Source organism: Streptomyces sp. NPDC021115 (assembly GCF_044333065.1).
Lineage (GTDB): Bacteria > Actinomycetota > Actinomycetes > Streptomycetales > Streptomycetaceae > Streptomyces.
This window is the reverse complement of the sequence record NZ_JBIRQF010000004.1, coordinates 336,088-393,378: the sequence shown is the minus strand read 5'-3', so window position 1 is coordinate 393,378 and position 57,291 is coordinate 336,088. Positions and strand designations below refer to the sequence as shown.

The 57,291-nt window shown below is 69.9% G+C and carries 51 protein-coding genes and 3 tRNA genes (2 of these 54 cut by a window edge); 21 read left to right on the top strand and 33 right to left on the bottom strand.

Annotated elements, in window-relative coordinates; genetic code table 11:
* From ACH4TL_RS15765 to ACH4TL_RS15750, 4 genes are all read right to left on the bottom strand, one after another.
* On the bottom strand, positions 1 to 86 hold the 5' portion of the coding sequence (locus ACH4TL_RS15765; protein ID WP_398314357.1) for a rhodanese-like domain-containing protein. The gene continues 268 nt to the left of window position 1, outside the view; only the first 86 of its 354 coding nucleotides appear in the window; its start codon is at positions 84 to 86; its stop codon lies beyond the left edge, outside the window.
* 44 nt (positions 87 to 130) lie between these two features.
* Entirely contained in the window at positions 131 to 1,066 is a 936-nt protein-coding gene (locus ACH4TL_RS15760) for a hypothetical protein (RefSeq protein ID WP_398314355.1), read from the bottom strand.
* Between the two features lie 39 nt (positions 1,067 to 1,105).
* Positions 1,106 to 2,551 carry a DUF2252 domain-containing protein gene (locus tag ACH4TL_RS15755; protein WP_398314353.1) on the bottom strand — a complete coding sequence of 482 codons (1,446 nt, stop codon included), beginning with the start codon at positions 2,549 to 2,551 and terminating at the stop codon, positions 1,106 to 1,108.
* A 188-nt stretch (positions 2,552 to 2,739) separates the two neighbouring features.
* Positions 2,740 to 3,120 (bottom strand): winged helix-turn-helix transcriptional regulator, encoded by a 381-nt coding sequence (locus ACH4TL_RS15750; RefSeq protein ID WP_398314351.1) that lies wholly within the window; start codon positions 3,118 to 3,120, stop codon positions 2,740 to 2,742.
* A 119-nt stretch (positions 3,121 to 3,239) separates the two neighbouring features.
* On the opposite strand from ACH4TL_RS15750, the gene ACH4TL_RS15745 reads away from it, so the two are divergent.
* A complete protein-coding gene (locus ACH4TL_RS15745) occupies positions 3,240 to 3,893 on the top strand; it encodes an FMN-dependent NADH-azoreductase (RefSeq protein WP_398314349.1) in 654 nt (217 codons plus the stop codon).
* 237 nt (positions 3,894 to 4,130) lie between these two features.
* On the opposite strand, the gene ACH4TL_RS15740 is transcribed toward ACH4TL_RS15745, so the two are convergent.
* Positions 4,131 to 4,217 (bottom strand) — tRNA-Leu (locus tag ACH4TL_RS15740).
* A gap of 308 nt (positions 4,218 to 4,525) precedes the next feature.
* Here ACH4TL_RS15740 and ACH4TL_RS15735 point away from each other — a divergent pair.
* The 6 genes from ACH4TL_RS15735 to pknB all read left to right on the top strand — a co-directional run bounded on the left by ACH4TL_RS15735 (position 4,526) and on the right by pknB (position 12,614).
* Positions 4,526 to 5,353: an FhaA domain-containing protein gene (locus ACH4TL_RS15735; protein WP_398314347.1), complete on the top strand. Its 828-nt coding sequence runs from the start codon at positions 4,526 to 4,528 to the stop codon at positions 5,351 to 5,353.
* 10 nt (positions 5,354 to 5,363) lie between these two features.
* On the top strand, positions 5,364 to 5,888 hold the full coding sequence (locus ACH4TL_RS15730) for an FHA domain-containing protein (protein ID WP_398314345.1): 525 nt from the start codon (positions 5,364 to 5,366) through the stop codon (positions 5,886 to 5,888).
* Between the two features lie 75 nt (positions 5,889 to 5,963).
* Positions 5,964 to 7,544: a PP2C family protein-serine/threonine phosphatase gene (locus ACH4TL_RS15725; protein WP_398314343.1), complete on the top strand. Its 1,581-nt coding sequence runs from the start codon at positions 5,964 to 5,966 to the stop codon at positions 7,542 to 7,544.
* Between the two features lie 22 nt (positions 7,545 to 7,566).
* Complete coding sequence (locus tag ACH4TL_RS15720) at positions 7,567 to 8,994, top strand: FtsW/RodA/SpoVE family cell cycle protein (protein WP_398314341.1); 1,428 nt, start codon at positions 7,567 to 7,569, stop codon at positions 8,992 to 8,994.
* Positions 8,991 to 10,460, top strand: coding sequence for a peptidoglycan D,D-transpeptidase FtsI family protein (locus tag ACH4TL_RS15715; RefSeq protein WP_398314339.1), 1,470 nt, complete (start codon positions 8,991 to 8,993; stop codon positions 10,458 to 10,460). The genes ACH4TL_RS15720 and ACH4TL_RS15715 overlap by 4 nt, the downstream gene beginning before the upstream one ends.
* Before the next feature lie 171 nt (positions 10,461 to 10,631).
* Positions 10,632 to 12,614 (top strand): Stk1 family PASTA domain-containing Ser/Thr kinase, encoded by a 1,983-nt coding sequence (pknB, locus tag ACH4TL_RS15710; RefSeq protein WP_398314337.1) that lies wholly within the window; start codon positions 10,632 to 10,634, stop codon positions 12,612 to 12,614.
* Positions 12,615 to 12,719: 105 nt separating this feature from the next.
* On the opposite strand, the gene ACH4TL_RS15705 is transcribed toward pknB, so the two are convergent.
* From ACH4TL_RS15705 to ACH4TL_RS15680, 6 genes are all read right to left on the bottom strand, one after another.
* Positions 12,720 to 13,463 (bottom strand): class E sortase, encoded by a 744-nt coding sequence (locus ACH4TL_RS15705; RefSeq protein ID WP_398314335.1) that lies wholly within the window; start codon positions 13,461 to 13,463, stop codon positions 12,720 to 12,722.
* 33 nt (positions 13,464 to 13,496) lie between these two features.
* Positions 13,497 to 14,858, bottom strand: a complete 1,362-nt coding sequence (locus ACH4TL_RS15700) for a class E sortase (RefSeq protein WP_398314333.1) — start codon at positions 14,856 to 14,858, stop codon at positions 13,497 to 13,499.
* Positions 14,855 to 15,505, bottom strand: coding sequence for an aminodeoxychorismate/anthranilate synthase component II (locus ACH4TL_RS15695; protein ID WP_398314331.1), 651 nt, complete (start codon positions 15,503 to 15,505; stop codon positions 14,855 to 14,857). The genes ACH4TL_RS15700 and ACH4TL_RS15695 overlap by 4 nt, the downstream gene beginning before the upstream one ends.
* Positions 15,502 to 15,678: a hypothetical protein gene (locus ACH4TL_RS15690; RefSeq protein ID WP_039938336.1), complete on the bottom strand. Its 177-nt coding sequence runs from the start codon at positions 15,676 to 15,678 to the stop codon at positions 15,502 to 15,504. The genes ACH4TL_RS15695 and ACH4TL_RS15690 overlap by 4 nt, the downstream gene beginning before the upstream one ends.
* Positions 15,679 to 15,762: 84 nt before the next feature.
* Positions 15,763 to 16,440 carry a class E sortase gene (locus ACH4TL_RS15685; protein ID WP_398314329.1) on the bottom strand — a complete coding sequence of 226 codons (678 nt, stop codon included), beginning with the start codon at positions 16,438 to 16,440 and terminating at the stop codon, positions 15,763 to 15,765.
* 21 nt (positions 16,441 to 16,461) lie between these two features.
* Positions 16,462 to 17,232 (bottom strand): DUF881 domain-containing protein, encoded by a 771-nt coding sequence (locus tag ACH4TL_RS15680; RefSeq protein ID WP_398314327.1) that lies wholly within the window; start codon positions 17,230 to 17,232, stop codon positions 16,462 to 16,464.
* Between the two features lie 145 nt (positions 17,233 to 17,377).
* Here ACH4TL_RS15680 and crgA point away from each other — a divergent pair, with 145 nt between their 5' ends.
* On the top strand, positions 17,378 to 17,635 hold the full coding sequence (gene crgA, locus ACH4TL_RS15675) for a cell division protein CrgA (RefSeq protein ID WP_179935496.1): 258 nt from the start codon (positions 17,378 to 17,380) through the stop codon (positions 17,633 to 17,635).
* 314 nt (positions 17,636 to 17,949) lie between these two features.
* Here the strand turns inward: crgA and ACH4TL_RS15670 are convergent, their stop codons facing one another.
* Positions 17,950 to 18,828, bottom strand: coding sequence for a rhomboid family intramembrane serine protease (locus ACH4TL_RS15670; RefSeq protein ID WP_398314325.1), 879 nt, complete (start codon positions 18,826 to 18,828; stop codon positions 17,950 to 17,952).
* A gap of 95 nt (positions 18,829 to 18,923) precedes the next feature.
* Positions 18,924 to 19,457 (bottom strand): peptidylprolyl isomerase, encoded by a 534-nt coding sequence (locus tag ACH4TL_RS15665; RefSeq protein ID WP_398314323.1) that lies wholly within the window; start codon positions 19,455 to 19,457, stop codon positions 18,924 to 18,926.
* 283 nt (positions 19,458 to 19,740) lie between these two features.
* Here ACH4TL_RS15665 and ACH4TL_RS15660 point away from each other — a divergent pair, with 283 nt between their 5' ends.
* Entirely contained in the window at positions 19,741 to 20,466 is a 726-nt protein-coding gene (locus ACH4TL_RS15660) for a DUF5324 family protein (RefSeq protein ID WP_398314321.1), read from the top strand.
* Between the two features lie 66 nt (positions 20,467 to 20,532).
* Here the strand turns inward: ACH4TL_RS15660 and ACH4TL_RS15655 are convergent, their stop codons facing one another.
* Entirely contained in the window at positions 20,533 to 21,678 is a 1,146-nt protein-coding gene (locus tag ACH4TL_RS15655) for a two-component system response regulator (RefSeq protein WP_398314320.1), read from the bottom strand.
* A 218-nt stretch (positions 21,679 to 21,896) separates the two neighbouring features.
* Positions 21,897 to 21,969 (bottom strand) — tRNA-Ala (locus ACH4TL_RS15650).
* A gap of 118 nt (positions 21,970 to 22,087) precedes the next feature.
* Here ACH4TL_RS15650 and ACH4TL_RS15645 point away from each other — a divergent pair.
* Together ACH4TL_RS15645 and ACH4TL_RS15640 are read left to right on the top strand one after the other, a co-directional pair.
* On the top strand, positions 22,088 to 22,633 hold the full coding sequence (locus tag ACH4TL_RS15645; RefSeq protein ID WP_009716470.1) for a DNA-binding protein: 546 nt from the start codon (positions 22,088 to 22,090) through the stop codon (positions 22,631 to 22,633).
* A gap of 48 nt (positions 22,634 to 22,681) precedes the next feature.
* Complete coding sequence (locus ACH4TL_RS15640; RefSeq protein WP_398314318.1) at positions 22,682 to 24,277, top strand: protein kinase; 1,596 nt, start codon at positions 22,682 to 22,684, stop codon at positions 24,275 to 24,277.
* Between the two features lie 50 nt (positions 24,278 to 24,327).
* Here ACH4TL_RS15640 and ACH4TL_RS15635 read toward each other — a convergent pair whose 3' ends face one another.
* From ACH4TL_RS15635 to dnaA, 11 genes are all read right to left on the bottom strand, one after another.
* Complete coding sequence (locus ACH4TL_RS15635; RefSeq protein ID WP_398314316.1) at positions 24,328 to 25,731, bottom strand: hypothetical protein; 1,404 nt, start codon at positions 25,729 to 25,731, stop codon at positions 24,328 to 24,330.
* A 181-nt stretch (positions 25,732 to 25,912) separates the two neighbouring features.
* Positions 25,913 to 26,047 (bottom strand): DLW-39 family protein, encoded by a 135-nt coding sequence (locus ACH4TL_RS15630; protein WP_003958712.1) that lies wholly within the window; start codon positions 26,045 to 26,047, stop codon positions 25,913 to 25,915.
* Between the two features lie 179 nt (positions 26,048 to 26,226).
* Positions 26,227 to 26,300 (bottom strand) — tRNA-Ile (locus ACH4TL_RS15625).
* A 71-nt stretch (positions 26,301 to 26,371) separates the two neighbouring features.
* Positions 26,372 to 27,199 (bottom strand): DUF3566 domain-containing protein, encoded by an 828-nt coding sequence (locus ACH4TL_RS15620; protein WP_398314314.1) that lies wholly within the window; start codon positions 27,197 to 27,199, stop codon positions 26,372 to 26,374.
* A 3-nt stretch (positions 27,200 to 27,202) separates the two neighbouring features.
* The gene (gyrA, locus tag ACH4TL_RS15615; RefSeq protein ID WP_398314312.1) at positions 27,203 to 29,815 is read right to left on the bottom strand and encodes a DNA gyrase subunit A; all 2,613 of its coding nucleotides are present in this window, start codon (positions 29,813 to 29,815) and stop codon (positions 27,203 to 27,205) included.
* A 44-nt stretch (positions 29,816 to 29,859) separates the two neighbouring features.
* On the bottom strand, positions 29,860 to 31,890 hold the full coding sequence (gene gyrB, locus ACH4TL_RS15610) for a DNA topoisomerase (ATP-hydrolyzing) subunit B (protein ID WP_398314310.1): 2,031 nt from the start codon (positions 31,888 to 31,890) through the stop codon (positions 29,860 to 29,862).
* A 286-nt stretch (positions 31,891 to 32,176) separates the two neighbouring features.
* On the bottom strand, positions 32,177 to 32,701 hold the full coding sequence (locus ACH4TL_RS15605; RefSeq protein ID WP_398314308.1) for a DUF721 domain-containing protein: 525 nt from the start codon (positions 32,699 to 32,701) through the stop codon (positions 32,177 to 32,179).
* Positions 32,698 to 33,840: a DNA replication/repair protein RecF gene (gene recF / locus ACH4TL_RS15600; RefSeq protein WP_398314306.1), complete on the bottom strand. Its 1,143-nt coding sequence runs from the start codon at positions 33,838 to 33,840 to the stop codon at positions 32,698 to 32,700. The genes ACH4TL_RS15605 and recF overlap by 4 nt, the downstream gene beginning before the upstream one ends.
* 50 nt (positions 33,841 to 33,890) lie before the next feature.
* A complete protein-coding gene (gene gnd, locus ACH4TL_RS15595; protein WP_398314304.1) occupies positions 33,891 to 34,769 on the bottom strand; it encodes a phosphogluconate dehydrogenase (NAD(+)-dependent, decarboxylating) in 879 nt (292 codons plus the stop codon).
* A 112-nt stretch (positions 34,770 to 34,881) separates the two neighbouring features.
* Positions 34,882 to 36,012 carry a DNA polymerase III subunit beta gene (gene dnaN / locus ACH4TL_RS15590; RefSeq protein ID WP_009716480.1) on the bottom strand — a complete coding sequence of 377 codons (1,131 nt, stop codon included), beginning with the start codon at positions 36,010 to 36,012 and terminating at the stop codon, positions 34,882 to 34,884.
* An 827-nt stretch (positions 36,013 to 36,839) separates the two neighbouring features.
* Positions 36,840 to 38,744 carry a chromosomal replication initiator protein DnaA gene (gene dnaA, locus ACH4TL_RS15585; RefSeq protein WP_398314301.1) on the bottom strand — a complete coding sequence of 635 codons (1,905 nt, stop codon included), beginning with the start codon at positions 38,742 to 38,744 and terminating at the stop codon, positions 36,840 to 36,842.
* A 476-nt stretch (positions 38,745 to 39,220) separates the two neighbouring features.
* Here dnaA and rpmH point away from each other — a divergent pair, with 476 nt between their 5' ends.
* From rpmH to ACH4TL_RS15540, 9 genes are all read left to right on the top strand, one after another.
* Positions 39,221 to 39,358: a 50S ribosomal protein L34 gene (gene rpmH, locus ACH4TL_RS15580; RefSeq protein ID WP_006348049.1), complete on the top strand. Its 138-nt coding sequence runs from the start codon at positions 39,221 to 39,223 to the stop codon at positions 39,356 to 39,358.
* A gap of 24 nt (positions 39,359 to 39,382) precedes the next feature.
* Entirely contained in the window at positions 39,383 to 39,766 is a 384-nt protein-coding gene (gene rnpA, locus ACH4TL_RS15575; RefSeq protein ID WP_398314299.1) for a ribonuclease P protein component, read from the top strand.
* On the top strand, positions 39,763 to 40,080 hold the full coding sequence (gene yidD, locus ACH4TL_RS15570; RefSeq protein WP_009716485.1) for a membrane protein insertion efficiency factor YidD: 318 nt from the start codon (positions 39,763 to 39,765) through the stop codon (positions 40,078 to 40,080). The genes rnpA and yidD overlap by 4 nt, the downstream gene beginning before the upstream one ends.
* Before the next feature lie 3 nt (positions 40,081 to 40,083).
* Positions 40,084 to 41,223 carry a membrane protein insertase YidC gene (gene yidC, locus ACH4TL_RS15565; RefSeq protein WP_398314297.1) on the top strand — a complete coding sequence of 380 codons (1,140 nt, stop codon included), beginning with the start codon at positions 40,084 to 40,086 and terminating at the stop codon, positions 41,221 to 41,223.
* Positions 41,224 to 41,238: 15 nt separating this feature from the next.
* A complete protein-coding gene (locus tag ACH4TL_RS15560; protein WP_055545943.1) occupies positions 41,239 to 41,748 on the top strand; it encodes a R3H domain-containing nucleic acid-binding protein in 510 nt (169 codons plus the stop codon).
* A gap of 117 nt (positions 41,749 to 41,865) precedes the next feature.
* Complete coding sequence (rsmG, locus tag ACH4TL_RS15555) at positions 41,866 to 42,579, top strand: 16S rRNA (guanine(527)-N(7))-methyltransferase RsmG (protein ID WP_398314294.1); 714 nt, start codon at positions 41,866 to 41,868, stop codon at positions 42,577 to 42,579.
* A 275-nt stretch (positions 42,580 to 42,854) separates the two neighbouring features.
* Positions 42,855 to 43,946 carry a ParA family protein gene (locus tag ACH4TL_RS15550; RefSeq protein WP_123102379.1) on the top strand — a complete coding sequence of 364 codons (1,092 nt, stop codon included), beginning with the start codon at positions 42,855 to 42,857 and terminating at the stop codon, positions 43,944 to 43,946.
* Positions 43,943 to 45,088: a ParB/RepB/Spo0J family partition protein gene (locus ACH4TL_RS15545; protein ID WP_398314292.1), complete on the top strand. Its 1,146-nt coding sequence runs from the start codon at positions 43,943 to 43,945 to the stop codon at positions 45,086 to 45,088. The genes ACH4TL_RS15550 and ACH4TL_RS15545 overlap by 4 nt, the downstream gene beginning before the upstream one ends.
* A gap of 322 nt (positions 45,089 to 45,410) precedes the next feature.
* Positions 45,411 to 46,028: a GNAT family N-acetyltransferase gene (locus ACH4TL_RS15540; RefSeq protein ID WP_009716491.1), complete on the top strand. Its 618-nt coding sequence runs from the start codon at positions 45,411 to 45,413 to the stop codon at positions 46,026 to 46,028.
* Positions 46,029 to 46,118: 90 nt separating this feature from the next.
* On the opposite strand, the gene trxA is transcribed toward ACH4TL_RS15540, so the two are convergent.
* The 7 genes from trxA to ACH4TL_RS15505 all read right to left on the bottom strand — a co-directional run bounded on the left by trxA (position 46,119) and on the right by ACH4TL_RS15505 (position 55,851).
* On the bottom strand, positions 46,119 to 46,448 hold the full coding sequence (trxA, locus tag ACH4TL_RS15535; RefSeq protein WP_398314290.1) for a thioredoxin: 330 nt from the start codon (positions 46,446 to 46,448) through the stop codon (positions 46,119 to 46,121).
* Positions 46,449 to 46,489: 41 nt separating this feature from the next.
* Positions 46,490 to 47,443, bottom strand: a complete 954-nt coding sequence (gene trxB / locus ACH4TL_RS15530; protein ID WP_398314288.1) for a thioredoxin-disulfide reductase — start codon at positions 47,441 to 47,443, stop codon at positions 46,490 to 46,492.
* 155 nt (positions 47,444 to 47,598) lie between these two features.
* The gene (locus tag ACH4TL_RS15525; RefSeq protein ID WP_398314286.1) at positions 47,599 to 48,567 is read right to left on the bottom strand and encodes a hypothetical protein; all 969 of its coding nucleotides are present in this window, start codon (positions 48,565 to 48,567) and stop codon (positions 47,599 to 47,601) included.
* On the bottom strand, positions 48,564 to 49,253 hold the full coding sequence (sigM, locus tag ACH4TL_RS15520) for an RNA polymerase sigma factor SigM (RefSeq protein WP_398314284.1): 690 nt from the start codon (positions 49,251 to 49,253) through the stop codon (positions 48,564 to 48,566). Before sigM ends, ACH4TL_RS15525 begins: the two co-directional genes overlap by 4 nt.
* Before the next feature lie 38 nt (positions 49,254 to 49,291).
* Positions 49,292 to 51,022 (bottom strand): protein kinase family protein, encoded by a 1,731-nt coding sequence (locus ACH4TL_RS15515; RefSeq protein WP_398314282.1) that lies wholly within the window; start codon positions 51,020 to 51,022, stop codon positions 49,292 to 49,294.
* Between the two features lie 110 nt (positions 51,023 to 51,132).
* Positions 51,133 to 53,475, bottom strand: a complete 2,343-nt coding sequence (gene murJ, locus ACH4TL_RS15510; RefSeq protein WP_398314280.1) for a murein biosynthesis integral membrane protein MurJ — start codon at positions 53,473 to 53,475, stop codon at positions 51,133 to 51,135.
* Between the two features lie 48 nt (positions 53,476 to 53,523).
* A complete protein-coding gene (locus ACH4TL_RS15505; protein ID WP_398314278.1) occupies positions 53,524 to 55,851 on the bottom strand; it encodes a DUF6049 family protein in 2,328 nt (775 codons plus the stop codon).
* Positions 55,852 to 56,041: 190 nt separating this feature from the next.
* On the opposite strand from ACH4TL_RS15505, the gene ACH4TL_RS15500 reads away from it, so the two are divergent.
* Positions 56,042 to 57,291, top strand: the 5' portion of a protein-coding gene (locus ACH4TL_RS15500) for a CCA tRNA nucleotidyltransferase (RefSeq protein WP_398314276.1). The gene runs 241 nt beyond the window's last position; the window shows 1,250 of its 1,491 coding nt (coding positions 1-1,250); it begins with the start codon at positions 56,042 to 56,044; its stop codon lies off the right edge, out of view.

Genomic DNA, 57,291 nt, shown 5'->3' with positions numbered 1-57,291 from the left:
CACTCGTCGTCCTCCCGGACGTCCAGCAGAAAGCCGTCGGCCGGTACCGCCGCGGCCTCCACCTGGGGAAGCTGGGCAAAATGCATCACAGACACCTCTCATATGACATCGAACAGCTCGGCAAAACCTACTACCGCACCAGCTCCGCGAGCCGGGCCTCCTTCTCGGAGACCTGGGCGATCAGCTGCTCGGCGATCTCGTCCAGCAGCCGGTCCGGATCCTCCGGCGCCATCTTGATCATCGCGCCGATCGCGCTCGACTCCAGCTCGGCGGCGACTCCGGACAGCATCTCCTTGCGCTCGGCCAGCCACTCCAGCCGGGCGTACAGCTCCTCGCTGCGGCTCGCCCGCCGCTCGGGCGGCGGCGGACCGGCCTCCCATTCCTCGGCCAGCGCCCGCAGCGTCGCCTCGTCCCCGGCCGCGTACGCCGCGTTGACCCGCACGATGAACTCGCCGCGCCGCTCCCGCTCGGCCTCCTCCTCGGCCAGGTCCGGATGGGCCTTGCGGGCCAGGTCGCGGTAGATCCGGCGGGCCTCCTCGCTCGGCCGCACCCGCGGCGGTGGCTGCACCGGCTGCTCGGTGAGCATCGCTGACGCCTCGGGCGACAGGCCCTCGGAGTCGATCCAGCCGTGGAACAGCTCCTCCACACCGGGCATCGGCTGCACCAGTCCGCGCGCCTCGCGGGCCCTTCGCTGGTCCTCCGGATCGCCGGTGCGCGCCGCGACCGCCTCGGCGATCAGCGCGTCCAGCTCGTCCAGGCGCGAGTACATCGGGCCGAGCCGCTGATGGTGCAGCCGGGAGAAGTTCTCCACCTCGACCCGGAAGGTCTCCACCGCGATCTCGAACTCGATCAGCGCCTGCTCGGCCGCCCGCACCGCCCGCTCAAGACGTTCGGCGGCCCGCGCCTCCTCCTCGGACCGCGCCTCCTCGGACTGGCCCTGCTCGGATCGCGCCTCCTCGGATCGGGCCTGCTCGGACTGGGCCTCGGCCGGTGCCTGAGATTCCTCCTGGGGCTCCGCCTCGGACACCGCCCGCTGTGCCTGTTGCTGCGCTTCCCGGTTCGTCACCCGCTCAGCCTACGTGGGGCGCCCTCCGGTGCCCGAGCCTCACACCCCCGCCTCGGCCGCTATGCGCCCGGAGCGCACCGCGGCCAGCAGCTCCGCGTGATCGGCCTCCGTGCGGTCCGCGTACGCCACCGCGAAGTCGGCCATCGCCTCGTCCAGCTCCTCGTTCTTGCCGCAGTACCCGGCGAGAACCCGAGGATCCGCGCTGTGCGCATGCGCCCGCGCCAGCAGCGCGCCCGTCATCCGCCCGTAGTCGTCCATCTGGTCGGCGGCCAGCGCCGCCGGGTCGACGCTCCCCTTGCGGTTGCGGAACTGCCGTACCTGGTACGGCCGCCCGCGCACCGTCGTCCAGCCCAGCAGGATGTCGCTGACGACCTGCATCCGCTTCTGGCCGAGCACCACCCGCCGCCCCTCGTGGCCGATGTCGGATATCTCGAAACCGGCCCGCCCCAGATGCGGCAGCAGCACCGACGGCCGGGCCTCCTTCACCTGGAGCACCAGCGGCTCGCCCCGGTGGTCGAGCAGCAGCACCACATACGAACGCGTGCCGACGCTGCCCGTGCCCACGACCCGGAACGCCACGTCGTGCACCTCGTACCGGGCGAGCAGCGGCAGCCGGTCCTCGGGCAGCGTGCCCAGATAGTCGCCGAGCGCCTCCGCGACCGCCACCGCCTCGGCATCCGGCACCCGCCGCAGCACCGGCGGCGCGTCCACGAAGCGCCGGGCCGCGGGCCGCCCGGAGGAGCCCCCGTCGCCCGGGACCGCCTCCGTGGCCTTGGCGGCGAAGCGGGCGCTCGTGTTCCGCCGGGCCTTCTCGGCGACCCGCTCCAGCGTGCCCGCCAGGTCCCGGGCGTCGGTGTGCGAGACCAGCTCCTCGTCCGCGATCGCGTTCCACGCGTCGGTGGCCGGGAGCTTGGCCAGCAGCCGCGCCGTGCGCCGGTAGGCACCGGCCGCGTCACGGGCCGCCGAACGGCAGGTGTCCTCGTCGGCTCCGGCCTCCCGCCCGGCCAGCACCAGCGAGGCCGCGAGCCGCTTCACATCCCACTCCCACGGACCGTGGACGGTCTCGTCGAAGTCGTTCAGGTCGATGACCAGACCGCCGCGCGCGTCCCCGTAGAGCCCGAAGTTGGCGGCGTGCGCGTCACCGCAGAGCTGTGCGCCGACGCCGGTGACCGGGGTGCTCGCCAGGTCGTGCGCCATCAGCCCGGCCGAGCCGCGGAGGAAGGAGAACGGGGTCGTGATCATCCGCCCCACGCGTATCGGCGTCAGCTCCGGAAGCCGCCCGGCGTTCGACCGCTCGACCGCCGCCACCGCGTCCGGCCGCCCGGGGCCGGGCGACGGCAGCGCGGCGTGCGCCGAACGCGGCACCCGCTTCCGCAGCGCCTTCCCCTCCTGCCGGGGAGAGGGGCCCTCACCGCGCCAGGCGGCGAACCCCGGAACCTGGGGCAGCCGCCGGGCCGCCCCGCCCCCACCCGTGCCGTCAGCCATCACGCCCCCGCTTCGTCCGCTTCGTCCGAGCACGTCACCAACCCCGCCGACGGCGGCTCACGCCGTCGGCCGACCAGCACCGTACCCCCGATCACCCGGGTCCCGTCAGGGCCTGTGGAAAACTCCGGCGAACCCGGCGCCGTCAGCGAACGCCCTGCTCAGGACCCGAACCGAAGGACCCGAACCGCTCAGGACCGGAACTGCTCCGGGCAGCCGCCGCCCTCGGGCAGATGGTCCTCGGCCCAGCGCGCGAGTTCCTTCAGCGCGGGCTCCAGCGCCTTCCCCGCATCCGTCAGCCGGTAGGCCACCCGCAGCGGGGGCCCGGGATCCACCTCCCGGAGCACCAGCCCGGCCGCCGACAGCTCGGTGAGCCGGTCCGACAGCATCCGCTCGCTGATCCCCGGGATGGCCCGCCGCAACTCGGCGAAATACGCCCCCTGCTGGGTCAGAACGGCCACGATCAGCCCGGTCCATCGCTTTCCGAACAGCTCGAAGACCCGGGTCATCGTGCCGTCGACCTTCTTGCACACGTGCTCGTCGTGGACCTCGGGCCCGCCTCCGTCCGCCATGGAATACACGATACTGCGTTCCCGTTGGGAGCTATAGAAAAGTAAGCTACTGTGCCAATCGCAGGTACGTAGAAAACCCCCGCTCCTGAGTGGAGCGCCTTGTCCACGGAGGCACCTCCATGCCCACGCTTCTTCACCTCGACACGTCCGTCTTCCCCGGCGAGGCCTCCGCCTCCCGCGCGGTGACCGCCACCTTCCGCAAGGAGTGGGAGGCGCAGCACCCGAACGGCACGGTCATCTACCGCGACCTGGCCGCCGAGCCGCTGCCGCACCTGGACGGCCTCGCCGCCCAGGCCGGTTTCATCCCCACCGAGAGCCGCACCCCCGAGCAGCAGGCCGCCTTCGCGCTGCGCGACACCCTGGCCGGTGAGCTGGAGCAGGCCGACGTGGTCCTCATAGGCGCCCCGATGTACAACTTCACGATCCCCTCCACCCTCAAGGCGTGGCTGGACCACGTGATCATCGTGGGCCGCACCTCCGGCGCCGAGCAGACCACCACCTCGGGCACCCCGACGATCGTCGTCGCCAGCCGGGGCGGCGGCTACGGCCCGGGCACGCCGCGCGAGAGCTTCGAGTTCGTCACGACCTACCTGGAGAAGGCGCTGAAGGACGCGCTCAACCTCGACGTCGAGTTCGTCGTGCCGGAGCTCACCCTGGCCCGCAGCAACCCGGCGATGGCCGAGCTGGTCGAGCTCTCGGACGCCTCCAAGGCGAAGGCCCACGAGGACGCCTCCTCGAAGGCCAAGGCGCTCGCCGCCCGCTTCGCCGCCTGAGCCGCCCACAGCCGCCGCAGCCGGCCGCGGAAGCGGGGCCGCCCCGATCCGGGGAGGCCCCGCTTCCGCTTACCGATGTGGATCAAGCCGAACTGGCAGTGGATCAAGCCGAAGTCGAGTCGGACACAGGCCGGACACAAGTCGGGCGCAAACCGGACACAACGAGAAGTCGAGAGCTGAGACGCGAAGCGGGCCCCTCCGAGCGACTTTCGTCACTCCGGAGAGGCCCGCTCCGACTGGTGCGCGAGGGGGGAGTTGAACCCCCACGCCCTTTCGGGCACTGGAACCTGAATCCAGCGCGTCTGCCTATTCCGCCACCCGCGCATTGGGTGCTGTCTTCCGTTCACCGCCTGGTTTCCGGCCCTTTCGGCCCGGTGCCCCGCGGCGCCTTCCGACATCCAGAACACTAGCACGCTGGGCAGGGTGGATTCACACTCGTTGTCGACGCCCCCGCCCGGAGGGGCTCCGCCGCGGTTGCGGGACACTGTCCAGAGGGCACCTCTACGATCCTGTGAGAGGTGACACTGCTCCGCAGGGCCAGGAAGGGGAACCACCCGATTTCCCGACGCGTGGATACGATCAGTAAGCAGTACCAGGACGACACTGAGCACGACTGAGGAAGGAGGTGCCCCGTGGGAGTACTGAAACGCTTCGAGCAGCGTCTCGAGGGTCTCGTGAACGGCACCTTCGCCAAGGTGTTCAAGTCGGAGGTCCAGCCCGTCGAGATCGCGGGCGCGCTCCAGCGCGAGTGCGACAACAACGCGACCATCTGGAACCGGGACCGGACCGTCGTCCCCAACGACTTCATCGTCGAGCTGAGCACCGGCGACTACGAGCGGCTCGCGCCGTACTCCGGGCAGCTCGGCGACGAGCTCTCCGGCATGGTCCGCGACTACGCCAAGCAGCAGCGGTACACGTTCATGGGCGGCGTCAAGGTCCACCTGGAGAAGGCCGACGACCTCGACACCGGCCTGTACCGGGTGCGCAGCCGGACGCTGGCCTCCAGCGAGTCCCAGGCCCCGGCCGCCCAGCAGGCTCCGGCCCGCGGCGGGGCACCCCAGCAGCGCCCCGGCGGCTACGGCCAGCCCGCGGGCGCTCCGCCCATGCCCAGCGCCCCTCCCGGCGCGCGTCCCGCGGCCCGGGGCGGCGGCGCGGGCGTCGGCCCGCAGCCGCAGGCACAGACCCGGCGCTGGATTGAGATCAATGGCACTCGCCACCAGATCTCCCGGCCCACCCTGGTGCTGGGTCGCAGCACCGACGCTGACGTGCGCATTGACGATCCCGGTGTCTCCCGCAGGCACTGCGAAATCCGGGTCGGAACACCGCCGACCGTCCAGGATCTGGGGTCGACGAACGGCATCGTGGTGGACGGACAGCACACCACCCGCGCTACGCTCCGCGACGGCTCACGGATCGTCGTGGGCAGCACCACCATCGTTTACCGGCAAGCCGAAGGGTGAAGCGGGGGCAATGTCAGAGCTGACCCTCACGGTCATGCGGTTGGGTTTCCTCGCCGTACTGTGGCTGTTCGTCATCGTGGCCGTTCAGGTCATCCGTAGCGACCTGTTCGGGACTCGCGTGACGCAGCGCGGTTCAGCGCGCCGTGGCGCCCCCGACCGGCCGCAGCAGCAACAGCGGCAGCAACAGCAGGCCGCTCCGCCCCAGCAGCGCCAGCAGCCCTCGGGCCGCGGCCGCCGCGGGGCCCCCACCAAGCTGGTGGTCTCCGAAGGCACGCTGACCGGCACCACGGTCGCGCTCCAGGGACAGACCATCACTCTCGGTCGTGCGCACGATTCAACAATCGTGCTGGACGACGACTACGCCTCCAGCCGGCATGCCAGGATCTACCCGGACCGTGACGGCCAGTGGATCGTCGAGGACCTCGGCTCCACCAACGGCACCTATCTCGACCGGAACCGGCTCACCACACCGACGCCGATTCAGCTGGGTGCACCGATCCGCATCGGCAAGACCGTCATCGAGCTGCGGAAGTAGTAGGACCATGACGACCGGAGGGTGGGCAGCGTGGTTGGCAAGGGGCTGTACCCGGAGCCGACGGGCGAGGTGCGCATGAGTCTGTCACTGCGTTTCGCCGCCGGGTCCCACAAGGGCATGATCCGGGAGGGCAACGAGGACTCCGGCTACGCCGGTCCCCGGCTGCTCGCCATCGCCGACGGCATGGGTGGCCAGGCCGCAGGCGAGGTCGCCAGCTCCGAGGTGATCTCCACCCTGGTCCAGCTCGACGACGACGTACCCGGCTCGGACATCCTGACCTCCCTGGGCACCGCCGTGCAGCGGGCCAACGACCAGCTGCGGGTCATGGTCGAGGAGGACCCCCAGCTGGAGGGCATGGGCACCACGCTCACCGCCCTGCTGTGGACCGGCCAGCGGCTCGGCCTGGTACACGTCGGCGACTCGCGCGCGTACCTGCTGCGCGACGGCGCGCTCACCCAGATCACCCAGGACCACACCTGGGTGCAGCGGCTCGTCGACGAGGGCCGCATCACCGAGGAGGAGGCGGGCACCCACCCGCAGCGCTCCCTGCTGATGCGCGCGCTGGGCAGCGGCGACCATGTCGAGCCCGATCTGTCCATCCGTGAGGTCCGGGCCGGCGACCGCTACCTGATCTGCTCCGACGGCCTGTCCGGCGTCGTGAGCCACCAGACCCTCGAGGACACCCTCGCCAGCTACCAGGGGCCGCACGAGACCGTGCAGGAGCTGATCCAGCTCGCGCTGCGCGGCGGCGGCCCCGACAACATCACCTGCATCGTCGCCGACGTCCTCGACGTGGACGGCGGCGACACCCTGGCGGGCCAGCTCAACGACACCCCGGTGATCGTGGGCGCGGTGGCCGAGAACCAGGTCCCCCTCGGGGACGGCGGCGCCGGGAACACCCCGGCGGGCCGCGCCGCCGAGCTGGGCCGGAACCGTCCCGTACCGCAGCAGGGCGACGCACCGGGCGGCTTCGGGCCACCCGGCAGCGGCGACCCGGGCCTCGGCGGACAGCCCGAGGGCAGTTACGGGGCCTACGCGGACGGCGACTACACCAAGAAGAGCGGCCGCAAGACCTGGGTCAAGCGGTCGCTGTTCATCGCGCTGGCCCTCGCCGTGATCGGCGGCGGGCTCTACAGCGGCTACCAGTGGACGCAGAAGCAGTACTACGTGGGCTCCAACGGGGACCACGTCGCGATCTACCAAGGCATCAGCCAGGACCTCGCGTGGATCAAGCTCAACAAGGTCCATGAGGACCACCGCGAGATCGAACTCAAGTACCTCCCGACCGACCAGCGCAGCCGCGTGGAGGACACCATCGCGGTCAGCGGGCTCGGCCAGGCCGAGGACAAGACCAAGGATCTCGCCACTCTCGCCAGCGCCTGCAGAAAGGCTGACGCACAACGCAAGGCCGAGGAGAGCCAGAAGGACCTCACCGGCGGCAAGGGGCAGGCCGGCGGCAAGTCCGGAGGCAAGACAGGCAGCAGCGGCAGCACGCCGCAGCGGAGTCAGAGCGCGACGACGGGGTTGCGCGCAGCCAAGGCCACACCGACGCCGACGAAGAGCACGGCGTCGCCCTCTCCCACTCCGAAGCCGGGTCCCACCCTGTCGGAGCAGGAGAAGGAGTTGGTCCCGCAGTGCAGCAGCACCCAGCAGTGAGCCGTGAGAGGGCCGCCCACCCATGAGCAGTAGTACGACCAACACGACCACGATCAGTACGGCCGGTCCACCGAGCCGCCGCAACACCGAGCTGGCCATGCTGGTGTTCGCGGTGATCATTCCGGTCTTCGCGTACGCCAACGCGGGCCTGGCGCTGAGCGACGAGCTGCCCTCGGGCATGCTCAGCTACGGCATCGGGCTCGGCCTGCTCGCGGGCATCGGCCACTTGGTGGTGCGCAAGTTCGCACCGTACGCCGACCCGCTGATGCTGCCGATCGCCACGCTCCTCAACGGACTCGGCCTCGTCATCATCTGGCGCCTCGACCAGTCGAGGCGGCTGGCCGACCGGGCGGAGGCGATCGGTCAGACCTTCGCCCCCTCGGCGCCCAACCAGCTGATGTACTCGGCGATGGGCGTGGCCCTGTTCGTGGCCGTCCTCATCTTCCTCAAGGATCACCGGATCCTTCAGCGCTACACCTACATCTCCATGATCGGTGCGCTGATCCTGCTGATCCTGCCGATGTTCTTCCCGGCCAGGTTCGGCGCACGCATCTGGATCACCATCGGATCCTTCTCCATCCAGCCCGGTGAGTTCGCGAAGATCATCATCGCGGTCTTCTTCTCCGGCTACCTCATGGTGAAGAGAGACGCGCTCGCGCTGGCCAGCCGCCGCTTCATGGGGCTGTACCTGCCGCGCGGCCGTGACCTCGGCCCGATCATCGTGGTCTGGGCGATGAGCATCCTGATCCTGGTCTTCGAGACCGACCTCGGCACCTCGCTCCTGTTCTTCGGCCTGTTCGTCGTCATGCTGTACGTGGCGACCGAGCGCACCAGCTGGATCGTCTTCGGTCTGCTGATGTCCGCGGTCGGCGCGGTGGGCGTCGCCTCGTTCGAGTCGCACGTCAAGGTCCGTGTGATGGCGTGGCTCCACCCGTTCGCCGTCTACGACACCCCCCGGCCGAGCTGGGCCACCACCGACCAGATCGCGCTGGCCCTGATGTCCTTCGGCTCCGGCGGGGTCTCCGGCACCGGCTGGGGGCAGGGCGCATCCGACCTGATCGGCTTCGCCGCCAACTCCGACTTCATCCTCGCCACCGTCGGCGAGGAGCTGGGGCTGGCCGGCACCATGGCCTTCCTCCTGCTGTACGGCCTGATCGTGGAGCGCGGCATGCGGACCGCCCTGGCCGCCCGGGACCCGTTCGGCAAGCTGCTGGCGGTCGGTCTGTCCGCCGCGTTCGGCATTCAGGTCTTCGTCGTCGCGGGCGGTGTGATGGGCCTCATCCCGCTGACCGGTATGACGATGCCGTTCGTGGCGTACGGCGGTTCGTCGGTGCTCGCCAACTGGGCGCTGATCGCGATCCTCATCAGGATCAGCGACACCGCCCGCCGGCCGGCGCCCGCGCCCGCCCCCACCACTGACGCCGAGATGACTCAGGTGGTCCGACCGTGAACAAGCCCCTGCGCCGAATCGCGATCTTCTGCGGCCTTCTGGTCCTCGCCCTGCTGGTGCGGGACAACTGGATCCAGTACGTCCAGGCCGACGGCCTCAAGAACAACAAGAACAACCGCCGGGTCCTGATCGCCCGTTACAGCCAGCCGCGCGGCAACATCATCGTCGACGGCCGCCCGATCACCGGGTCCAAGGAGACCAACGGGACGGACTTCAAGTACAAGCGCACGTACAAGAACGGTCCGATGTGGGCACCGGTGACCGGGTACGCCTCCCAGGCGTTCGGCGCCAACCAGATCGAGAACCTCGAGGACGGCATCCTCACCGGCGACGACGACCGCCTGTTCTTCAACCGGACGGTCGACATGTTCACCGGCAAGAAGCAGAAGGGCGGTGACGTCATCACCACCCTGAACGCCAAGGCCCAGGAGGCCGCGTACAAGGGCCTCGGCAAGAACAAGGGCGCCGTCGCCGCGCTCGACCCGCGCACCGGCAAGATCCTCGCCCTCGCCTCCACCCCGAGCTACGACCCGTCGAAGATCGCGGGCGGCTCGAAGAGCGACGAGGAGGCCTGGACGGCGCTCCAGCCGAAGAACGACAAGGACGACCCGATGCTGAACCGGGCGCTGCGGCAGACGTACCCGCCCGGCTCCACGTTCAAGGTCGTCACCGCCGCGGCGGCGCTGGAGAACGGCAAGTACACGGACATCGACGGGGCCACCAACTCGCCGGTGCCGTGGCGGCTGCCGCTGTCCACCCAGAACCTGCCCAACGAGGGGAACATCCCCTGCGAGAACGCGACCCTGCGGCAGGCCCTGCGCTACTCGTGCAACACCGTCTTCGGCAAGCTCGGTGACGACCTCGGCAAGGACAAGATGCTGGAGGAGGCGAAGAAGTTCGGGTTCAACGAAGAGGTCTTCATGCCCGTCCGCTCCGCCGCCAGCTACTACCCCGAAAAGATGGACCGGCCGGGCAACGCCCTGTCCTCGATCGGCCAGTTCGACACCCGTGCCACCCCGCTCCAGATGGCCATGGTCGCCTCCGCGGTCGCCAACGACGGCAAGCTGATGAAGCCGTACATGATCGACTCGCTGCGGGCCCCCAACCTGAACACGGTCGACCAGACCAGCCCGGAGCAGATGAGCCAGCCGCTCAGCTCGGAGAACGCGGGCAAGCTCCAGGACATGATGGAGACCGTGGTCAAGGAGGGCACCGGCACCAACGCCCAGATCCCGGGCGCCACGGTCGGCGGCAAGACCGGCACCGCGCAGCACGGCGTCGCGAACAGCGAGAACCCGTACGCGTGGTTCATCTCGTACGCCAAGACCGACGAGGGTTCCCCGGTCGCCGTCGCCGTCGTGGTGGAGGGTTCCGACACCCTCCGCAGCGACATCGCGGGCGGCAAGCTGGCGGCGCCGATCGCCAAGAACGTGATGAAGGCCGTACTGGACAGCGAGCGCAAGTGACGCCGGTCACGCCCTGATGCCAATCCCGCACGTCGTCGTACCGGTCCGGTATCAAGTATCGGCCGAGGCCGGGTCCCGTAAGACGTGCCGGGTACCGTATGCGCGAGCAGCACTTCGCCGGTCCCCCACACAGGGTGCGGCCGGGAATGACGGAAGAGGGCTGGAGTAGCTATGGAAGAGCCGCGTCGCCTCGGCGGCCGGTACGAGCTGGGCTCGGTGCTCGGCCGCGGTGGCATGGCGGAGGTCTACCTCGCGCATGACACCCGCCTCGGCCGCACGGTCGCCGTGAAGACGCTCCGGGTGGACCTCGCCCGCGACCCGTCCTTCCAGGCCCGGTTCCGCCGAGAGGCCCAGTCGGCAGCCTCGCTCAACCATCCCGCGATCGTCGCGGTCTACGACACCGGCGAGGACTACGTCGACGGTGTCTCGATCCCGTACATCGTGATGGAGTACGTCGACGGCTCCACTCTGCGTGAGCTTCTTCACTCCGGGAGAAAGCTGCTCCCCGAGCGCTCGATGGAGATGACGGTCGGAATCCTCCAGGCCCTGGAGTACTCGCACCGGAACAACATCGTCCACCGGGACATCAAGCCGGCGAACGTGATGCTCACGCGCAGCGGCCAGGTCAAGGTGATGGACTTCGGTATCGCCCGCGCCATGGGCGACGCCGGTATGACCATGACGCAGACGGCGGCCGTCATCGGCACCGCGCAGTACCTCTCCCCCGAGCAGGCCAAGGGCGAGACCGTCGACGCGCGCAGCGACCTCTACTCCAGCGGCTGTCTGCTGTACGAGCTGCTGACGGTGCGCCCGCCGTTCGTCGGGGACTCCCCGGTGGCGGTGGCGTACCAGCACGTACGGGAGGAGCCGCAGCCGCCGAGCACGTACGACCCCGACATCACCCCGGAGATGGACGCGATCGTCCTGCGGGCCCTGGTCAAGGACCCCGATTACCGCTACCAGTCGGCGGACGAGATGCGCGCCGACATCGAGGCGGCGCTCGAAGGCCAGCCGGTCGCCGCGACCGCCGCGCTGGGCGCGGTCGGCTACGGCTCGGGTGACCAGCCCACGACGATGCTGCGGCCGCAGGACTCCGGCCCGGCGACCTCGATGCTGCCCCCGATGCGGGACGACGACGGCGGCTTCGGCTACGACGAGCGGCCGGAGCGGCGGCGGGGCGGTCCGGAGAAGAAGCGGAACCTCTCGACGATCCTGCTGGTGGTGGCCGGCGTCCTGGTGCTGATCGGCGCGATCTTCATCGGGAAGGCGATCTTCGGCGGCGACGGCAAGAACTCCGAGATGGTCCCGGTGCCGACGCTGACCGGCAAGACCTTGAAGGAGGCCACCGCCCAGGGGGAGAACGGCGACTTCAAGGTGAAGCAGGTCGGCTCCATCTTCTGCGATCAGGCGAAGAACACGGTCTGCAAGCAGGATCCCCAGGGCGGCGAGATCAAGCGGTACGACACGGTCGAGCTGACCATGTCGAAGGGCAAGAAGCCCGCGGAGAAGGTCGAGGTCCCGGACGTCCTCAACGTCCCGTTCGCTTCGGCCAAGGCGTCGCTGGACGCCAAGGGCTTCCAGGTCGAGAAGGCCACCGAGGAATCCGACCAGACCGCCGGCAAGGTGATCCGCCAGAGCGAGGACGCCGGCAAGAAGGTCGCCCGGGGCACCACGATCACCCTGACCGTCGCGGCGCCGCAGCAGCAGGTCCCCGTCCCCGACGTGACGACCAAGAAGCTCGCTGACGCCGAGGCCACCCTCAAGGCACAGGGCTTCAAGGTCGAGTCGTCGGAGCAGGAGAGCGGCGACGCCGAGGCCGGTACGGTCATCAACCAGGACCCGGCCGGCGGCGGGACGGCCGCGCCCGGATCGACCATCAAACTGACCGTCGCCAAGGCCCCGGCCCAGCAGGAGCAGGTCCCGGTGCCCAACCTGGGCGGCCAGAAGCTCAAGGACGCCAAGAAGGCCCTCCAGGACCTCGGGCTCAACGTGGGCAACATCCAGGGCGATCAGGGCGACAACGCGACCGTGGTCGCCAGCAACCCCGGCGCGGGCACCCAGGTGCCCAAGGGCACGTCCGTGAACCTCGTCACGGTCAAGGGCAACGGAGACGGCGGAGGCGACGGAGGAGGCTTCTTCGGCGGCCTCGGCTAGTCCGCCACCGCGCGCCACAGCGCATCGCACGGGGAAGCCCCCGGCGCCCGGGAGAGGGCGCCGGGGGCTTCCCCGTGCGATGGTCCGTAGCGCGGGAGGCGTTCGTCAGCGCAGCTCTTCGGGCGGCGTACGGTCCGCGTCGACCTTCTCGGTGCGCTCCAGCTCGCCCCACACGATGTAGCGGTGGCGCGAGGTGTAGACCGGGGTGCAGGTCGAGAGGGTGATGTAGCGGCCCGCCTTCTTCCTGCCCGACTCCTTCGGGACCGCGCGCAGCACGTCCACGTTGAACTTCGAGGTCTCGGGCAGCGTCGCGTAGACCTTGTAGACGTACCAGGTGTCCCGGGTCTCGAAGACCACCGGATCACCGTCGTGGATCTTGTCGATGTCGTGGAACTTGGCGCCGTGCCCGTCCCGGTGGGCGGCCAGCGAGAAGTTGCCCGACTTCGCCCAGGGCATCGCGGACTTGAAGGGCTCCGTGTAGTACCCGGCGACACCGTCGTTGAGGACCGTGGCCGAGGTGCCCTTCTTGACCAGCACCTCGCCGTCACCCATGGCCGGTACGTGCAGGAAGCCGATGCCGTCCCTGGTGTCGAGCTTGCCAGGGCCCTTGGCCGCCCAGTGCTTGCGCACCTGGTCGCCCTGCTTCTTCGCCTCGCGGTCGGCGAGGACGTTCGTCCACCACAGCGAGTAGGCCACGAAGAGGGCCAGGATCAGCCCCGCGGTGATCAGCAGCTCGCCCAGCACCCCGATGGCCGCCGCGATGCGTCCGCGGCCGGAGCGGCGGGTCGGCTGCGTCGCGGGCGGGGCGGGGTCCCGGCCCTGCCGCTGGTCGTGGTCGGTCCGTGCCACCGCGTCGTACCCCTTTTCTGGATCTTCCCGGTCCTACTCGACCAGGGCGTCCGGCTTCCCCTCGCTGCGCGGCCGCTCGTCGACCATCTTGCCCCAGACGATCATCCGATACGTGCTGGTGAACTCGGGTGTGCAGGTCGTCAGCGTGAGGTAGCGGCCGGGCTTGGTGAAGCCGGAGCCGGGCGGCACCGGGCCGATGACGCCCGTGTTCGAGGGGGACGTCTGCGGCAGGATGCTGGTCATGTCGTAGGTGTAGAACCGGCTCTGCGTCTCGACGACGATCTTGTCGCCTGGCTTGAGGCGGTTGATGTAGCGGAACGGCTCGCCATGGGTGTTGCGGTGCCCGGCGAGCGCGAAGTTGCCCTTCTTGTCCCACGGCATCGCGGTCTTCAGCTTGCCCTTGCCGTAGTGGCCGACCATGCCGCGGTCGAGGACCTTGTGCTTGTCGATCCCCTCGGCGATCGGGGCCTTCACGTCCAGCTTGGGGATGTAGATGATCGCGAAGCCCTGGCCGGGGGAGAACACACCCGGATCGCGGTCCGCGCCCTTGGTGTCCCACTTCTTCTGGAGGTCGCCCGCCGCGCCGTTGGCCTGCTGGTGCGCCAGGATGTTGGTCCACCACAGCTGGTACGTCACGAAGAGCAGCATCACCACACCGAGGGTGATGAAGACTTCGCCGATCACCCTGCTCGCCACCACGCCCGGGCTGTCCTTGCGCGCCCGGGCGGCGCGCTTGGCCTCCATCCGGGTGCGGGGCCGCGCCGCCGCGTCCGGCCGGTCCCCTCCCGAAGCGCCTGTGGCCCCTGTGGCGCCCGAACCGCCCCGCGCCCGGGCACCGTGCCGTCCGCCGCGCTTCGCGGCCTCCTGAGCCGCCCTGCGGCGTGCCGCACGGCCGCCGGTGGACGGCACTCCGCCCGGGGCCTCGCCCGGTGCCCCGTCCGCCGTCCCCTGCGTACGGTCCGGCGTCCCGTTCGCCGTACGGTCCGGCGTCCCGTTCGCCGTACGGCCCGGCCCGACCGTGCGCAGCGGCATGGTCCGGTCGTGGGCGGGCGCCGCACGGGCGGCCGTGGGGGCCCGCAGCGCCATCGTCTCCTCGTTGCCCGGTTCCGCGGCCCCGGCGGGCGCCGCAGTCGTGGGCGCCGCAGGCGTAGGCGCCGCCGGAGTCACCGGGGGGAGGACGGCCGTCTCGGCCGCGCTCGCGCTGTCGCCGGGGACGGCGGCGCGGCGCCGCCCGGTGGGCGGTGCGGCCACCTCCTCGGGGTGCTCGTCCTCCACCACCGGACGGGCGCGGCGGCGCCGCCCGGTGGGCCGCGGCTCGGGGGCCGGTTCGGCGCCCGCGGCGGATTCCGGGGCGCCCTGGGCCGCGCCCTCACGCCCCGGGCGCGGTGCGGTCACTCGACGGCCTTGCCGCCGACCGCCCCGACCACCGGGGCGAGCCCCGTCGACCGCTCTATCGCGTCCGTGTCGCCGCACTCCACCAGCCAGTTGGCGAGCATCCGGTGACCCCATTCGGTGAGGACCGACTCGGGGTGGAACTGGACGCCCTCGACCCGCAGTTCGCGGTGACGCAGCCCCATGGCGATGCCCGTGTCCGTCCAGGCGGTGATCTCCAACGCGTCGGGGACGGTGCCCCGTTCGACCGCGAGGGAGTGGTAGCGGGTGGCGGTGAAGGGGGACGGCAGCCCGCTGAAGACGCCCGCGCCCTCGTGGGTCACCAGCGAGGTCTTGCCGTGCAGCAGCTCAGGGGCGCGGCCGACGACGCCTCCGTAGGCGACGGCCATGGACTGCATCCCCAGGCAGACGCCGAACACCGGCACCCCGGTGTCCGCGCAGTGCCGCACCATGTCGACGCAGACGCCCGCCTTCTCGGGGGTGCCGGGTCCCGGGGAGAGCAGCACGCCGTCGAAGCCGTCCTGGGCGTGCGCGAGGGAGACCTCGTCGTTGCGCGCCACCTCGCACTCGGCGCCGAGCTGGTAGAGGTACTGGACGAGGTTGAAGACGAAGCTGTCGTAGTTGTCGACGACCAGGACGCGCGCGCTCATCGGGGACCCGCCATTCCCTGGTCGACCGTCACGTCGTTGAACGGCAGCAGCGGCTCCGCCCACGGGAAGACGTACTGGAACAGCACGAATACGATCGCCAGTACGAGCACGAGCGAAATCGCCGCCCGCACCCACGCGTTGCCCGGCAGATGCCGCCAGATCCAGCCGTACATGCCATCCCTACTCACCGATGACGAAGTCGATTGCAGCACCGGAGTGCAGGACCAGAGTAAGGGTCCGGGGGTGGGCCCGGAGGGTCAGCCGGACAAAGCCTTGGGCTTGCCTTGGGCAACGGATTGGGTTGCGTCGAGGTGCGCCCAGGCGATCAGCCGGTGGCTGTGCCCCCACTCGGGCTCACAGGTGGTGAGCGTCAGGTAGCGCCCGGGCCCGCGGAAGCCGGAGGCGCGCGGCACCGGGTCGAGCACCCCGATGTCGGTCGGCAGGGTGCGGTAGGGGCGGCCGGTGATGCGGTACGTGTACCAGGTGGTGCCGTCGGACAGCACCACGGCGTCGCCGGGGCGCAGCCGGGGGAAGTCCTTGAAGGGGTCGCCGTAGGTGCGGCGGTGCCCGGCGACGGCGAAGTTGCCCGTGGCGCCGAGGCGGGCGGTGGCCGCGTAGTGCCCGAGCCCTTTGCGCAGGGTGGCGACCTCGGTGCCCTGGAGGACGGGTTTGGCCCAGTCGGCGCCGAAGCGCGGGATGTACATGATCGCGAAGGATCCGCCGCCGCGGTACGGGCGCGGGGTCGGCGCGGGCCGGTCGGCCGAGGCGACCGGCCCGGCGGCCCAGCGGTCCTGGAGGTGGTCGATCTCGCCGTCCATGGCCCGGTCGGCGCGGACGGAGGTCCAGTAGAGGAGGTAGACGACGAAGAGGAGGATCAGGGTGCCGACGGTGACACACAGCTCACTGAGCGTCCTGACGACCAGCCGGATCCTCATCGGCCCCCCATCGGCGCGCGGCTACGGGACGGGCTGTGCCTGGTGCAGATCCACTGTGCCGGAGTAGCCGGGAAGAGTCACCGTGTCGTGCTGGTCGACTTTCCAGCCGAGGCCGTAGGCGTCGACATAGGAGCGGTAGTTCTGGATGGCGGGGGAGGCGGTGAGCGCGGTGCTCAGCCGGTCCCGGTCACCCACGGCGGTGATCTTGTAGGGCGGGGAGTAGACCCGGCCCTGGAGGATCAGGGTGTTGCCGACGCAGCGCACGGCGCTGGTGGAGATCAGCCGCTGGTCCATCACCTTGATCCCCTTGGCACCGCCCTGCCACAGCGCGTTGACCACGGCCTGGAGGTCCTGCTGGTGGATCACGAGGTCGTTGGGCTGCGGGTCGGGCACGCCGGGGATCTTGGGGGTGGCGTTCGGCGGAGCGTCGGTGAGGGTGACGGTGAGCCCGGAGCCGCTGAGGGCCCGGGTGCCCGCGGTCTTCTCCAGCTCCTCCAGCTTGCGCTGCTCGGCCTTGCTGCTGCCGTTGTCGCGGCGGGCGAGGGCGTCGACGTCGGAGCGCGTCCTGGCGGCGCTCTCGTCGAGCGCGCCGTTCTTGCGGCTGCGTTCCTGGATGAGATCGGACAGCCGCAGCATCGATTCGTCACTGCGGATGTCGGTGCCCTGGGCCGTGTTGAAGCTGGTCCAGAAGATGATCCCGGCCAGCGCGAAGACCGCTGCGGTCAGCAGCCGGACGGGCCGGAACCGGGGACGGCGGGACGCCGGGGTGGGGGAGTCAGCGGAATTGCTCAACGTACCCTTACTCCTTACGACGCCGCGGAAGGACTACGCTAACTGACGTGTGGGGGAGGGAAGTGGTCCCCTTCACCGTCCCGCCCCGGCGCCGTCCGTACACATCCCCGCGCGGTCACGCAGCGCATCGACAGGAGAGTTCCTCGTGCCGAAGTCACGGATCCGCAAGAAGGACGATTTCACGCCGCCGCCGGCGAAGCAGGCAACCAACATCAGCCTGAGCAGTGGCCGCCGCTGGGTGGCCCCGCTGATGCTGGCGATGTTCCTGATCGGCCTCGCCTGGATCGTCCTCTTCTACGTGACGACGGGGGACATGCCGGTCAAGTCCCTGGGCAACTGGAACATCGTGGTCGGCTTCGGCTTCATCGCCGCGGGGTTCGTCGTCTCCACCCAGTGGAAGTAGACCGCTCCACAGAGCCGGTTCGCAGCGCCTGTCCACAGGGTTATCCACAGGCGGGGAAAACTCAGAAGATCTGTGGATAACCTCTGTCGCATTGACGCCGGTGTGACTGATGAGACGGTCATGTTCGATCGTTCACACCGGCGTCTTCCTGCGAAAACGCAGGTCAGTGCAGTACCGCACAGATGTTCTCCACAGGCTGCGCAAGATCGACCACGTGCTGTGGACAACTGACCGAACCCACCCCCGTTCGAGACCCCCCTGAGACGGCCCGAGTGCCCCTCGCCGGTGGGTCGATGGGTCGGTGGCTCGGCAGGTCAGCCGGTGAGCTGGAGCGTACGGACGCAGACCGTCGCGACGATCGCGAGCAGCATCACGGCGCAGGCCCCGCGCTGCACCAGGGCACGCCGCTCCCGCGGCGCGTGCACCATCGCGTACGCCACCACCGTGCCGACCACCAGGCCGCCGACGTGCGCCTGCCAGGCGATCCCGGACCAGCCGAAGGTGAAGATGAGGTTCAGCACGAGCAGCGCGATGACGGGGCGCATGTCGTAGTTGAGCCGGCGCATCAGCACGGCGGTCGCGCCCAGCAGGCCGAAGACCGCGCCGGAGGCGCCGAGCGAGGGCTGGTTCTGCGCGGCGAGCAGATACGACAGCGCGCTGCCGCCGAGCCCCGACAGCAGATAGAGCGCGATGTAGCGGGCGCGGCCGAGCGCGGCCTCCAGCGGGGCGCCGATCCACCACAGGGACAGCATGTTGAAGGCGATGTGCATCGGCTGCTGGTGCAGGAAGACCGCCGTCAGCAGCCGGTACCACTGGCCCTCGGCGACACCCACGATGTGGGCCGTGCCCGGGTCGTACGCCCGGCCCACCAGGTCGAGGTCGTTGACCAGCCGGTCGCCGGTGGCCAGCACCGCCAGCCAGACGGCGATGTTGAGACCGATCAGGATCTTGGTGACCAGGCGCGGATCGGCGCTGTACGCACCGCCGGCTATGGTGCGCGGCTCGGCCGCGCGCCGCGGGGGCCCGGGGGGCTCACCGGGGGCGGACGCACCGCCGCGGACACACTCCGGGCAGTGGAACCCGACCGAGGCGCTGATCATGCACTCCGGACAGATCGGGCGCTCACAGCGGGTACAGCTGATGCCGGTCTCCCGCTGCGGGTGCCGGTAACAGCAGACCGCCTGGTCCTCCATGGTGTCCCTTCGCCCCCTGTCCGCAAGGCTTGCGCGCGTTCCCCCGCCCCGCTTGTTCACACGGACAAGCGGGGCGCGGAGTTCCCGTGCGGGGTTCAGCCCTCCCGGGTCTCCACGACGACGGACTCGATCACGACGTCCTGGAGCGGGCGGTCGGTGCGCGGGTTGGTCGCGGCACCGGCGATGGTGTCGATGACCTTCTTGCTGGCCTCGTCGACGACCTCGCCGAAGATGCTGTGCTTCCCGGTCAGCCAGGTGGTCGGGGCGACCGTGATGAAGAACTGCGAGCCGTTGGTGCCCGGACCGGCGTTGGCCATGGCCAGCAGGTACGGCTTGTTGAAGGCCAGGTCCGGGTGGAACTCGTCCCCGAACTCGTAGCCGGGGCCGCCGGTGCCGTTGCCCAGCGGGTCACCGCCCTGGATCATGAAACCGCTGATCACGCGGTGGAAGACGGTGCCGTCGTAGAGCTTTTCCGCGGCCTTCTTGCCAGTGGCCGGGTGGGTCCACTCGCGGGTGCCCTCGGCGAGCTCCACGAAGTTCTTCACGGTCTTGGGCGCGTGGTTCGGCAGCAGCCGGACCACGATGTCGCCGTTGTTCGTCTTGAGGGTGGCGTACAGCTGCTCGGCCACGATCTACCTTCCATCGTTTTCGCTTCCTTGCCCTGATCCTCGCACGGACCCGAGTGCGACGAGTAGCCGCCGAAGGCGCACGCGGCGCGCCATTCCGCGTGATTTCCGGGAGAATCACCCCTATGACCCGGATGCCGGTTCACGCATGCCGCGCGGGCTGCGAACGGGCATGATCTCCACAAACAGGCATGATCTTTCTTCGGATGGAAACACGAATCTGCGCACATGCAGCTCAGCACTCTGCACCCCGGAGCATCACCACGCCACCGAGGAGGAGGATCCCGTGACCCGCATTGACAGCGTGCGAGCCGCGACCGGCACTGCGAAGGACAGCGTCCTGCACGCCGCGGAGGCGGTGGCGCCCTACGCCGGCACGGCCAAGGACACGGCCACGCGCTACGCGCACGACGCCCGCGTACGGCTGGCGCCGAAGGTCTCCCAGGCCGCGCACCAGGCCCGCTGCGCCGCCGGCGGCCAGTACCACGCGCATGTCGCGCCCCGGCTCAACCAGGCCCGCGGCACCCTGCCGCCCAAGGTGGACGCGGCCGCCACCAAGGCCGCCAAGCGGACCCGCAAGGCCGCCAGGCAGGCCGCCGACTACACCGGACCGCGCGTCGAGCACGCGGTGGCCGGAGCCCGCGCGGCCGCCGGTCCGGTGCGCGACGAGGCGGTCACCCGGGCGGGCGCGGCCGTCGCGGCGCTGCGCACCCATGTGACGGCGGCCGACATCGAGAAGCTCGCCCGCAAGCGCCGCCGCCGGGCCCGCATGGGCCGCGTCGCCAAGCGGGCCACCTTCATCGGCCTGGTGGGCGCCGGTGTCTTCGCCGCCTGGAAGTGGTGGGACCGGCAGGCCAACCCCGACTGGCTGGTCGAGCCCCCGGCGGCGACCGAGGTGGGCGACCGCGAGCGGCTTGCCGCGGTGGACGGCAGCGACCAGAGCACCCTCGACCCCGAGGTGCAGGCCAAGCAGGCGGAGGCCGAGGCCGGGAAGGACGACGACCAGCGCTGACGCCTTCGTCGTCGCACCCGGCCGAGGGGCGGAGGACCACGGGGTCCTTCCGCCCCTCGGCCATCGCTACTCCTTGCCGTCCCGTCCGCCGTAGCGGCGCCGCTCCAGAAAGATCTCGGTGAAGACCGACACCTTGGCCCGCAGCGCCCAGGGGTCGAAGGGCTTCGCCATGTAGTCCACCGCCCCCGCCGCGTAGCCGCGCGAGGAGTGCTCCGGATCGGCGCCCATCGCGGTGAGGAAGATGATCGGCACGTCCCGATTGCGCGGGCGCCGCTTGATGTGGGCGGCCGTCTCGTAGCCGTCCATCTCGGGCATCTGCACATCGAGCAGGATCACCGCGAAGTCGTCGTGGTCCAGCAGCGCCTTCAGCGCCTCCTGCCCGGAGGTCGCGGTCACCAGCTCCTGATCGAGGGTGGCCAGCACCGCCTCCATGGCCAGCAGATTGCTCTGCTGGTCGTCCACCACCAGGATCTTGGGCCGCGGCCCGGTGCACGGCTCGGGCACCACCGCCTCCGCGGGCACCTCGGGCTCCTCGTCCTGCCGCGGAACCGCCGCCATCCGCTGTGACTCCACCATGGCCAGCTGCCGCTCCAGCATCTGGCAGCGGTCCTCCGCCAGCCGCCCCCGCTGCCGCACCTCCTCCAGCTCCTCGGAGAGCCGGTGCACCTCCTGCCGGAGCAGATCCCGCTCCTTCACCAGCTCCTGGTGATCCGGGAAGGTCACCTCCAGGGCGTCTGCGCGGGCCCGCTCCGCCGCCCAGGCCGCCTCGGTCTGGCTCAGCCGCACCTCCAGGTCGGCGATGCGGTGCCGGCGGTCGAGCAGCGCATCGCCCAGCACGTCCTCCTTCACACTGGAGCGCCGCGCCTCCCGGTCGGCGTCGGCCAGCTGGATCTGCAGGATCTCCAGGGCATGCCCCGGGGATCCGCTGGTGCGCACCGCCGACCGGTGCAGGTCCCGCACCAGCTCGATGGCGGCGGGGGTGGCCGCGGAGCCCCGGCACTCCGCGAGATCCGCCAGCAGATCGACCACGAACTCCCACGGCGGGACTCTCGTACCGCTGAGATAGCGGGAGATCGTGCTGGGGTCCCGGAACCTGCGCGCGGCATACCTCCGCACCGAGACGCCCAGCCCGTCGAAGAGCTTCCTCAGCTCCACGGCGAACGCCCGGCACTCCTCGGGCAGGTTCTCCCCCAGCGGATGCAGCTCTCCCATTTCGTCCCCCTGTGCGGCGACTCGCGCCGATCAGACGATTCCCGGGCGGCTTGCCCGAGTTGTGGGACAGCGTGGGACATCGGGGAGGTGTTGCGCGGGCCAATGCCAGGAGCGGCAACACCACTTCAGTGGGCAACCGGTCGGCCCGTTGTTGACGGCAACGACGCAAAGGGGTCCCCTGACCTGCGTTTTTGCAGGCCAGGGGACCCCTCATAGAGTGGAGCCTAGGAGAGTCGAACTCCTGACATCCGCCATGCAAAGACGGCGCTCTACCAACTGAGCTAAGGCCCCTTCGCCGATCAGGATACCCGGTACCCGGGGCCTTTCCCGACCGGGTATCGCTCGCGGGTACCGCTCTCCGTAGGATGCCACGCAAGATTCGCGGCAGCGAAGCGAAGGGGAGAGCGAGATGGACGCAACACAGCAGGATGCCACCGCGCGCGCACGAGAGCTGCAGCGCAGTTGGTACGGGGAACCGCTGGGGGCGCTCTTCCGCCGTCTCATCGACGACCTCGGCCTGAACCAGGCGCGCCTGGCCGCCGTCCTCGGGCTCTCCGCGCCCATGCTGTCCCAGCTCATGAGCGGCCAGCGCGCAAAGATCGGCAATCCGGCTGTGGTCCAGCGGGTACAGGCGCTCCAGGAGCTGTCCAGCCAGGCGGCGGACGGCCGGGTGAGCGCCGCCGAGGCCGCCGAGCGCATGGAGGAGATCAAGAAGACCGCCGGGGGATCGGTCCTCAACTCCACCCAGACCGCCGCCAGCACCGGGGCCCCGACCGTGCGCCGCGTGGTCCGCGAAATCCAGTCGCTGCTGCGGTCCGTGGCCGCCGCCGGGGACATCATCGATGCGGCGGATTCCCTCGCCCCCACCCATCCCGAGCTGGCAGAGTTCCTCCGTGTGTACGGCGCCGGGCGGACCGCCGAGGCGGTCGCGCACTACGAGGCGCACCAGAGCTGACGGGCTGATGGACTGCTGACGAGTCGATGACGGGGCGGGCACGGCGCGATGGGTGAGATCTTCTCGGGCCGGTACGAACTGGTGGACCCGATCGGGCGCGGAGGCGTGGGCGCCGTGTGGCGGGTCTGGGACCATCGCCGCCGCCGTTACGTCGCGGCGAAGGTGCTTCAGCAACGCGACGCGCATACGCTGCTGCGCTTCGTACGGGAGCAGGCCCTGCGGATCGACCACCCCCATGTGCTGGCACCGGCGAGCTGGGCGGCGGACGACGACAAGGTGCTGTTCACCATGGACCTGGTGGCCGGTGGCTCGTTCGCCCATCTGATCGGCGACTACGGTCCCCTGCCACCCCGCTACGTGTGCACCCTGCTGGACCAGCTGCTCGCCGGACTGGCCGCGGTCCACCAAGAGGGCGTGGTCCACCGGGACATCAAGCCCGCGAACATCCTGCTGGAGTCCACCGGAACGGGCCGCCCTCATGTGCGGCTGGGTGACTTCGGCATCGCGCTCACCAAGGGCGAGCCCCGCCTCACCGAGGCCAACTACGTCATGGGCACACCCGGTTACTTCGCACCTGAACAGATGATGGGCGAGGAGCCGGACTTCCCCGCCGACCTGTTCGCGGTCGGTCTGGTGACGCTGTATCTGCTCCGCGGGCACAAGCCCGACGGGGAAGCGATCGTGAAGCTGTTCGGCGAGCACGGCGTGCCGCACGCCCCCGAAGGCGTGCCCGAGCCGCTGTGGCAGGTGATCGCCGGGCTGCTGCAGCCTGACCCCGAGGACCGGTTCCGGTCGGCCACCGGGGCGCGCAAGGCGCTCGCGTCGGCGGTCGAGATGCTGCCCGAGGCCGATCTCGACGACGAGATGATCGAGGTCTTCGACCACCTCGGACCGCTGCCGACCGGATTCGGCCCGAACGGCCCGGCCCGGCCGGGCCGCCGCCATGCGAAGGCCGACCCTCCCGACGGGGACAGCGAAACGGTCCCGCGCCCCTCGCCGTCCGCCGCCGGGCCCGGCCGGGCCGACCAACCCGCCGGGCCCGCCGTAGGACCCGCCGAAGCCGGCCCCGATGCCCAGCCGCCTGCCGCCGAGCGGCCCGCCCAGCCCTCGATGTCGGACACCGGCAGCTTCACGCTCCCGCCGCCGCAACCGCGCACGCCGCACCCCCGGAGCGCGCACCCCCACACCCCGCAGCCGCAAACGCCACCCCCGCAGATATCGCCTCCCCCGGCGCCTCCCCGGACGCCCCCTCCGCACACACCGCCGCCCCAGCAGCCGCCGCCCCCGCATCCTCAGCCCCCGCGGCAGCCGCCGACCCCGTCGACCGGGGTCCCGCTCCCGCAGCCGCCCCAGCCGCCCGTACAGCAGCCACAGGGCCCACAGCCCGGACAGCCGGGCCCATCGCCCCAGCCCGCGCATTTTCATACGCCTGCCCCCACTCCCACTCCCACGCCCATGCCCGCCGCGCCCCTGCCGACGCCGCGTGATTACCCCCTCACCCGTGCATACACCGCCCAGCGCCCCCGGGTTCCCGCCCCCGCCGCGCGGCGGCGGGGGCCGTCCCGGAAAACGACGGTCTCGATCCTGATCGTCGCGGTGCTGTGCTTCGCCGTGGGGGCCTGGGCGCTGGTAGCCGCAAGCTGACAGCGGGCCGAATCAGCGGGCCGAGCCAGAGGACTGAAGCAGCGGCCCGGCTACCAGGCGGGCGGCGGCCCGTACCGGTGCTGTCCGGTCGTCGGATCCGCCGTCTCCGTCCCTTCCCGCGGTCCCTCCGCCGCGGTGCGGCGCCTCGCCGTCAGAATCCAGACGCCCAGCCCGACCAGCAGGAGCGAACCCGTCCCGAAGCCCGCGTAGGCCACAGCCCGGAGCGTGTCGCGGTCCCCGGCGCCCGGGCGGCCCATCGGGTCGGACTGGATCGGCGAGGCCGCCTTGCGGGCCTCCCGCTGCTCGGCGTCGGTGAGCCCGAAGCCCGCCTTGACCGCGTTCCCGTCGTAGGCCGGACCGTCGTGCGTCTCGCCCGCGACCCGCAGCCGCAAGGTCACCGGAACCGTGCGGTCCAAGTGGGGTTCCACATTCGGGGGATTGAGCGTGACCGCCAGGTAGTACCCGCCGGTGAAGCTCATCGCGCGCACCGAGTAGTCGGCCTTGGCGTACCGGTTCCCGTACGCCGCGGGGGCGGTGCCGACCTCGGTCTGCGGCCGCTCGCCCTCCTGGGCAGAGGCGGTGCCGCGCTTGGCCAGGCCCCGCGCCGGGTTGTAGGCGCGCATGGCGATGGCCTGGCCGAGCAGCGGGGTGCTCTTGTCCGCTCCGTCGGCGGGGAGTTCGGCGATGGCGGATATCTGCTGTCCCCAGCCGACCGGTACCCGGTAGAAGTGGGTCTCGCCCGGCTCGAAATCGTCCTGCCACACCCCCGTGGACACCAGCGGCGCGTCGGAGAACCCCCGCCCGCCCTGCCGTGGCCTGGCGCTTCCGGTCGGCGGCTGGGGCGGCTGGGCGTGCCAACTGCCCTCCGGAGCCTGCTCGGTGGAGCCGCCCTTCACCGGCGGCTCCACCATCAGCCGCAGCTCCAGCGGCCAGCTGTCGGGGTCGGCGGAGCCCGCCTGGCGCTCCACGGTGACCAGATACCGGCCCGCCGTGCGGCAGGACGCCACCGAGCCCGAGCCGGTCTGGCGGGTGACGTAGTCGGCGAGGGGATAGGCGACCCCCTTCGTCTCGATCCGCCGGGGGACGGTGTCGCAGACGCCGCCCGCGGGGTTCTTCAGCGTCACCGTCACGCCGTCGCGGTACGAGACGACGCCCGCACCCGGCCGGGGTGCGGCGACCGCCGAGACGTAAGCGGCGGATTTCGCGTCGAGGTCGACGCCGTAGAACCGCTTCTCGCCCGGCCCGATCCGGTCCGCGTACGTCCGGCCGGGTCTCAGGGAGGGGGCGCCCGTGCCGCTCCCGGCACCCTGCACCGGGGTGCCGCGGACCTTGTACTCCCGGGCCCCCGCGGCGCTGTCGGCGGCCGCGGCCGGGACCTGCGCCGCCACCGTCGCCACGGCGCACAGCGCCGCCACCGCGGTGAGAGCGGCCCTGTCCCTGCTGCCGTGCTTCATCGCGTCCCCCCCTCGTCGTACCGGCCGTCACACCGGACACGTCCTACCGGACGTCATACCGGACGTCATGCCGGTCGACCAGCACGTCACATTTACTTATGCAAGTGATTCGTTTGCGACAGTAAAGACGAGGGCCCCGACCGCGGCAGCGATCGGGGCCCTCGTAACGGGACTGTGGGGGTCACACACCCGAACCTGCGGGCACGGAGTCGGTCGCCTCCGTCCACAGATCCTGCTCGGCGCGATCCGCCTGGATCTGGCGGTACACGAGGAGCCCGCCGATGGCGGCCAGTGCGACCAGGAGAAGCTTCTTCACCGCGCTACCTCGTCTCTTTCTTGACGTAGGGGACCTCTGGCGCCCGATGATACACACCGACCGATACCGTTCGGTGACCTATGCCTGGCATCAGGCGGGCGGTATCCGGTCATCAACTCCCCCGGCACCCAAATGAATCAGCCGGGACGGAGGATGTCCGTCCCGGCTGATCATGCCGGTGGGGCTAACAGGACTTGAACCTGTGGCCTCTTCCTTATCAGGGAAGCGCTCTAACCGTCTGAGCTATAGCCCCGCGCTGCACCGAAAGATTAGCGCACCACCAGCCCAGTCCCAAAATCGGTAACCGCGGCCGCCCCCGGCGGGCTATTCGTCCTCGGCGAGCGTCAGCTCCACGCCGCCCACGAAGCCCGCCGACAGGTTGTAGATGAACGCGCCCAGCGTGGCCAGCGCGGTCGCCAGGACCACATTGATCACGGCGATCACCGAGGTGAACGTCATGACGCGGGGAAGCGACAGGAACGACTGCAGATCGAAGCCGCCGCCCTGCTGCCCCTCGGTCGCCTCGCTGACGGTCCCGCCCACCGCGCTGAAGACGCCCATGGCGTCCATGACCATCCACAGCACCGATGCCGCGACCACCGTGCAGATCCCGAGCGCGATCGCGAGCAGGAAGCTGACCTTCATGACTGACCACGGGTCGACCTTCGCGACCCGCAGCCGCGCCTTGCGCGTACGCGGCGCGGGGCGTGCGGCGGATGCGGGCGCGCCCCCGCTGCCGGGGCCCGGACGGCGCTGCGCCGCCCCGTGGGGCTGCTGCCCGGGCACGGCGGGCTGTGCGGCGGTGCCGCGCCCGGCTGTGGCCGCCCCGCCGCCGGGCGGCGGGGCGTAGGCCTGCGGCGGGTGGTACGGCCGCTCGGGCTGAGGCTGGGCGGCCCGCTCGCTGGGCAGCGGGCTCGACGCCTGCCGCTCCGGCTGGGGGTCCGACGCGGGTACGGGACGCAGTTTCCGGGTGTCCGTCACCGTGCCCCCATGGGAGTCGCCCCCGTGGGGGTCGGCCCCGCCCTGGGAGTCGGCGGCGGGGCCACGGGCGCCTTTCCCGGCGGACGCACCGCCCGCGGAGGGCGGGGTCTTCGATTCCGGACGCCCTTCGGCTCCCGTGCCGCCACCCGCTCCGCCCGTGGCTCCACTCACGACTTACTCCTCGGTGGTCTCATCGGCCGGGGACGGCGTGCCCCCGGCCGCCTCGGACGCGGCCTCCTCGGCTGCCTCGATCGCGGTCTCGATGACGTCCTCGACCTCTTCAGCCTCACGACCGGCCTCGGCGTTCCGGGCGATGCCGACGACGGCATCGCGCTTGCCCAGGTTGATCAGTTGGACGCCCATGGTGTCACGGCCCGTCTCCCTGACCTCGCTGACCCGTGTACGGATCACACCGCCCCCGAGCGTGATGGCGAGGATCTCGTCGCTCTCCTCGACCACCAGCGCCCCGACCAGCGAACCCCGGTCCTCCACGATCTTGGCGGCCTTGATTCCGAGGCCGCCGCGGCCCTGGACGCGGTACTCGTCGACGTTCGAACGCTTCGCGTACCCACCGTCGGTGGCGGTGAACACGAACGTACCGGGCCGGACGACATTCATCGAGAGCAGCTCGTCGTCCTCGCGGAAGCTCATGCCCTTCACGCCCGAGGTCGCGCGCCCCATCGGACGCAGCGACTCGTCGGTCGCCGTGAACCGGATCGACTGCGCCTTCTTGCTGATCAGCAGCAGATCGTCCGCGGCGGAGACCAGCTCGGCGCCGATCAGTTCGTCCTCGCGGCCGTCGTCCATCTCCCGGAGGTTGATGGCGATCACACCGCCGGAGCGCGGCGAATCGTAATCCTTCAGTGGCGTCTTCTTCACCAGACCCGACTTGGTGGCCAGCACCAGATACGGCACGGCCTCGTAGTCCCGGATCGCCAGGATCCGCGCGATCTGCTCGTCCGGCTGGAACGCCAGCAGATTCGCGACGTGCTGGCCGCGCGCCTCCCGGCCCGCGTCCGGGAGTTCGTACGCCTTGGCCCGGTAGACCCGGCCCTTGTTGGTGAAGAACAGCAGCCAGTGGTGGGTGGTCGAGACGAAGAAGTGGTCGACGATGTCGTCCTGCTTCAGCTTCGTCCCGCGCACGCCCTTGCCGCCGCGCTTCTGCGAGCGGTAGTCCTCGGTCTTGGTGCGCTTCAGATAGCCGCCGCGGGTGATCGTGACGACGATGTCCTCCTCGGCGATCAGGTCCTCGATGGACATGTCGCCGTCGAAGGGGACCAGCTTGGAGCGCCGGTCGTCGCCGAACTTCTCGACGAGCGCGGTCAGCTCCTCGCTGATGATCTGCCGCTGCCGCTCGGGCGAGGCGAGGATCGCGTTGTACTCGTTGATCTTCGCCTGAAGCTCGTCGTGCTCCTGGGTGATCTTCTGACGCTCCAGGGCGGCCAGCCGCCGCAGCTGCATCTCCAGGATCGCGTTCGCCTGGATCTCGTCGATCTCCAGCAGGTCCATCAGGCCGCCGCGCGCGGTGTCGACCGTGTCGCTGCGCCGGATCAGCGCGATGACCTCGTCGATCGCGTCCAGCGCCTTGAGCAGGCCGCGCAGGATGTGCGCCCGCTCCTCGGCCTTGCGCAGCCGGAAGCGCGTCCGGCGGACGATGACCTCGATCTGGTGGGTGACCCAGTTGCGGATGAACGCGTCCAGCGACAGGGTCCGCGGCACGCCGTCGACCAGCGCCAGCATGTTGGCGCCGAAGTTCGTCTGCAGATCGGTGTGCTTGTACAGGTTGTTGAGGACGACCTTGGCGACCGCGTCCCGCTTGAGCACGATGACCAGGCGCTGGCCGGTGCGCGACGAGGTCTCGTCGCGGACGTCCGCGATGCCGCCGATCCTGGCGTCCTTCACCAGGTCGGCGATCTTCTGCGCCAGGTTGTCCGGGTTGACCTGGTACGGCAGTTCGGTGACCACCAGGCACTGCCGGCCCTGGATCTCCTCGACCTCGACGACCGCGCGCATCGTGATCGAGCCACGGCCGGTGCGGTACGCCTCCTCGATGCCCTTGCGGCCCACGACCAGCGCGCCGGTCGGGAAGTCCGGGCCCTTGATCCGGTCGACCAGGGCGTCGAGCAGCTCCTCCTGGCTCGCCTCCGGGTTCGCCAGGAACCACTGGGCGCCCTCGGCGACCTCGCGCAGATTGTGCGGCGGGATGTTGGTGGCCATGCCCACCGCGATCCCCGCCGAGCCGTTGACCAGCAGGTTCGGGAAACGGGCCGGCAGGACCGTCGGCTCCTGGTTACGGCCGTCGTAGTTGTCCTGGAAGTCGACGGTCTCCTCGTCGATGTCCCGGAGCATCTCCATGGCCAGCGGGGCCATCTTGCACTCGGTGTACCGCATGGCCGCCGCGGGGTCGTTGCCCGGGGAGCCGAAGTTGCCGTTGGAGTCGACCAGCGGCATGCGCATGGACCACGACTGGGCCAGCCGCACGAGGGCGTCGTAGATGGACGAGTCACCGTGCGGGTGGTACGTGCCCATCACGTCGCCGACGACGCGGGCGCACTTGTAGAAGCCCTTCTCGGGGCGGTATCCGCCGTCGTACATCGCGTACAGCACGCGCCGGTGCACCGGCTTGAGGCCGTCCCGGACGTCGGGCAGCGCACGGCTCACGATGACGCTCATCGCGTAGTCGAGGTACGAGCGCTGCATCTCGGTCTCGAGGCCGACCGCCTCGATGCGCATCGCGGCGCCCTCGGCGAGTTCGTCGGGCGTGGTGGGGTTGTTCTCGTCGGCCATTGCTGGTCAAGTCCTTCTGTCGTCTGCGGCTGCGGGTGGCCGACTCAGATGTCGAGGAAGCGGACATCCTTGGCATTGCGCTGGATGAACGAGCGCCGTGCCTCGACGTCCTCGCCCATCAGGACCGAGAACAGGTCGTCGGCCTGCGCCGCGTCGTCCAGCGTGACCTGGCCGAGGACCCGGCTGTCGAGGTCCATGGTGGTCACGCGCAGCTCCTCGGCGTTCATCTCGCCCAGACCCTTGAAGCGCTGCACCGAGTCGTCCTTGATGCGCTTGCCCTGCTCGCGGCCGGCCTGGATCAGGGCGTCCCGCTCCCGGTCCGAGTACGCGTACTCGAAGTCGTCCCGGCCCCACTTGATCTTGTAGAGCGGCGGGCGGGAGAGGAAGACGTGCCCGGCCTCGACGAGCGGACGCATGAAGCGGAAGAGGAACGTCAGCAGCAGGGTGTTGATGTGCTGACCGTCGACGTCGGCGTCCGCCATCAAGATGATCTTGTGATAGCGGAGCTTGGCGATGTCGAAGTCCTCGTGCACACCGGTGCCGAAGGCCGAGATCAGCGCCTGGACCTCGTTGTTCTGGAGGATCTTGTCGACCCGGGCCTTCTCGACGTTGAGGATCTTGCCTCGGATCGGAAGGATCGCCTGGTACTGCGGATCACGGCCGGACTTGGCCGAGCCGCCGGCGGAGTCACCCTCGACGATGAAGATCTCGCACTTCGACGGGTCGTTGGACTGGCAGTCGCTCAGCTTGCCCGGCAGCGACGCGGTCTCCAGCAGCCCCTTGCGGCGGGTCAGGTCGCGCGCCTTACGGGCCGCCACCCGGGCCGTCGCCGCCTGGATCCCCTTGCGGATGATGTCCGCCGCCTCGTTGGGGTTCCGGTCCAGCCAGTCGGCCAGGTGCTCGTTGACGATCTTCTGGACGAAGGTCTTCGCCTCGGTGTTGCCCAGCTTCGTCTTCGTCTGGCCCTCGAACTGCGGCTCGCCCAGCTTGACCGAGATGATCGCGGTCAGGCCCTCGCGGATGTCCTCACCGGTGAGGTTGTCGTCCTTCTCGCGGAGCAGCTTCCTGTCGCGCGCGTACTTGTTGATCAGGTACGTCAGCGCGGCCCGGAAGCCCTCCTCGTGCGTACCGCCCTCATGGGTGTGGATGGTGTTCGCGAAGCTGTAGACACCCTCGGAGTACTGGGTGTTCCACTGCATCGCGATCTCGAGGGAGAGCAGCCGCTCCTTGTCCTCGGCCTCGAAGCCGATCACCGTGGGGTGGACCAGCTCGCCCTTGCGGGAGTTGAGGTACGTGACGAAGTCGACGATGCCGCCCTCGTAGTGGTACCGCACGGAGAGCGGCTTGCCCTCCTCGTCCACATGGGCCTCGCGCTCGTCCGTCAGCGCGATCGACAGGCCCTTGTTGAGGAACGCCATCTCCTGGAAGCGCCGGGACAGCGTCTCGAACGAGTACTCGGTGGTCTCGAAGATGTCCCCGTCGGCCCAGAAGGTGACCGTCGTGCCGGTCTCCTCCGTGGCCTCGTTCCGGGCCAGCGGCGCGGTCGGCACGCCGGTCTTGTAGTCCTGGGTCCAGCGGTACCCGTCCGTCTTGACCTCGACCGAGACCTTCGACGACAGGGCGTTGACGACGGAGACGCCGACGCCGTGCAGACCACCGGAGACGGCGTAGCCGCCGCCGCCGAACTTGCCGCCCGCGTGCAGGACGGTCAGCACGACCTCCACGGCCGGCTTCCCCTCCGAGGGGACGATGCCCACCGGGATACCGCGGCCGTTGTCGATGACGCGGACGCCGCCGTCGGGGAGGATCGTGACGTCGATGCTGTCCGCGTGCCCGGCCATGGCCTCGTCGACGGAGTTGTCGACGACTTCCTGGACCAGGTGGTGCAGGCCGCGCTCACCGGTGGAACCGATGTACATACCGGGTCGCTTGCGGACCGCGTCCAGCCCCTCCAGGACAGTGATCGCACTGGCGTCGTACGACGGCGGAGCCAGGGCCTCGCCGTCGGGGATGGACGTGATGTTTTCGATGGGGTTGCCGGAATCGGCCACGAAGCGCCCTTTCTGGCACAGCACATGCCGTCTCCGGGCAGGCAGGAGCGGCTGCGTCGTTCAACATGTGTCCGCAAGCGCTCGGTGCGCCAGCGGCGACGGTGTACGCGCCCAGTCTACCGGTAGCGCCGACAAGAATGGGGGCTTGCTGGCGCCTGAGTCCGCATGTGCCGCCCTGAACCGGTCGCCAGCGACTCCCCATATGCGGGGACGGGCTCCAAGAGGCTCACACCGCCACTCAGCGCTTCGAGCTGTCAACCACCGGCTACCGTGACCGGGGTCTCAGCCGTCACCCTGTGCTCAGGCGCCGTCAGCCGTAGGTGTCGCCCGGCCCTGTACTGCCGGGGGAGCGCAGCGGACCGTAGCGCCGGGGCGGCCCGCCCGGGCCCAGCACCTTGATCAACCGGACCGTGCCCTGCCCGAGATCGACGTTGAGCCGGGCCACCAGTTGCGGTGCGAGCAGCCGCAGCTGCGTCGCCCACGCTGTGGAGTCGCAGCGCACGGTCAGCACCCGGGCGTCCTCGTCGTACCGCTGCGGCTCACAGTGCTGGGCGACCTCCGGGCCGACGATCTGGGGCCAGCGGCCCATCACCCCGCCGACCGCCGCCGGTGCCTCCCAGCCCCGCTCGGTGATCAGCCGGTTGATCGCCGCCCCGAGCGGAAGCGGATCGCGACCATCGGCGCGCGCGCCGGAGCGCAAGCCCCCTCGGCGCGCCTGCTTCTTCTGCTGGGCGGCCGCGCCGCGGGCGCGCGCCTGCTCCTTGGCGGCGCGCAGCGCGACGCGCGCCAGGTCGACGCCCGAGGGCTCCGGGTTCTTCGGGGGCTGGTCGGTCATACCCGCCGCACCTCCCCCTCGGCCACCGCGTACCGCACGCCCGCCAGCACCCGCGGGACGTCCTCCTCCACGGCCGCCGTGACCAGCACCTGCTCACCGGGGGCGACCAGCTCGGCCAGCCGCTCCCGGCGCCGGGAGTCCAGCTCCGCGAAGACGTCGTCCAGCACCAGCACCGGTTCGGCGCCCTCCGCGCGCAGCAGGTCGTACGAGGCAAGCCGCAGCGCCAGGGCGTACGACCAGGACTCGCCATGGCTCGCGTACCCCTTGGCCGGAAGCCGCCCGAGCTTGAGGACCAGGTCGTCCCGGTGCGGCCCCACCAGCGTGACGCCGCGCTCGATCTCCTGCTTGCGCGCCTCGGCCAGGGCGGCTATCAGCCGCTCGTACAGCTCCTCGCGGCTGCCGGCCGCGGTCAGGTCCTCACCGGCCGAACCGCGGTACTCCGGCAGGACCGGGCCGCCCCCCGGGGCCAGCTGCTCGTACGCCTTGTCGGCCAGCGGCTGGAGCACGGAGATCAGGTCGAAGCGCTGGGCGAGCAGCTCGGCACCGGTCCGGGCCAGGTGCTGGTCCCAGACATCGAGGGTGGCCAGTGCCGCGTCACCGCCGCCGCTGCGGGAGCCGTGCCGCCGGGCCATCGCGGCGGTCTTCAGCAGACTGTTGCGCTGCTTGAGCACCCGGTCGTAGTCCGAGCGGATCCCGGCCATGCGCGGCGCACGGGCGGTGATCAGATCGTCCAGGAAGCGGCGGCGCTCACCGGGATCGCCCTTGACCAGGGCCAGGTCCTCGGGCGCGAACAGCACCGTGCGCAGGATGCCGAGCACATCCCGCGGTCTGACCTGCGAGGACCGGTTGATGCGGGCGCGGTTGGCCTTACCGGGGTTCAGCTCCAGCTCGACCAGCTGCTGCCGGTCGCCCTGGACCACCGCGGCCCGGACGACCGCCCGCTCGGCGCCCATGCGCACCAGCGGGGCGTCCGAGGAGACGCGGTGGCTGCCGAGCGTGGCGAGATAGCCGACGGCCTCGACCAGATTGGTCTTGCCCTGCCCGTTGGGCCCGACGAACGCGGTGACGCCCGGCTCCAGGGCGACCTCGGCCCGCGCGTACGAGCGGAAGTCGGCGAGCGAAAGATGCGTGACGTGCATGGTGGGCTGCGCCGACCTCCCCCGGCAGTACGACCCCCTGAAGGGGCTGCTTACTTGGTGTTCTCGACCGCGTGGCCGCCGAACTGGTTGCGCAGCGCGGCGATCATCTTCATCTGCGGGGAGTCGTCCTGGCGCGAGGCGAAGCGGGCGAACAGGGACGCTGTGATCGCGGGCAGCGGCACCGCGTTGTCGATCGCGGCCTCCACGGTCCAGCGGCCCTCGCCCGAGTCCTCGGCGTATCCGCGCAAGCGGGTCAGGTGCTCGTCGTCGTCCAGGGCGCGGACGGCCAGGTCCAGCAGCCAGGAGCGGATGACGGTGCCCTCCTGCCAGGAGCGGAACACCTCGCGGACGTCGGTGACCGAGTGCACGGCCTCCAGCAGCTCCCAGCCCTCGGCGTACGCCTGCATCATCGCGTACTCGATGCCGTTGTGGACCATCTTGGCGAAGTGGCCCGCGCCGACCTTTCCGGCGTGGACGGCCCCGGCGTCGCCCTCGGGCTTGAGCGCGTCGAAGACCGGCTGGACCTGCGCGACGTGCTCGGCCGCGCCGCCGTACATCAGCGCATAGCCGTTCTCCAGGCCCCAGACGCCGCCGGAGACACCGCAGTCGACGAAGCCGATGCCCTTGGCGGCCAGCTCCTCGGCGTGCTTCTCGTCGTCCGTCCAGCGGGAGTTGCCACCGTCCACGACGACGTCGCCGGGCGACAGCAGCTCGGCCAGCTCGTCGATGGTGGTCTGGGTCGCGGCACCGGCCGGAACCATGATCCACACCACCCGCGGACCCTTGAGACCGCTCACCAGCTCGCCGAGGCTGTGCACATCGGCGACGTCCGGGTTGCGGTCGTATCCGATGACGGTGTGGCCTGCGCGGCGAATGCGCTCGCGCATGTTGCCGCCCATCTTGCCGAGGCCGACGAGACCGAGCTCCATCAGTGATCCTTATGCCGTAGTCAGTGCGGTTCGTACCCGGGACCGAGCCTACGCCGACGGGTAGCCGCACAGTTGTGGGCTACACCCGCTCATTCGCTCGGTCCTCGGGCACTCAACCGCTCAGTCGCACCGGCATGATCAGGTACTTGTACGCCTCGTCCGCCTCGGCGTCCACGGCGGGCTTGCCACTGAGCAGGGCGGGCTTGGTCGACGTGGTGAACGACAGCTGGGCGACCGGCGAGTCGATCGCGCTGAGCCCGTCGAGCAGGAACGTCGGGTTGAAGGCGATGGAGATGTCGTCGCCGTCGAGCTGGGCGTCGACGCGCTCCACAGCCTGTGCATCGTCGCTGGAACCGGCCTCCAGGATCAGCACGCCCTGCTCGAAGCTGAGCCGCACCGGCGTGTTCCGCTCGGCGACCAGGGCCACACGCTTGACGGCCTCCACGAAGGGGGCGGTCTCGATCACCGCGACGGAGTTGAACTCGGTCGGGAAGAGCGTGCGGTACTTCGGCAGGTCGCCCTCGAGCAGCCGGGTGGTCGTACGGCGCCCGGCACCCTCGAAGCCGATCAGCCCCTCGCCCGCACCCGAGCCGGAAAGTGCCAGGGCGACCGTGTCGCCGCTGGTCAGCGACTTGGCAGTGTCGAGCAGCGTCTTGGCGGGGACCAGCGCGACAGCGGAGATGTCCGGCGTCTCCGGCTTCCACAGGAACTCGCGGACCGCGAAGCGGTAGCGGTCGGTGGAGGCCAGCGTGACGGTGTCGCCCTCGATCTCGATCCGCACACCGGTGAGCACCGGCAGGGTGTCGTCACGGCCGGCGGCGATGGCGACCTGGGCGGCTGCGGCGGCGAAGACCTCACCGGGGACGGTGCCGGTCGCGGTCGGCATCTGCGGCAGCGCCGGGTACTCCTCCACCGGCAGTGTGTGGAGGGTGAAGCGCGACGAGCCGCAGACGACGGTCACGCGCACGCCGTCGCTGGAGATCTCCACAGGGCGATTGGGGAGAGCGCGGCAGATGTCGGCGAGGAGGCGGCCGGAGACCAGGACCGTGCCGTCGTCCTCCACGTCGGCCTCGACGGACACCCGGGCCGAGACCTCGTAGTCGAAGCCGGAGAGGCTGAGAGCGCCTTCCTCCGCCTTCAGCAGGATGCCCGCGAGGACGGGCACCGGCGGACGGGCCGGGAGGCTGCGGGCCGTCCAGGCCACTGCCTCCGCGAGTACATCGCGCTCCACCCGGATCTTCACCGGAAACCGCCTCCTGCTGTTGCTGGCTCGCCCTGCTGGCCTTCGTCGTCGGCTGATGTGCCGGAGACCAGTCTGACGCACGCCGCTGACAGTCGGCGCGGCTCGGGGTCAAGTCGGTGCGAGACGTGTCGGGCGGCCGGACCCGAAGTTGTGCACAGGCCCCACTTCGAAGCGATTTCCCTGCTCTAACTCTGTGGTCGTAGTAGTAGGGCCTGTGGAAACCGTGGAAAACTGACTTTGCGCAGGTCAGAGCCGCTTTTTTGTCCACCGGTCCTGTGGGTGGCGCCCGTGGACAACCCGGCCGTTCTGTGGATGCCGGAAAGTTCTGCACACGCGATGCACAGGAGTGAGCCGGTTCTCCCCAGCGGCGTCCCCAGGTTTACCCACCTTCCCCACAGCCCAACCCGGCTCCTTGGTGTGATGCCTTTCACTCGGACCGGTGAGAGGGGCCGTTTCGTTGCCGAACAGTGGACAGGCGTGTGGAGAAGCTGTGGGCAACGGGCCTTTGGCTGTGGGCGGCCGGTGGACAACTCGAAGCACGGCCTGTGGGCAGTTCGTTCGTCCACAGTCTGTGGATGACGGTTGGCCACAATTCCACACCCGGCTGACCTCGACCGATCCCATCTTGCACCCCGAGCTTGTGGACGGATTCTGGACAACGGAGAAGTCCCCAAGGTGTGGACGGCGCATCCGCTGTGGATCTGTGGAGAACTGGCCTGTCGGCGCATGGAATCGAACAGCTGGGGAGGGCGAACGACGAAGGGCGCCCCGGGAGTTGTCCGTCCCGGAGCGCCCTTGCGCGTGTCGGCGGCGCCTGTGCGGCCCGCTCAGCCGTTCTTGATGCGGTTGGTCAGCTCGGTGACCTGGTTGTAGATCGAGCGCCGCTCGGCCATCAGCGCCCGGATCTTGCGGTCCGCGTGCATCACCGTCGTATGGTCCCGGCCGCCGAACTGCGCGCCGATCTTGGGCAGGGAGAGATCGGTCAGCTCACGGCACAGATACATCGCGATCTGCCGCGCCGTGACCAGCACCCGGCTGCGGGAAGCGCCGCACAGGTCGTCCACCGTGTGCCCGAAGTAGTCGGCGGTCGCGGCCATGATCGCGGTGGCGGTGATCTCCGGGGCCGCGTCCTCGCCGCCGGGGATCAGATCCTTGAGGACGATCTCGGTGAGGCCGAGGTCCACCGGCTGCCGGTTCAGGCTCGCGAAGGCCGTGACCCGGATCAGCGCGCCCTCCAGCTCGCGGATGTTGCGGGAGATCCGGGAGGCGATGAACTCCAGCACCTCCGGCGGCGCGTTCAGCTGCTCCTGGACCGCCTTCTTGCGGAGGATCGCGATGCGCGTCTCCAGCTCCGGCGGCTGCACATCGGTGATCAGGCCCCACTCGAAGCGGTTGCGGAGCCGGTCCTCCAGGGTGACCAGCTGCTTGGGCGGCCGGTCGGAGGAGAGCACGATCTGCTTGTTGGCGTTGTGGAGCGTATTGAAGGTGTGGAAGAACTCCTCCTGCGTCGACTCCTTGCTCGCCAGGAACTGGATGTCGTCGACCAGCAGGATGTCCATGTCGCGGTAGCGCTTGCGGAACGCGTCCGCCTTGCCGTCGCGGATGGAGTTGATGAACTCGTTGGTGAACTCCTCGGAGCTCACATAGCGCACCCGGGTACCGGGATAGAGGCTGCGGGCGTAGTGCCCGATCGCGTGCAGCAGATGGGTCTTGCCGAGCCCCGACTCCCCGTAGATGAAGAGCGGGTTGTACGCCTTGGCCGGCGCCTCGGCGACCGCGACCGCCGCGGCGTGCGCGAAGCGGTTGGAGGCGCCGATGACAAAGGTGTCGAAGAGGTACTTGGGATTCAGCCGGGCGGTCGGCTCACCGGGGCCGGACGCGGGCGCGGGCTGCGCGGCGAGCGGGCCGGGCGCGCCGGTCTGCGACGGCAGCACGGGCGGTCCGCCGCGGGCGCGCTCGAGCGGGTCGGGGAGATCGTGGCGCTGCTGCTCGTACGGCGGGCGCTCGGGCGGGCCGCCGGGTCCTCCTGGTCCGCCAGGGCCGCCGCGGTTTCCCGGACCGCTCGGCCCGCCGGGACCGCTTGTCCCCGGGCCTCCCCCGGGAGCGCCGGGTCCGGGGCGCTCAGGACCGGGGCCCCGGTAGTCGCCGCGCGACTGCGGGTCGTACGGCTGCTGGTCGTAGCCGGACGAGGAGCGCTGGGACGCGTACGGATCGGCCTCGGGGAAACCGCCGAGCCGGGGCTGCTGCCAGCCGTAGTCGTCATGCGGCCGCTGCCAGGCGGCGGGCTCGTGACGCGGCTGCTGATAGCCGGGGTACGCGGGGCGGGCGGTCGGCAGCTCGTCGGGCGCCTGGCGGCCGTAGCCGTCGCGGCTCTCGTACCCCTCGTAACCGCCGTCCCGGCCGTCGCGGCTCTCGTATCCCTCGCGGCGGCCGCTCTCGTAGCCGTCCCGGGTGTCGCGCTGCATCTGCTGCGGGACGATCGGCTCTCCGGCCGACTCGTCGACGGTGATCGCGATGCGGATCGGGCGGCCGCACTCCCGGCTCAACGTTTCGCTGACGATCGGGGCCAGCCGGCCCTCCAGCACGCCCTTGGCGAATTCATTGGGGACGGCGAGCAGGGCGGTGTCGGCGACGAGTGCGAGGGGCTGGCACCGTTTGATCCAGTGCTCGTCCTTGGCCTCGACGCCCTGTCCTCCCTGACCCGTGCCTTCTCCCAGAAGCCTTTCCAGCACGCGTGGCCACACTGCGGCAAGATCGGCAGGTACGTCAGCCACAGGGCACGCTCTCTCACTCGCTGGGTGGGGGACGCCGACATGTCCCACGAAAGGTGGTTCTCGGGACGGGCGGGAAGGAATCGGAGCCCGGCCACGGTAGTCAGGCCGGGGTTCAGGGTTCAAGTCGTTGTCCACAGGGTGTGTACAAATGTGCCATGTGATGTCGCCGGTCGTTCCCTTGCCCCCGCGGGCGGGCCGGGCGGGGCGCCGTACGGGCCGTCTGTCGGTTTGACCGGATGGCGTAACCGCGCGTACCGTAACCAGGTCGAGTTGTCGATGGCTGCTGCCGCCTGCCTCCGATGGGCAAGGGTCACGGACTTCATGATCCGTGATCGTGAAGCGGTGCACTCGGGCGTATTGCGAGCTACTCGTGGGCGCACGGTGACAGCCAGGCGATGTACCGCCACTACCCGATTCATTTCTGGAGCCCCCGAGTGAGCAAGCGCACCTTCCAGCCGAACAACCGTCGCCGCGCGAAGACCCACGGGTTCCGGCTGCGTATGCGTACCCGTGCCGGCCGCGCGATCCTCGCGTCCCGCCGTAGCAAGGGTCGCGCCAGCCTGTCGGCCTGAGCAGCCTGACCCAAGGTCCATGACGTGCTGCCTACCGAGCATCGGCTGAGGCGGCGCGAGGACTTCGCGGCCGCGGTACGCCGAGGACGCAGGGCCGGTCGCCCGCTTCTTGTCGTGCACTACCGCAGCGGCCTCACCAGCAAAGACACGGACCCGCACGCACCTGGGGAGAGTGCTCCCCCGGCGCGTGCGGGTTTCGTCGTCAGCAAGGCGGTCGGCGGTGCCGTCGTCCGCAATCTGGTGAAGCGCCGACTGCGCCATCTCATGCGGGACCGTCTCGATCATTTTCCCGCAGGTAGCCTTGTGGTCGTACGGGCGCTGCCCGGTGCGGGTGAGGCGGGTCACGACCAGCTGGCCCGCGACCTCGACACCGCAGTGCAGCGGCTACTGGGAGGGGTGCCGCGATGAAGTACCCGCTGCTGTGGTTGATCAAGCTGTACCAGTGGACCATCAGCCCCATGTTGGGACCGGTCTGCAAGTACTACCCGTCGTGCTCGCACTATGGCTACACGGCCATTGACCGGCACGGCGCGGTAAAAGGAACGGCGCTGACGGCGTGGCGCATCCTGCGCTGCAACCCATGGTCGCTCGGTGGCGTCGACCATGTGCCGCCCCGGAAGCATCCGGTGTGGCACCAGCGGCTGCGGAACCGCTTCGGCGGGCACTCCGCTGTGGAACCTGCCGCACAGCCCGAGACCCAGCCCAACGCCCAAGGAGCCTGATTCGTGGACACGATCCTCGGTCCTCTTTATGACGTAGTTTCCTGGATCATCGTCCAGTTCCACTCGTTCTACAGCCTCATTTTTGACCGGAACAGTGGCTGGGCGTGGGGTCTGTCCATCGTTTCGCTGGTGGTGCTGATCCGCATCTGCCTGATCCCGCTCTTCGTGAAGCAGATCAAGTCGACGCGGAACATGCAGGCGCTCCAGCCGAAGATGAAGGCGATCCAGGAGCGCTACAAGAGCGACAAGCAGCGTCAGTCCGAAGAGATGATGAAGCTGTACAAGGAGACGGGCACCAACCCGCTCTCCAGCTGCTTGCCCATCCTCGCGCAGTCGCCGTTCTTCATTTCGCTGTACCAGGTCCTCAACCACATCGCGAACAACCGGACGGTCGGTGTCATCGACCAGTCGCTGCTGGACAGCGCCCGGAACGCGCACATCTTCGGCGCCCCCCTGTCCGTGAAGTTCCTGGACTCCGCCTCGAAGGTCGAGTCCCTCGGAGCGTCGCTGACGGACGTCCGCATCGTGACGATCACCATGATCGTGCTGATGTCGGCGTCGCAGTTCTTCACCCAGCGCCAGCTGATGACCAAGAACGTCGACCTCACGGTGAAGACGCCGTTCATGCAGCAGCAGAAGATGCTGATGTACGTCTTCCCGGTCATGTTCGCCGTCTTCGGCATCAACTTCCCCGTCGGTGTCCTCGTCTACTGGCTGACCACCAACGTCTGGACCCTCGGCCAGCAGATGTTCGTCATCCGCCGTAACCCGACCCCGGGCAGCGTCGCCTTCCAGGCGCGCCAGGAGCGGCTGCGGGCCAAGGGCAAGCTGAAGGAGGAGCCGGCCGAGGTCGCCGCCAAGGAGGCCGCAGAGACCGCCCGCGCCAACCGCCAGCAGCCCAAGCGGCAGACCAAGTCGCAGCGCACCACCGCGGGCGGCCACGGCCACAGCAAGGCATCGGCGCAGTCCGGCTCCACGGCCAAGGTGAGCAAGTCCGACCAGGAGCCGACGCAGCAGAGCGCGGCGGAGAAGAAGGGCGCGCAGGGCGGCAAACCGGCCGGCGGCTCGGCCTCCGGCTCCCGGAACACGAAGTCCGGGCAGCGCAAGGGCCAGCAGCGCCCCAAGCACCCGTCCAAGAAGTAACGAAGGAGTCCATCCGTGACGGAAGGCACCACCCCCGCCGCCGAGGGTGTCGACACCCTGACCCGCCTCGAGCAGGAAGGGGAGATCGCGGCCGACTACCTCGAAGGTCTGCTGGACATCGCGGACCTCGACGGTGACATCGACATGGACGTCGAGGCCGACCGCGCAGCGGTGTCGATCATCAGCGACTCGACCAGCCGTGACCTCCAGAAGCTGGTCGGCCGCGACGGCGAGGTGCTGGAGGCCCTTCAGGAGCTGACCCGGCTCGCGGTGCACCGGGAGACCGGCGACCGGAGCCGGCTGATGCTCGACATCGCCGGATACCGGGCCCGTAAGCGTGCCGAGCTGACAGAGCTGGGCACCAAGGCAGCGGAAGAGGCGAAGGGCACCGGCGAGCCGGTGAAGCTCAAGGCGATGACGCCCTTCGAGCGCAAGGTGGTGCACGACGCGGTGGCCGCCGCCGGACTGCACAGCGAGTCCGAGGGCGAGGAGCCCCAGCGCTGTGTAGTGGTACTCCCGGCCTGACCAGGCCCGGTCCCATGGTCTACCCGGCCCCGTCTGTGAGCAGACGGGGCCGAATCTTGTCAGCCTTACATCAGCATCAGCGTTCGACACAGTGCTCGGTACGGAAGGACGGTTCCCGTGACGGAAGCAGCGGAGCTCCCCCCGGCGCCCGAAGAGGCTCGGGATGTATTCGGTGAGTGCTTCCCGGAGGCCGTTCGGTATGGCGAGTTGCTGGCCGATGTGGGCGTGACCCGCGGGCTGATCGGCCCGCGCGAGGTGCCGCGCCTGTGGGAGCGGCACCTGCTGAACTGCGCCGTGCTGTCCGAAGTGGTACCCGAGGGCGTCACCGTCTGCGATGTGGGCTCGGGCGCCGGGCTCCCCGGCATTCCGCTCGCCCTGACCCGCCCGGATCTGCGGATCACCCTGCTGGAGCCGCTGCTGCGGCGTACGAACTTCCTGCGGGAAGTGGTGGAGCTGCTGGGCCTGGAGCACGTCACGGTCGTGCGCGGCCGGGCCGAGGAGGTTCTGGGGAAGCTTCCCCCGATGCATGTGGTCACGGCCCGGGCAGTGGCCCCGCTGGACCGGCTGGCCGGCTGGGGGGTTCCGCTGCTGCGGCCGTACGGAGAGATGCTGCTGCTGAAGGGCGACACGGCCGAGGAGGAGCTGAAGCACGCCCGGGCGGCGCTGGGCAAGCTCGGTGTGGTGGACACCTCGGTGCTGCACGTCGGTGAGGGCATCGTGGATCCGCTGTCCACCGTGGTGCGGGTCGAGGTCGGGGAGAGCCCCGGCGGTGTGCGTTTTGCCGCGAAGCGCGCCAAGGCGGCGCGCAAGGCGTCACGACGTCGTCCCTGAGGACCCCTGGCGCCGCCGAGGCCGCTACACCTCTGACGTAGGCCGAGCGGCCCGTAGGGGTGCTCCATACAAGCTGGCTAAAGTACGCATACCGGAGTGTCGCGACGAATCGGCGGGCCCGTCCGTGCATCGTGTTTCACGTGAAACGTCGCTCCCTGCTGCATGGAATCATCAGTCGCGGTCGTGCGGCGGCTCTGCCCCGCGACCGCCGCCCCCGTAATGACGTGGATTCATCCACAGGAGAACGGGCCTCGCTGGTTCACAACCCCCAAAGCATGGCAGGCTCTGTGCATCGAGAGCCTGATGTCGAGGAGAGTGAATCCTTGCGGTCCGACGCCAACATCGCGGGGCCGATGACCGATCCGGTCCCCGGCCCCCGCACCGAATCGGCGGGGGAGGACGTTTCACGTGAAACTCCACCCCCGATGGACGACACCCCTATTGGCCGTGCCGCTCAACTGGCGGTGGAAGCTCTTGGCCGGGCTGGTGAGGGACTGCCCAGGCCGGAGCAGACCCGGGTGATGGTGGTCGCCAACCAGAAGGGCGGGGTCGGGAAGACCACGACCACGGTCAATCTGGCGGCGTCCCTCGCCCTGCACGGCGGACGAGTCCTTGTGATCGACCTCGACCCGCAGGGCAATGCCTCGACGGCGCTGGGGATCGACCACCACGCCGAAGTCCCCTCGATCTACGACGTTCTGGTCGACAGCAAGCCGCTGTCCGATGTGGTGCAGCCCGTGCCGGATGTGGAGGGGCTGTTCTGTGCCCCGGCCACGATCGACCTCGCCGGTGCCGAGATCGAGCTGGTCTCCCTGGTGGCGCGGGAGAGTCGGCTGGAACGGGCCATCCAGGCCTATGAGCAGCCACTGGACTACATCCTCATCGACTGTCCGCCCTCGCTGGGGCTGCTGACGGTCAATGCGCTGGTCGCCGGGGCGGAAGTGCTGATCCCGATCCAGTGCGAGTACTACGCCCTGGAGGGGCTCGGGCAGCTCCTGCGCAACGTCGATCTGGTGCGGGGGCATCTCAATCCCAAGCTCCATGTCTCGACGATCCTGCTCACGATGTACGACGGCCGGACCCGGCTGGCCTCCCAGGTGGCGGACGAGGTCCGCAGCCACTTCGGCGGCGAGGTGCTCCGGACGAGCATCCCGAGATCGGTGCGCATCTCCGAGGCCCCCAGCTATGGGCAGACGGTCCTCACCTATGACCCGGGATCGAGCGGAGCGCTCTCCTATCTCGAGGCGGCCCGGGAGATCGCGCTTCGTGGGGTGAACGTGCAGTACGACGCACAGCACGTTCATGCCTTGCCCATGCCCGAGATCAGCCAGCACGACCAGCACAGCATGCAGGAGGGGATTCAGTGAGTGACCGAAGGAGAGGACTGGGCCGTGGGCTCGGTGCTTTGATCCCTCCCGCGCCGAAGGGGGCCGACAACGCCGGACCCGCTACGGGCGGGGGGACGGCCACGACCTCAGGGGGCTCGACCTCACCGACCGCGGTCCCGGTGCTCACCCAGGAGCGCGGGGTGGCCGCGGCCAAGGTGGCCGGTCTGTCCACGCAGAGCGTTCCACGTGAAACCGAGCCGCCCGCCACACCGGAGAAGGAACCCGAGGCCGCCCCGACGGCCACGGTGGACGAGGTGGCCGGGGCGCACTTCGCCGAGCTGCCCATCGACTTCATCACGCCCAACCCCCGTCAGCCGCGTGAGGTGTTCGACGAGGACGCCCTGGCCGAGCTGGTCACCTCGATCCAGGAGGTCGGTCTCCTCCAGCCGGTCGTGGTACGGCAGTTGGCACCGGAGCGCTATGAGCTCATCATGGGCGAACGGCGCTGGCGGGCCTGCCGTGAGGCGGGGCTGGAGAAGATTCCCGCGATCGTCCGGGCCACCGACGACGAGAAGCTTCTGCTCGACGCGCTGCTGGAGAACCTGCACCGGGCACAGCTCAACCCGCTCGAAGAGGCCGCGGCATACGACCAGTTGCTGAAGGACTTCAACTGCACGCATGACGAGCTGGCGGACCGCATCGGGCGTTCGCGTCCGCAGGTCTCCAACACGCTGCGGCTGTTGAAGCTCTCCCCCTCCGTCCAGCGCAGGGTCGCCGCGGGGGTGCTCTCCGCGGGCCATGCCCGGGCCCTGCTCTCCGTGGACGACGCGGAGGAACAGGACCGGCTGGCGCATCGCATCGTGGCCGAAGGGCTGTCGGTGCGGGCGGTCGAGGAGATCGTCACTCTGATGGGGTCGCGGTCGGGCGGTGCTCCCAAGACGAAGGGGCCGCGCGCTGGTACCCGGGTGTCCCCCGCGCTCACGGATCTGGCCTCCCGGCTGTCGGACCGCTTCGAGACGCGGGTGAAGGTCGACCTCGGTCAGAAGAAGGGAAAGATCGTCGTCGAGTTCGCCTCGATAGACGATCTGGAGCGGATTCTCGGCACCCTGGCCCCGGGCGAGGGGCCGGTGCTGGAGCAGCCGCTGTCCGCGGAGGACAACGCGGCGGACGACGACGAGTGAGGCGCTGACCGCACGGCTCGGCCGTGGGGAAGCGCGTAGGGGCGGGTCGTGTTCCGATGACATCGGAACACGACCCGCTCTTTGCGCAAGGGCGGTATCGGTGCAATCTCCGCACGGATACGATGCGATCAGATAGGGCGGATCCATGGGAGGCACCTCATGCGGAGGGCAGGGCCATGCGATCGGTGAGCCGCACCGGACTGGTGGCCACAGGCTTGGGCCTGGGCGCTGTCGGCGGTTTCGTCGGTAGTCTGATCAGGGAGCGTAGTGCGCTGTCAGCCGCCCGTACCGCGGCTGGCCACGGAAGTGAGGGACTGGCTTCATGGGGCGTCGGCTTGTACCGCTCACGCTGGACAACCTCCCGGACATCCCCAAGCGCTGCCGCGCATGTGTCTTCTGGGAGCTCGACCCAGTCAGCGGCGAGGCTGCGGTAAGGGCCGGACGTCCGGAGCTGGAGAAGGAAGCCTGGATCTCGGCCGTTCTGCTGGAGTGGGGATCCTGCGGCCGCGTGGTCTATGTCGATGAGGTGCCGGTGGGCTTCGTGCTCTACGCGCCGCCCGCCTATGTGCCGCGGTCCACGGCCTTTCCCACGAGCCCGGTCGCGGCGGACGCCGTACAGCTGATGACCGCCTGGCTCATGCCGGGGTACCAGGGGCAGGGGCTGGGCCGGGTGATGGTGCAGACCGTCGCGAAGGATCTGATCCGCCGGGGCTTCAAGGCGATCGAGGCCTTCGGTGACGCCACCTGGAAGGAGCCGGCGTGTGTGCTGCCCGCCGATCACCTTCTCGCGGTGGGCTTCAAGACCGTGCGGCCGCATCCGCGGTATCCCCGGCTGAGGCTTGAGCTGAGGACGACGATCTCCTGGAAGGAGGACGTCGAGCTGGCGCTGGACCGGCTGCTCGGTGCGGTCCAGAAGGAGCCGGCGCTCCGGCCGCTCTAGAGGGCTCACCACGAGTCCCGCCATGAGTTCCACGTGAAACGCGAAGGGGCTGCCCTCCCGGGCAGCCCCTTCGTCGGTGTGGCGCGTGACTCAGCCGATGAAGTCGGCCAGATCGCGCTCGATCGCGGCCTTCGGCTTGGCACCGACGATGGTCTTGGCGACCTCGCCACCCTGGTAGACGTTGAGCGTCGGAATGGACATCACGCCGTACTTGGCGGCCGTCGCAGGGTTCTCGTCAATGTTGAGCTTCGCGATGACGATCTTGTCGGCGTGCTCGGCGGCGATGGCCTCCAGCGAGGGGGCGATCTGTCGGCACGGACCGCACCAGGCGGCCCAGAAGTCGACGAGTACCGGCTTGTCGTTCTTGAGGACGGTCTCCTCGAAGTCGGCGTCTGTCACGGTGACCGTGGCACCGGCCATGGCGTTTCTCCTTAATCGTTGGTGCAGGGACGGAAGCGGATTCAGACGGTGGCGTCCTCGCCGTCGCCCAGGGCTGCGAGGAAGCGCTCGGCGTCCAGGGCGGCCGCACAGCCGGTACCGGCGGCGGTGATCGCCTGACGGTAGGTGTGGTCCACGACATCGCCCGCGGCGAAGACACCCGGCAGGTTCGTGCGGGTGGAGGGCGACTCGACCTTCAGGTAGCCCTCGTCGTCCAGGTGCAGCTGGCCCTTGAACAGCTCGGTCCGCGGGTCATGGCCGATCGCGATGAACAGACCGGTGACCGGCAGCTCGGAGGTCTCGTCCTTCTTGACGTCGCGCAACGTCAGACCGGAGAGCTTGCCGTCGCCGTGGATCTCCTCGACCGCGCTGTCCCAGATGAACGAGATCTTCGGGTCGGCGAAGGCACGCTCCTGCATCGCCTTGCTGGCCCGCAGCGTGTCCCGGCGGTGGACCACGGTGACCGACTTGGCGAACCGCGACAGGAAGGTCGCCTCCTCCATCGCGGTGTCACCGCCGCCGATGACGGCGATGTCCTGGTCCTTGAAGAAGAACCCGTCACAGGTGGCGCACCAGGAGACACCACGGCCCGACAGCTCGTCCTCACGGGCCAGCCCCAGCTTGCGGTGCTGGGAGCCGGTGGTGACGATGATGGTCTTCGCGCGGTGCACCGTACCGGCGGAATCGGTGACGGTCTTGATGTCCTCGCTGAGGTCGACCGCGGTCACATCGTCCGGGACCAGCTCGGCGCCGAAGCGCTCGGCCTGCCCCCGCATGTTGTCCATCAGGTCAGGGCCCATGATCCCGTCGCGGAAGCCGGGGAAGTTCTCCACGTCGGTGGTGTTCATCAGGGCACCACCGGCGGTCACGGATCCCTCGAAGACCAGCGGCTTCAAGGAAGCACGGGCGGTGTAGAGCGCGGCCGTATAGCCCGCGGGCCCGGAACCGATGATGATCACGTTGCGGACGTCGCTCACGGATGTCTTCCTTGTCTCTGCCGACTGCCGACTGCTGACTGGACGACGGCGCACTCCCCGGCTTCTCCGGAGAAGCGCTGCCATCCCACCCAACGGATCCTACGGGTCCGGCATTCCCGCGCGCTGCCAGGCGGGCCGTGGTTGTGGGCTGTGCCTCAGCCTCGGGGATACGTACGGGTCACCAGAAGCTTCCCGGGGTCGGCGTGAGAGACGGAGACGCAGGAGGCGTCGATCACGAAGGCGTCCACGAGCGAACTGTCGGAGCGGTGCGGCAGCACGACGATGTAGGCCGTCTTGCCGTCGTAGGTGTCCTGCTGCGCGGCGAGAACCGGCTCCGAACGGCCGGTCCCGCGCTGGACACAGGACGGAACCACCGGGTCTTCCGCGCGCAGCGGCATATCCGGAGTGTTCTGAGTGGTGACACCGCGCGACGGGGTGCTCTTCTGGTCGGCGAGCATCTCCCGCACCCGGCCCTTGAGGGTCCCCGTGGAGAGGCTGGACTTCGCGGTGGAGCTGGGGTCCGCGTGGGCCGTGGCGCCGGGGCCGTCCTTGTCGTGATCGGAGCCGCTCGGGAAGAAGAGCGTGCCGAGGCCGATGACGGCGGCGGCGCACGCACTGCCGAGCAGCACCTTGGGCCAGCGCCGGGAGCGGCTCCCACGGGCGCCTGCGGCGACGCGGGGGGTGGTCTTGCGCCCCGGTCCGGTGGCGGCGCGCGGTCGCCCTGCGGGCCGGTCCACGGCCGGGGAGGGCTTCCCCTGCGCCGCAGGGGTCGAGGGGGCAGCCGAGGGCTCGGTTTCACGTGAAACATGCCCCGCGGAGTCGACGCCCTTGGTTTCACGTGAAACCGAGGGGCGGTCGCCGGGTGCTGTCGCGTCGAGGAGGGCTTCGGCGGCGAGTGCGGCGTCGATCCGGCCCGCGATGTCATCGGGCATCCGCACCGGCCCCGGGAGGGTGCCCAGTGTCGAGCGGATCTCGTCCAGAGACGTCTGTACATCGGCGCACAGCCCGCAGATGGCGAGGTGCGTGCGCACATCGACGGTGCGGGACGGAGAAAGCAGACCCTCGGTGAGTGCGGAGATCTCCGCGACTTCAGGGTGCTCGTCCGTGTCCGTCGAGGATGTCACGCTCGCCCACCTCCGCCCTTCACGGCATCTGTGTCAGTCGGTCCTGCCGCTGGTGGGACGGATGTCCCCTGCGACCGGTTCCTTCCCCCGCCGGAGGGGACGCTACCCCGTCCGTTCGGATGGAGATGGGAGAGCAAGGGCAGCAGCCGGGCGCGTCCCCGCGCACAGCGGCTCTTCACGGTGCCGGTGGGGACGTCCAGGACCTCGGCGGCCTCCGCCACGGGATAGCCCTGCATATCGACCAGCACCAGGGCCGCACGTTGTTCGGGCGGGAGGGTGCGCAGCGCCCCCAGCAGCTCACGATGGAGATCGCCGCGCTCGGCGGGCGCGGCCGCCGACTCATGGGGCTCCAGGAGTTGCTCGAGCCGCTCGGTGTCGTCGACGGGGGAGGTCCGACGGGAGGCGGCCTTGCGTGCCCGGTCCAGACACGCGTTGACCGTGATGCGGTGGAGCCATGTCGTCACGGCCGACTGGCCCCGGAAGGTGTGCGCGGCGCGGTAGGCGGAGACGAGCGCGTCCTGGACCGCGTCGGCGGCCTCCTCCCGGTCGCCGAGGGTACGCAGCGCCACCGCCCAGAGTCTGTCGCGGTGGCGTCGCACGATCTCACCGAAGGCATGCGGATCGCCGGCCACATGCTGGGCGAGGAGCTCGCCGTCGCTTGCTCCGCCGATGGTGGCGTCGTCCAACGTTGAGCCCCCTCCCCGGTCGGTCGGCTGCCCTGGGGTCAGCCGGTGAACTTCACTTCAGTGATGGCCTGCTTGTAGGGGTGCGTGTAGTACTGCTCCGGGGGAGAGTACGGCAGAGCGGTGAGCCAGACGAGGACGTAACGGGCCTTCGCCGTGCTCTTGACCTTCAGGTTGGCGGTCTTGCTCGTGACATGGCCCGACGAGGCGAGCTTCTTGAAGGAGCTGACGGGATCGGCCGCTGACACCGATGGGCTCAGGGAGTCCGTGGCGTACAGCGAGATCTTGGTGTAGGAGCCGCCGTAGTGCAGCCCGATGGAGGCGCCCTTCAGGCTCTGCTCCGAACCGAGGTCATAGATGATCCCGACGCCCTTCTTGACGCTGGGGGCGAGCGGCGGACCGTCGTCGTAGCTGGAGGTGCGCCAGAGAGTGGAGGCGTCACCATCGTGGGTGAGATCGGCCTGGTCGGCGTTCTGGTCTCTGCCGTCCGGGGCGAACTCGGCGGCGTCCTTGATCGGGAGCGGCTTGCTGGCAACCTGACCGGGCTTGTCGTCGTCCTTCTGGCTGGTGGACTTACCGGGGTCCGGCTTGTTCTTCTCGTTCAGAAGGGTGTCCGCGAGTTGCCAGCTGCCGAGGCCCAGGGCGGCGATCAGCAGGGCGGAGACGGTCCATTTGAGGGCCTTGCCGGTGCGGCCCTGCAAGGGGGGCGGCGGGGGCATGGGGGCCGCGGACGGGCGTGACGGGCCACCGTGGGCGGGCGGCTGGCCGTAGCCCTGCTGGTAGTTGGTGCGCTGGTACGCCGGGGAGGGCGTGAAGGCGGGCTCGGGCGGCCGGATGCGCGGCATGGCCGCGACGGCCTTGGACAGCTCCTCCGGGGTGGTGCAGGGCTGGTCCTGGCGGGAGGCGGTGGCGCCGTCGTTGACCAGCGCGCGCATCGCCAGCTCGGACAGCCCTCGGTGGACTCCCGCGCGGACCTGGTCGGGGGCGATCAGGCCGACGCCCTTGGGCAGCCCGGAGAGGCCGTGGGCGTCCTTGTCGTACGGCCAGCGCTGGGTGAGCGCGGCGTACAGCAGCGCGCCGATCGACTCGGTGTCGGTGCGCTGCGGGTGGTCGGAGCTGATGCCGCGCAGCGCGGCCAGGACGGCGAGGCCGCGGATGCGGTACTGGCCCGATTCCGTGCGGAGCACGGAACCCGGGTTCAGCCGCAGATGGGCCAGGCCCTCGCGATGGGCCGCGGCCATGGCCTGGGAGACCTGGCTGACCAGCTGATAGGCGTCATGCGGCTCGAGCGGCCCCGAGGCGAGCACGGTGGTCAGCTCGGTGGCGTCGGGAAGCCATTCATGGACGACGTAGACGAGGTCGTTCTCCTCGACGGCGTCGAGTACCTGGACGAAGCGGGGGTCGCCCAGCAGCGCCGCCGAGCGGGCGGCGGCCAGCACCGGACGGGCCCGTGGATGGTCGGCCGGCAGGACGTGGACGCCGACGGCCCGGCGCAGTTTCTCGTCCACCGCACGCCAACTGCTGAATCCGTCCAGTCGGGTGACGCATTCCTCCAAACGGTAGCGTCTGGCCAACTTGTGGCCGCTGTGCAGTTCGGGGGGATTGACATCGGCCGCGGCACCTTTGTCCCGGTTGCCCGCGGCCTCTGTTTCCTTACCGGCCTTCTGTTGCGTCCCCGCCCCGTCGGCCGTGGCCTTTCCCGCCTCGGCGGTCAGCGACTCCTCGCCGTCGCTGTCGGCCACGTCGACGGCAGCCGTGCTCCGTTCCGCCACCGTCGTTCCTGCCTCCCCATCCGTTGCGCCTACTCCGAGCCAAGACAATTGTGCCCACAGTCCGCCGCTATGCACGACACACGATGGCGGACGATGGTTGTGCTCAATGATCAGCGTCCGAGTCGTCCGCGCACCATACCGACCATGGCCGTCAGCTCTTCAATGCGCATCCGTTTCGCAGCAATGTAGAAGACCGCGATAAGAACGAGACCTCCGCCCGCCAATGCGGCTAGGGAACCGGACATGCCGGATCCCAGTGCCTGAGTGATGGCATAAGCCGCCGCACCGCCCAGCAGTGTGGCGGGGACGCTGGCGCCCACCAGGCGGGTGTAGGTGCGCACGACACGACGGCCGTCGAGGTCGCCGCCCAGCCGGTCGCGCAGTCGCTTCCAGGCCACGCCCACGCCTGCGGCGTACGCCAGGCCGTAGGAGGCGGCCATACCGGCCACGATCCACCGGGTCGGGAGAAGGACGTAGCAGAGCGCGGAGGCGGCCGCGTTGACGGCGGCGACGATCACCGTGTTGTAGAAGGGGGTGCGGGTGTCCTCGTAGGCGTAGAAGCCGCGCAGGACGACGTACTGCACCGAGAACGGGATGAGCCCGAGGCCGAACGCCATCAGGATGTAGCCCATGTTCTGGGCCGTCGCGATGCCCGAGGTGCCGAAGAGCAGGGTGCACAGGGGGATGCCGAGCGCCACGAAGCCGAAGGCGAGCGGGACGATGGCGACGGCGGAGGTGCGCAGGCCCTGCGAGATGTCGTCGCGGACCGCCCCGGGGTCGCCGTCGTGTGCCGACCGGGAGAGCCGGGGCAGCAGAGCGGCCATCACCGAGACGGTGATGATGGCCTGCGGCATGTTCCAGATGAGCTGCGCGCTGGTGTAGCCGACGTAGCTGGCCCCGGGGGCGTCCATGTTCTCGGCGTTGGTCCCGGCCGCGGTGCCGAGCTGGGTCACCACGATGTTGCCGGCCTGGTTGGCGAGCACGAACAGCACGGTCCACTTGGCGAGCTTGGCGGCCTTGCCGAGGCCGTGGCCGCGCCAGTCGAAGCGGGGACGGAAGCGGAAGCCGGAGGCCCGGAGGTAGGGGAACATCGCCAGGGCCTGGACGGTGAGGCCGAGCAGGGTGCCGATGCCGAGCAGCCGGACGCCCTCGTCCGTGATGTTGACGACGCCCATGTGGGAGGTGCTGGAGGTGCCGAACACCCAGATGAACAGGCCGAAGGTGGCGATGACGACGATGTTGTTGAGGACCGGGGTCCACATCATCGCGCCGAACTTGCCGCGGGCGTTGAGGATCTGGCCGACGACGACGTGCACACCCATGAAGAAGATGGTGGGCAGGCAGTAGCGGGCGAAGGTGACGGCGACCTCGTTGGCCGCCGGATCGTCCGCGATGGACGGCGAGAGCATCCGGATCAGTGCCGGGGCCGCGAACATGGACAGGGCGACCAGGCTGCCGAGGGCGACCATCGCGAGGGTGAGCAGACGGTTGGCGTAGGCGACACCACCGTCGTCGTCCTCCTTCATCGCGCGCACGAGCTGCGGGACGAAGACGGAGTTCAGACCGCCGCCGACGGTGAGGAAGTAGATCATCGCGGGCAGCTGGTACGCGACCGCGTAGGTCTGGCCCAGGGAGGCCGCGCCGAGGGCCGCGACGATGGCCATCTGCCGTACGAAGCCGGTGAGCCGGGACACCAGGGTGCCGGCGGCCATGAGGGCGCTGGACTGGAGCAGACTGGACGCACGGCCCCCTGAGCGCTTCGGGGCGGCCCCGGCCTGCTCGTCGTCGGTCTCGGGCGCGGTCACCACCGGAGCGGCCATCGTGGGGGCGCTCGCCGACGGGGACGCGGACTCGTGCCGCGCAGGTCCGGGCACCGGCGGGGGCACGGGGGGATAGCCCTGGCCGGTGCCCTGCGGGTACCCCTGGGCGCCCCGCGGGTCGTAGGGCTGCTGCTGGTCACGGTAGAGGTGCGCGAAGGCGTCCTGCTGCGGCTGCTCCCCCGCCCCGTAGCCGCCCTGGTCGCCGTAGCCCGCGGCGGCGGGCCCGGCCGCGTGACCCTGCTGCACGGGCTCCTGGGAGCCGGGGGCCACCGGCCACGCCCGCTGGTCGGCGCCCTGCGGTGCGGCGGGCTGCTGCTGGTACGGCGTCTGCTGCTGATGGCCGCCCTGGTGGGGGCCGGACCGGTCGTACAGCGGATCCGTCAACGGGTCATGGCCGTACCTGTCCTGCGTCGGATACGGGTACGGCGTGAAGCTGCCGGTCGCGTACGGGTCGCCCCCGTACGGGTCCTCCTGCACGTAGTACTGCCCGTGGTCCTGGCGCGGGTCGCTCGCGGGGGCCTGGGGGTCGCCCAGGTACGGATCGTTCTGGTGCGGTTCCTGTCCGTAGGGTTCCTGAGGCGCGTGGGGGGAAGGCGGAGGCATCCGCCTCTCACCGTCATACGGCGCGTTCATCGCTACCCCACCTCATCGTCCGCTGCGGCCGGCCGGCCCCGGAATTGCTCAATGGTCCACTTTCTCACCCGCGCCGGATGCCCCGGCGCTTTGCGAACCGGTGTCCGGCGCCGGGTCACTCGGCTGCTCCGGCACGTGGGCGGGGTCGGGGTCGGTCCCGTCGCTCTCCGCGTCCGTCGCCTCGCCCTCCTGCGGGTCCTCGTCGTCGCCGTTCGCGGCGGCGGCCCGCTTGCGCTGGAGGTAGATCCGGATTCCGGCGAGGACCAGCAGCAGCACACCGCCCGCGATCACGAGGATGACGGTCGATGTGATTTCGGTGACATTCACCTCGAACGGCATCTCGCCGCTGTACGGCTGGCCGTCCGGCGTGACCAGCCGGGCCGACACCCACACCGGACCGTTCGCGTTGGCCGTCGTCCCGAACTTCACGGACTGGCTGTGCCCGCCCTCGACGTTGACCACCTGGGGTTCGCTGACCGCCAGGCGGTTGCCCTGCTGGGAGCGGAGGACCAGCCGCAGCTGAACGCCCTGCACCAGGTTGTTCTGCACAGTCACCGGGATGGTCGCGCTCCGCCCGGACAGCGTCATGTCCGTCTTCGGGACCAGGCGCACCTTCTTGGTCAGCCCGTTCAGATATCCCCGCACTCCGTCGCGGAAGTGGGTCGCGCCCGGTGCGTCGCCGCGCCACGAGGTGGACATCACCCGCCGGATCGCATTGCCGAAGGGGGTGACCACCCGGTACTTGGCGGTGAGGATCTTCTCGAACCTGTTGAGCGTGGACTGGGTCTTCCGGACGTCCTCGAACGCCTGGGTCGGCAGTTCCTGGCGGCGGAGCGAAGCGGGGTACTGGCGGGTGCCGGGCACGCGCTCGGTGGCGTTCGGATCGGGCTTGGCCTTCGCGGCCTGCCCCAGGCTCATCGGCTGGGTCCACTGCCCCGACAGGCCGTCCAGGGCCGCCGCCATCGCCTGTGCCTGGCTGGTGGTGGGGATGCGCTGCGGAGCCACCACGACGCTGCGCTGCCGGTCCGGCGCCTGGAGGTTGATCATCTGGCTCTGGGCGAGGAACCGCTGGATGGCGAGCGTGGAGTTGTCCGCCTTGGACATGTCGCCGGTGAAGGCGGTGGACAGCCGGGCGTCCGCGACCACCGCGGTGTTGCCGCCGCCGATCTGCCGGGCCGCGGTGGGGGTGTAGGAGAGGTTGCCGGTCTCCCGGAGGCTGTCGCTCCGCGCGATGACGTTGTGGGCGCCAGCGGAGGTGGCGACGTCGACGATCGAGGAGTCGACCGCGCCGTCGGCCGGCCAGGCGAAGTCGGTGCGCGGCTTCACCCCGAGGATCGTCTCCACGGTCGTCGAGGCGAGCTCGGTGGCGTCCCGGAGGTGGCTGAGGGCGCCGGGGACGTTCTTGCCGTGGTGGGCGAGCGACGCGATGTCGGGGTCGGAGAACGGCAGGGCGACCACCTGATGGCCCTCCACGGCCTTCTGGAGGTCGTCCAGCCACCGTTTGGCGACCGCCTGGCCGTGACCGGTCGTCGTCCCGTCCCCGTGCCGGTTCTGGACCTCGTACTCCCGCGTCATCGCGTCGACCGTGGCGAGCAGATCGGGGTCGATCACCCAGGTGATGGGGAGGTTCTTCCCCAGCCTGACCATCTGCTGGAGCCGACCGCCGGGGGCCAGCTCCGCCTTGAGCCGGTCGTCCCGGAAGATGGGTGTCCGGTCCTCGTCCGCGTCGGTGCGCGAGGTCACATGGGGCGTGGAGATCAGCGGCCACAGATAGGTGAGCTGCGTCTTCTTGGCGGGCGAACTCGACTGCCAGGGCAGGAAGGTGCGCTCGATGCCCAGCACCTGCTGCCAGGGGCGGCTCTGGGTCTGACCGCTGAGGGACACACCGAGCTGATAGACGCCGTTCTCCCCCAGACGCAGCTCGTTCACCGGTATGGAGAGCGTGAAGTCCCGGCTGGCGCCCGCGCCCAGCTTGCCGACCTTCTTGGTGTACTTGCCGCCGATCTCGGTGCCGTCGGCGCCCTGCTGATAGCCGGAGCGCCGGGCGGCGCTGTCGATCGCGTTACGGCCCTCCAGGCTGGGGCCGACGCGCAGGCCGACATGGGCGCCGGAGACCGTCGACCCGCTGTCGTTGGTGACGGTGCCGCTGACGGTGAGGGTGTCGCTCTTGGCCGGCGCTGTGGGCGTCAGCGAGGTGATGTCGACGTCCACCGAGCGTGAGCCGGTGGGTTTGCCCGCCGCATGGGCGGCGGGGGCCGCGGGGACCTGGAGGACGCCCGCGAGCACCGGTGCCGCTGCGAGGAGCGCACCGGTCCGCCGTAGCCATCGACGGGCGCGAGAGGACGTCGTCTCCCGGAGGTCTGCCGCATCGGCCACGCGCTCGCCCGTCCCTTGTCGTCAGTGATCGTCAGTGATCGTCAGTGGTCGTCGCAATGTGCGTCCACGAAATGGTAACGATGCCCGCTGTGGCGAAGTGCTGTGGACGGCTCCACAAGATCGTCACCGTGATGGAGCCGACGACCGGTGTGGAGGCCCCGGGGCGCGCGGCCACGTACCCTGTTCTGTTGTGCCGAACGCCAACAATGACAGCCGAACCCCGCAGTCCACCAACGAGCTCAACCAGGTGCAGCGCCGCGCCGTGGCCGAACTCTTGCGGGTCTCTCCCGTCGCAGACGATCTCGCCCGACGCTTTCAGCAGGCCGGGTTCCGCCTGGCGCTGGTCGGCGGCTCGGTACGGGACGCGCTGCTCGGACGCCTCGGTAACGATCTGGACTTCACGACGGACGCCCGCCCCGAAGAGGTGCTGAAGATCGTCCGGCCCTGGGCGGACGCCGTATGGGAGGTGGGCATCGCCTTCGGCACGGTCGGCTGCCAGAAGGAGGGGCCGGGCGACAACGGGACGTATCAGAGCTTCCAGATCGAAATCACGACGTATCGGTCGGAAGCCTATGACCGGACCTCCCGGAAGCCCGAGGTGTCCTACGGCGAATCCATCGAGGAAGATCTGGTCCGCCGGGACTTCACGGTCAACGCGATGGCGGTGGCGCTTCCGCAGAAGGAGTTCATCGACCCGCACAACGGGCTCGAGGATCTCGCCGCGCGCGTGCTGCGCACTCCCGGGACCCCGCAGGATTCCTTCTCCGACGATCCGCTGCGGATGATGCGCGCGGCGCGCTTCGCCTCCCAGCTCGACTTCGAGGTGGCGCCCGAGGTGGTCGCCGCGATGAAGTCGATGGCCGGACGGCTCGAGATCGTCTCGGCCGAGCGGGTGCGGGACGAGCTGAACAAGCTGATCCTGGGCGCCCACCCCCGGAAGGGGCTGCGGCTGCTGGTCGAGACCGGGCTCACCGACTGCGTCCTGCCGGAGATCCCCGCGCTGCGGCTGGAGCGTGACGAGCATCACCGGCACAAGGACGTGTACGAGCACTCGCTGACCGTGCTGGACCAGGCCATCGATCTGGAGGAGGGCGGTCCCGATCTGGTGCTGCGGCTGGCCGCGCTGCTGCATGACATCGGGAAGCCGAAGACGCGCCGCTTCGAGAAGGACGGCCGTGTCTCCTTCCACCACCACGAGGTGGTGGGCGCCAAGATGACCAAGTCGCGGATGACGAAGCTCAAGTACTCCAACGAGCTGGTCAAGGACGTCTCCCGGCTGGTCGAGCTGCATCTGCGCTTCCACGGTTACGGCACGGGCGAATGGACCGACTCGGCCGTGCGGCGCTATGTGCGTGACGCGGGGCCGCTGCTGGACCGACTGCACAAGCTGACCCGCTCGGACTGCACGACGCGCAACAAGCGGAAGGCCATGGCGCTGTC

Excerpts from the sequence above, each read along its gene's own strand:
- ACH4TL_RS15655 (WP_398314320.1), bottom strand. The coding sequence starts at position 21,678 with ATGGGAGAGCTGCATCCGCTGGGGGAGAACCTGCCCGAGGAGTGCCGG.
- ACH4TL_RS15670 (WP_398314325.1), bottom strand. The coding sequence starts at position 18,828 with ATGGAGGACCAGGCGGTCTGCTGTTACCGGCACCCGCAGCGGGAGACC.
- ACH4TL_RS15745 (WP_398314349.1), top strand. The coding sequence starts at position 3,240 with ATGCCCACGCTTCTTCACCTCGACACGTCCGTCTTCCCCGGCGAGGCC.
- ACH4TL_RS15550 (WP_123102379.1), top strand. The coding sequence starts at position 42,855 with ATGGCAGGCTCTGTGCATCGAGAGCCTGATGTCGAGGAGAGTGAATCC.
- ACH4TL_RS15635 (WP_398314316.1), bottom strand. The coding sequence starts at position 25,731 with ATGAAGCACGGCAGCAGGGACAGGGCCGCTCTCACCGCGGTGGCGGCG.
- ACH4TL_RS15695 (WP_398314331.1), bottom strand. The coding sequence starts at position 15,505 with ATGAGCGCGCGCGTCCTGGTCGTCGACAACTACGACAGCTTCGTCTTC.
- gnd (WP_398314304.1), bottom strand. The coding sequence starts at position 34,769 with ATGGAGCTCGGTCTCGTCGGCCTCGGCAAGATGGGCGGCAACATGCGC.
- ACH4TL_RS15640 (WP_398314318.1), top strand. The coding sequence starts at position 22,682 with ATGGGTGAGATCTTCTCGGGCCGGTACGAACTGGTGGACCCGATCGGG.
- ACH4TL_RS15750 (WP_398314351.1), bottom strand. The coding sequence starts at position 3,120 with ATGGCGGACGGAGGCGGGCCCGAGGTCCACGACGAGCACGTGTGCAAG.
- ACH4TL_RS15540 (WP_009716491.1), top strand. The coding sequence starts at position 45,411 with ATGGGGCGTCGGCTTGTACCGCTCACGCTGGACAACCTCCCGGACATC.
- ACH4TL_RS15645 (WP_009716470.1), top strand. The coding sequence starts at position 22,088 with ATGGACGCAACACAGCAGGATGCCACCGCGCGCGCACGAGAGCTGCAG.
- yidD (WP_009716485.1), top strand. The coding sequence starts at position 39,763 with ATGAAGTACCCGCTGCTGTGGTTGATCAAGCTGTACCAGTGGACCATC.
- ACH4TL_RS15720 (WP_398314341.1), top strand. The coding sequence starts at position 7,567 with ATGAGCAGTAGTACGACCAACACGACCACGATCAGTACGGCCGGTCCA.
- ACH4TL_RS15725 (WP_398314343.1), top strand. The coding sequence starts at position 5,964 with ATGAGTCTGTCACTGCGTTTCGCCGCCGGGTCCCACAAGGGCATGATC.
- gyrA (WP_398314312.1), bottom strand. The coding sequence starts at position 29,815 with ATGGCCGACGAGAACAACCCCACCACGCCCGACGAACTCGCCGAGGGC.
- ACH4TL_RS15685 (WP_398314329.1), bottom strand. The coding sequence starts at position 16,440 with ATGAGGATCCGGCTGGTCGTCAGGACGCTCAGTGAGCTGTGTGTCACC.
- murJ (WP_398314280.1), bottom strand. The coding sequence starts at position 53,475 with ATGAACGCGCCGTATGACGGTGAGAGGCGGATGCCTCCGCCTTCCCCC.
- ACH4TL_RS15755 (WP_398314353.1), bottom strand. The coding sequence starts at position 2,551 with ATGGCTGACGGCACGGGTGGGGGCGGGGCGGCCCGGCGGCTGCCCCAG.
- pknB (WP_398314337.1), top strand. The coding sequence starts at position 10,632 with ATGGAAGAGCCGCGTCGCCTCGGCGGCCGGTACGAGCTGGGCTCGGTG.
- trxA (WP_398314290.1), bottom strand. The coding sequence starts at position 46,448 with ATGGCCGGTGCCACGGTCACCGTGACAGACGCCGACTTCGAGGAGACC.
- ACH4TL_RS15730 (WP_398314345.1), top strand. The coding sequence starts at position 5,364 with ATGTCAGAGCTGACCCTCACGGTCATGCGGTTGGGTTTCCTCGCCGTA.
- ACH4TL_RS15605 (WP_398314308.1), bottom strand. The coding sequence starts at position 32,701 with ATGACCGACCAGCCCCCGAAGAACCCGGAGCCCTCGGGCGTCGACCTG.
- recF (WP_398314306.1), bottom strand. The coding sequence starts at position 33,840 with ATGCACGTCACGCATCTTTCGCTCGCCGACTTCCGCTCGTACGCGCGG.
- ACH4TL_RS15690 (WP_039938336.1), bottom strand. The coding sequence starts at position 15,678 with ATGTACGGCTGGATCTGGCGGCATCTGCCGGGCAACGCGTGGGTGCGG.